The sequence below is a fragment of the Pseudoalteromonas sp. Angola-4 genome, from assembly GCF_028599265.1.
Classification (GTDB): Bacteria; Pseudomonadota; Gammaproteobacteria; order Enterobacterales; family Alteromonadaceae; genus Pseudoalteromonas; species Pseudoalteromonas atlantica.
Window position 1 is genome coordinate 345,124 of the sequence record NZ_JAQREK010000003.1, and the last position, 57,671, is coordinate 402,794.

At 40.5% G+C, this 57,671-nt stretch carries 48 protein-coding genes (2 of these 48 only partly in view); 12 read left to right on the forward strand and 36 right to left on the reverse strand.

Translation table 11 applies throughout. The features are described 5' to 3' along the window. From PSH48_RS06285 to PSH48_RS06325, 9 genes are all read right to left on the reverse strand, one after another. On the reverse strand, positions 1 to 1,777 hold the 5' portion of the coding sequence (locus PSH48_RS06285; RefSeq protein WP_004586493.1) for a sugar phosphorylase. 2 nt of this gene lie to the left of the window's left edge; the window shows 1,777 of its 1,779 coding nt (coding positions 1-1,777); its start codon is at positions 1,775 to 1,777; only part of the stop codon is in view: it crosses the left edge, with 1 base visible at position 1. 24 nt (positions 1,778 to 1,801) lie between these two features. Then, entirely contained in the window at positions 1,802 to 3,025 is a 1,224-nt protein-coding gene (locus PSH48_RS06290) for a glycosyl transferase (protein WP_248450319.1), read from the reverse strand. After that, positions 3,018 to 4,763, reverse strand: a complete 1,746-nt coding sequence (locus PSH48_RS06295) for an HAD-IIB family hydrolase (protein WP_273611136.1) — start codon at positions 4,761 to 4,763, stop codon at positions 3,018 to 3,020. Before PSH48_RS06295 ends, PSH48_RS06290 begins: the two co-directional genes overlap by 8 nt. Positions 4,764 to 4,899: 136 nt before the next feature. Next, on the reverse strand, positions 4,900 to 6,138 hold the full coding sequence (locus tag PSH48_RS06300) for a uracil-xanthine permease family protein (protein WP_054981874.1): 1,239 nt from the start codon (positions 6,136 to 6,138) through the stop codon (positions 4,900 to 4,902). Positions 6,139 to 6,147: 9 nt separating this feature from the next. Beyond that, on the reverse strand, positions 6,148 to 6,780 hold the full coding sequence (gene upp / locus PSH48_RS06305; protein ID WP_004586497.1) for a uracil phosphoribosyltransferase: 633 nt from the start codon (positions 6,778 to 6,780) through the stop codon (positions 6,148 to 6,150). Between the two features lie 144 nt (positions 6,781 to 6,924). Next, positions 6,925 to 7,884, reverse strand: coding sequence for a phosphotransferase (locus PSH48_RS06310; protein ID WP_273611137.1), 960 nt, complete (start codon positions 7,882 to 7,884; stop codon positions 6,925 to 6,927). Between the two features lie 274 nt (positions 7,885 to 8,158). Beyond that, positions 8,159 to 9,133, reverse strand: a complete 975-nt coding sequence (locus PSH48_RS06315) for a transposase (protein ID WP_273611138.1) — start codon at positions 9,131 to 9,133, stop codon at positions 8,159 to 8,161. Positions 9,134 to 9,648: 515 nt separating this feature from the next. Next, a complete protein-coding gene (locus PSH48_RS06320) occupies positions 9,649 to 10,059 on the reverse strand; it encodes a hypothetical protein (RefSeq protein ID WP_007991288.1) in 411 nt (136 codons plus the stop codon). Between the two features lie 191 nt (positions 10,060 to 10,250). Continuing rightward, complete coding sequence (locus tag PSH48_RS06325; RefSeq protein ID WP_273611139.1) at positions 10,251 to 10,496, reverse strand: hypothetical protein; 246 nt, start codon at positions 10,494 to 10,496, stop codon at positions 10,251 to 10,253. Between the two features lie 238 nt (positions 10,497 to 10,734). On the opposite strand from PSH48_RS06325, the gene PSH48_RS06330 reads away from it, so the two are divergent. After that, entirely contained in the window at positions 10,735 to 10,980 is a 246-nt protein-coding gene (locus tag PSH48_RS06330) for a phage integrase N-terminal SAM-like domain-containing protein (protein ID WP_024032201.1), read from the forward strand. 186 nt (positions 10,981 to 11,166) lie between these two features. Here the strand turns inward: PSH48_RS06330 and PSH48_RS06335 are convergent, their stop codons facing one another. The 5 genes from PSH48_RS06335 to PSH48_RS06355 all read right to left on the reverse strand — a co-directional run bounded on the left by PSH48_RS06335 (position 11,167) and on the right by PSH48_RS06355 (position 20,461). After that, positions 11,167 to 13,422 carry an acyl-CoA dehydrogenase gene (locus tag PSH48_RS06335; protein ID WP_273611140.1) on the reverse strand — a complete coding sequence of 752 codons (2,256 nt, stop codon included), beginning with the start codon at positions 13,420 to 13,422 and terminating at the stop codon, positions 11,167 to 11,169. Between the two features lie 265 nt (positions 13,423 to 13,687). Beyond that, positions 13,688 to 14,716, reverse strand: a complete 1,029-nt coding sequence (locus PSH48_RS06340) for a zinc-binding dehydrogenase (RefSeq protein ID WP_264389844.1) — start codon at positions 14,714 to 14,716, stop codon at positions 13,688 to 13,690. A gap of 14 nt (positions 14,717 to 14,730) precedes the next feature. Next, positions 14,731 to 16,140, reverse strand: a complete 1,410-nt coding sequence (locus PSH48_RS06345) for a TolC family protein (RefSeq protein ID WP_273611141.1) — start codon at positions 16,138 to 16,140, stop codon at positions 14,731 to 14,733. Next, a complete protein-coding gene (locus PSH48_RS06350) occupies positions 16,133 to 19,285 on the reverse strand; it encodes an efflux RND transporter permease subunit (RefSeq protein WP_055253997.1) in 3,153 nt (1,050 codons plus the stop codon). The genes PSH48_RS06345 and PSH48_RS06350 overlap by 8 nt, the downstream gene beginning before the upstream one ends. 9 nt (positions 19,286 to 19,294) lie before the next feature. Beyond that, positions 19,295 to 20,461, reverse strand: coding sequence for an efflux RND transporter periplasmic adaptor subunit (locus PSH48_RS06355; RefSeq protein WP_126008997.1), 1,167 nt, complete (start codon positions 20,459 to 20,461; stop codon positions 19,295 to 19,297). Between the two features lie 120 nt (positions 20,462 to 20,581). On the opposite strand from PSH48_RS06355, the gene PSH48_RS06360 reads away from it, so the two are divergent. Continuing rightward, positions 20,582 to 21,520 (forward strand): LysR family transcriptional regulator, encoded by a 939-nt coding sequence (locus PSH48_RS06360; protein WP_004588705.1) that lies wholly within the window; start codon positions 20,582 to 20,584, stop codon positions 21,518 to 21,520. 8 nt (positions 21,521 to 21,528) lie between these two features. Here PSH48_RS06360 and PSH48_RS06365 read toward each other — a convergent pair whose 3' ends face one another. From PSH48_RS06365 to PSH48_RS06395, 7 genes are all read right to left on the reverse strand, one after another. Next, positions 21,529 to 22,566, reverse strand: a complete 1,038-nt coding sequence (locus PSH48_RS06365) for a GGDEF domain-containing protein (protein WP_273611142.1) — start codon at positions 22,564 to 22,566, stop codon at positions 21,529 to 21,531. A gap of 143 nt (positions 22,567 to 22,709) precedes the next feature. Further along, positions 22,710 to 23,681: a GTP 3',8-cyclase MoaA gene (gene moaA, locus PSH48_RS06370; protein ID WP_248461954.1), complete on the reverse strand. Its 972-nt coding sequence runs from the start codon at positions 23,679 to 23,681 to the stop codon at positions 22,710 to 22,712. 83 nt (positions 23,682 to 23,764) lie between these two features. Further along, on the reverse strand, positions 23,765 to 26,056 hold the full coding sequence (locus PSH48_RS06375; protein WP_273611143.1) for a xanthine dehydrogenase family protein molybdopterin-binding subunit: 2,292 nt from the start codon (positions 26,054 to 26,056) through the stop codon (positions 23,765 to 23,767). 12 nt (positions 26,057 to 26,068) lie between these two features. Next, positions 26,069 to 26,557, reverse strand: a complete 489-nt coding sequence (locus PSH48_RS06380) for a (2Fe-2S)-binding protein (RefSeq protein ID WP_248443886.1) — start codon at positions 26,555 to 26,557, stop codon at positions 26,069 to 26,071. A 194-nt stretch (positions 26,558 to 26,751) separates the two neighbouring features. Next, entirely contained in the window at positions 26,752 to 27,360 is a 609-nt protein-coding gene (locus PSH48_RS06385) for a nucleotidyltransferase family protein (protein WP_273611144.1), read from the reverse strand. A gap of 1 nt (position 27,361) precedes the next feature. Then, positions 27,362 to 28,381, reverse strand: coding sequence for an XdhC family protein (locus PSH48_RS06390; RefSeq protein WP_273611145.1), 1,020 nt, complete (start codon positions 28,379 to 28,381; stop codon positions 27,362 to 27,364). Positions 28,382 to 28,798: 417 nt separating this feature from the next. Further along, positions 28,799 to 29,659: a DUF6279 family lipoprotein gene (locus PSH48_RS06395; RefSeq protein ID WP_273611146.1), complete on the reverse strand. Its 861-nt coding sequence runs from the start codon at positions 29,657 to 29,659 to the stop codon at positions 28,799 to 28,801. Positions 29,660 to 30,256: 597 nt separating this feature from the next. On the opposite strand from PSH48_RS06395, the gene PSH48_RS06400 reads away from it, so the two are divergent. Next, complete coding sequence (locus tag PSH48_RS06400) at positions 30,257 to 30,982, forward strand: tetratricopeptide repeat protein (RefSeq protein ID WP_024032214.1); 726 nt, start codon at positions 30,257 to 30,259, stop codon at positions 30,980 to 30,982. Between the two features lie 71 nt (positions 30,983 to 31,053). Here PSH48_RS06400 and PSH48_RS06405 read toward each other — a convergent pair whose 3' ends face one another. The 9 genes from PSH48_RS06405 to dnaK form a co-directional block, all read right to left on the reverse strand. Then, entirely contained in the window at positions 31,054 to 32,472 is a 1,419-nt protein-coding gene (locus PSH48_RS06405) for a coniferyl aldehyde dehydrogenase (protein WP_273611147.1), read from the reverse strand. Between the two features lie 155 nt (positions 32,473 to 32,627). Then, on the reverse strand, positions 32,628 to 34,352 hold the full coding sequence (locus PSH48_RS06410; protein WP_273611148.1) for an ATP-binding protein: 1,725 nt from the start codon (positions 34,350 to 34,352) through the stop codon (positions 32,628 to 32,630). Between the two features lie 171 nt (positions 34,353 to 34,523). Beyond that, complete coding sequence (locus PSH48_RS06415) at positions 34,524 to 34,790, reverse strand: CBU_0592 family membrane protein (RefSeq protein ID WP_004588716.1); 267 nt, start codon at positions 34,788 to 34,790, stop codon at positions 34,524 to 34,526. 186 nt (positions 34,791 to 34,976) lie between these two features. Beyond that, positions 34,977 to 35,228 carry a hypothetical protein gene (locus tag PSH48_RS06420; RefSeq protein WP_273611149.1) on the reverse strand — a complete coding sequence of 84 codons (252 nt, stop codon included), beginning with the start codon at positions 35,226 to 35,228 and terminating at the stop codon, positions 34,977 to 34,979. A gap of 157 nt (positions 35,229 to 35,385) precedes the next feature. Next, a complete protein-coding gene (locus PSH48_RS06425; protein ID WP_024031358.1) occupies positions 35,386 to 35,754 on the reverse strand; it encodes a response regulator in 369 nt (122 codons plus the stop codon). A gap of 52 nt (positions 35,755 to 35,806) precedes the next feature. Next, positions 35,807 to 36,211, reverse strand: coding sequence for a DUF1761 domain-containing protein (locus tag PSH48_RS06430; RefSeq protein ID WP_004588719.1), 405 nt, complete (start codon positions 36,209 to 36,211; stop codon positions 35,807 to 35,809). A 120-nt stretch (positions 36,212 to 36,331) separates the two neighbouring features. Then, entirely contained in the window at positions 36,332 to 36,793 is a 462-nt protein-coding gene (gene ybaK / locus PSH48_RS06435; protein ID WP_054982109.1) for a Cys-tRNA(Pro) deacylase, read from the reverse strand. A 301-nt stretch (positions 36,794 to 37,094) separates the two neighbouring features. Next, positions 37,095 to 38,237, reverse strand: a complete 1,143-nt coding sequence (gene dnaJ / locus PSH48_RS06440; RefSeq protein ID WP_024031901.1) for a molecular chaperone DnaJ — start codon at positions 38,235 to 38,237, stop codon at positions 37,095 to 37,097. 201 nt (positions 38,238 to 38,438) lie between these two features. After that, positions 38,439 to 40,358 (reverse strand): molecular chaperone DnaK, encoded by a 1,920-nt coding sequence (gene dnaK, locus PSH48_RS06445; protein WP_273611150.1) that lies wholly within the window; start codon positions 40,356 to 40,358, stop codon positions 38,439 to 38,441. A gap of 241 nt (positions 40,359 to 40,599) precedes the next feature. Here dnaK and PSH48_RS06450 point away from each other — a divergent pair, with 241 nt between their 5' ends. Further along, positions 40,600 to 41,421, forward strand: coding sequence for a thioesterase family protein (locus PSH48_RS06450; RefSeq protein WP_273611151.1), 822 nt, complete (start codon positions 40,600 to 40,602; stop codon positions 41,419 to 41,421). Between the two features lie 24 nt (positions 41,422 to 41,445). On the opposite strand, the gene PSH48_RS06455 is transcribed toward PSH48_RS06450, so the two are convergent. Beyond that, positions 41,446 to 42,171, reverse strand: a complete 726-nt coding sequence (locus PSH48_RS06455; protein WP_096042910.1) for a substrate-binding periplasmic protein — start codon at positions 42,169 to 42,171, stop codon at positions 41,446 to 41,448. A 167-nt stretch (positions 42,172 to 42,338) separates the two neighbouring features. Here PSH48_RS06455 and PSH48_RS06460 point away from each other — a divergent pair, with 167 nt between their 5' ends. From PSH48_RS06460 to PSH48_RS06470, 3 genes are read left to right on the forward strand one after another with little or no spacing between them, the layout of a single operon-like run. Next, positions 42,339 to 43,505 (forward strand): paraquat-inducible protein A, encoded by a 1,167-nt coding sequence (locus PSH48_RS06460; RefSeq protein ID WP_248443958.1) that lies wholly within the window; start codon positions 42,339 to 42,341, stop codon positions 43,503 to 43,505. After that, on the forward strand, positions 43,502 to 45,157 hold the full coding sequence (gene pqiB / locus PSH48_RS06465) for an intermembrane transport protein PqiB (RefSeq protein ID WP_273611152.1): 1,656 nt from the start codon (positions 43,502 to 43,504) through the stop codon (positions 45,155 to 45,157). The genes PSH48_RS06460 and pqiB overlap by 4 nt, the downstream gene beginning before the upstream one ends. Beyond that, positions 45,157 to 45,765 (forward strand): PqiC family protein, encoded by a 609-nt coding sequence (locus PSH48_RS06470; RefSeq protein ID WP_024031907.1) that lies wholly within the window; start codon positions 45,157 to 45,159, stop codon positions 45,763 to 45,765. Before pqiB ends, PSH48_RS06470 begins: the two co-directional genes overlap by 1 nt. On the opposite strand, the gene PSH48_RS06475 is transcribed toward PSH48_RS06470, so the two are convergent. Further along, positions 45,762 to 46,262 carry a GNAT family N-acetyltransferase gene (locus tag PSH48_RS06475; RefSeq protein ID WP_054981849.1) on the reverse strand — a complete coding sequence of 167 codons (501 nt, stop codon included), beginning with the start codon at positions 46,260 to 46,262 and terminating at the stop codon, positions 45,762 to 45,764. The genes PSH48_RS06470 and PSH48_RS06475 overlap by 4 nt on opposite strands. 286 nt (positions 46,263 to 46,548) lie before the next feature. On the opposite strand from PSH48_RS06475, the gene PSH48_RS06480 reads away from it, so the two are divergent. Then, the gene (locus PSH48_RS06480) at positions 46,549 to 47,931 is read left to right on the forward strand and encodes a Na+/H+ antiporter NhaC family protein (protein ID WP_273611153.1); all 1,383 of its coding nucleotides are present in this window, start codon (positions 46,549 to 46,551) and stop codon (positions 47,929 to 47,931) included. Between the two features lie 115 nt (positions 47,932 to 48,046). Here the strand turns inward: PSH48_RS06480 and PSH48_RS06485 are convergent, their stop codons facing one another. Then, on the reverse strand, positions 48,047 to 50,938 hold the full coding sequence (locus PSH48_RS06485; protein ID WP_273611154.1) for an insulinase family protein: 2,892 nt from the start codon (positions 50,936 to 50,938) through the stop codon (positions 48,047 to 48,049). 168 nt (positions 50,939 to 51,106) lie between these two features. Between PSH48_RS06485 and PSH48_RS06490 the strand changes: the two genes are divergently transcribed. Next, positions 51,107 to 51,526: an MAPEG family protein gene (locus tag PSH48_RS06490; RefSeq protein ID WP_054981846.1), complete on the forward strand. Its 420-nt coding sequence runs from the start codon at positions 51,107 to 51,109 to the stop codon at positions 51,524 to 51,526. 48 nt (positions 51,527 to 51,574) lie between these two features. Here PSH48_RS06490 and PSH48_RS06495 read toward each other — a convergent pair whose 3' ends face one another. Beyond that, on the reverse strand, positions 51,575 to 52,333 hold the full coding sequence (locus PSH48_RS06495; RefSeq protein WP_248443895.1) for a peptidylprolyl isomerase: 759 nt from the start codon (positions 52,331 to 52,333) through the stop codon (positions 51,575 to 51,577). Between the two features lie 296 nt (positions 52,334 to 52,629). On the opposite strand from PSH48_RS06495, the gene ushA reads away from it, so the two are divergent. Then, on the forward strand, positions 52,630 to 54,252 hold the full coding sequence (gene ushA / locus PSH48_RS06500) for a bifunctional UDP-sugar hydrolase/5'-nucleotidase UshA (protein ID WP_273611155.1): 1,623 nt from the start codon (positions 52,630 to 52,632) through the stop codon (positions 54,250 to 54,252). Positions 54,253 to 54,293: 41 nt separating this feature from the next. On the opposite strand, the gene PSH48_RS06505 is transcribed toward ushA, so the two are convergent. Beyond that, a complete protein-coding gene (locus PSH48_RS06505; protein ID WP_273611156.1) occupies positions 54,294 to 55,238 on the reverse strand; it encodes a hypothetical protein in 945 nt (314 codons plus the stop codon). Continuing rightward, positions 55,231 to 56,112, reverse strand: coding sequence for a hypothetical protein (locus PSH48_RS06510; RefSeq protein ID WP_273611157.1), 882 nt, complete (start codon positions 56,110 to 56,112; stop codon positions 55,231 to 55,233). The genes PSH48_RS06505 and PSH48_RS06510 overlap by 8 nt, the downstream gene beginning before the upstream one ends. Positions 56,113 to 56,345: 233 nt before the next feature. Here PSH48_RS06510 and PSH48_RS06515 point away from each other — a divergent pair, with 233 nt between their 5' ends. Both PSH48_RS06515 and PSH48_RS06520 read left to right on the forward strand, forming a co-directional pair. Next, a complete protein-coding gene (locus PSH48_RS06515; protein ID WP_273603091.1) occupies positions 56,346 to 57,191 on the forward strand; it encodes a S1/P1 nuclease in 846 nt (281 codons plus the stop codon). A 330-nt stretch (positions 57,192 to 57,521) separates the two neighbouring features. After that, a protein-coding gene (locus PSH48_RS06520; protein ID WP_273611158.1) for a TonB-dependent receptor crosses the window boundary here: on the forward strand, positions 57,522 to 57,671 show its beginning. It continues 2,994 nt past the right edge of the window; the window shows 150 of its 3,144 coding nt (coding positions 1-150); it begins with the start codon at positions 57,522 to 57,524; the stop codon falls past the right edge of the window.

Here is a 57,671-nt window from a genome sequence, read left to right on the forward strand (position 1 = left end):
ATTTAATATTACTTAACCATACACTTTGATATGGCTCTAGTTCTATAGTGAGTTGATCCTCGGTAATTGTTTCATTAGCCACTAAATCAAACCACTGCTGGGTGTTAATTAAGTTTAAATCTGCAAGGGTAAGTACTTGTGGTTTATCACTTATGTTATAAACGCAAAATATACTTTGGCGCCTGTCTATACTTTGCCGCCAAAAACCAAATAACCCCCCCGCTAAGTGCAGCGTAAATTGCGTGGCATTAGGATGAAATGCGCTTTGTTTTTTTCGAATACCTAATAAATGCTTAATACCATTAAACACTTTGTGATGATGGCTATATTTATCACCTAAAGCCGATAATAGTTTTGACTCTTGCCAACGATGACGGTTAATTGCACGGTTATGCTGTGAGTTTTCAAAGCGTTCGTAATCGTTCGTTGTGCCAAGCAAGCTATGAATATAAAGCCCAGGGATCCCTTCAAGCGCAAACATAATGGCGTGTGCACACATAAATCGCTCAAGGCCAAACTTATCTTGTCCATTGTGCGTGCCTTGTAATGCATCAAAAAGTGCAATATTTAGTTCATACGGTGTGTGCGTACCATCGTTACTGGTGCGCATTGATACACGCCCACCAAACTGCATAGACGTACTCACCAATGACGCTACTTCGCTTGGTTGTAACAAGCCTTCTATTGGCCTAAGTCCAATGCCATCGTGCGAGGCAATAAAGTTAAAGTATGTGGTGCCGTTTTGCGCAGGCGGCATACTCATCATCCAATGCTTAATGGCTGTGCTATCTCCACTGAGTAATGTATGCAGTAATAAGGGCGGTAAGGCAAAGTTATAAATACTGTGGGCTTCGTTAGCGTTACCAAAGTAAGAGAGGTTTTCTTGGTTTGGTATGTTTGTTTCGGTTATTATGACAACGCTTGGCTCAGTATGCTCTATTAGGGTGCGAATAAGCCTAACTGCTTCATGCGTTTGCGGTAAATTAATGCAATTTGTATTGAGTTGTTTCCATAAAAATGCAACCGCATCTAGCCTAAACAAACGCACACCATTATCTAAATAATGGCGAATAATGCTTATAAATTCTTTTAAAACTTCCGGGTTACCAAAATCAAAATCAACTTGGTCGTGGCTAAATGTACACCATACATGTTTTTCGCCGCTTGGTGTGGTCACCGTATTTAATAGCGGTGACGTACGCGGGCGTACTACATTAGATAAATCATCGGTTAAACTTGCCGTTTTAAAGTAATCTTTGCCGGGGTCCAAATCGTTTAAAAAGTTTTCAAACCATACACTTCGGCTAGAGCAGTGATTAATCACTAAATCTGCCATTAGCTTTACATCTTTGGCAATATTTTTTATATCTTGCCAATCACCTAGCGATTCATTTACTTGCACGTAGTTCATTACCGCAAAGCCTTCATCAGAGCTATACGGGTAAAATGGCAATATATGCAAAGCATTAAGCTGCATATCGCACTGCTCTTTTATAAACCGGTGCAAGGTTTTAAGCGGTGCTTCTACCGGTTTTGCAACAGCTTGGTCTCCCTCATCGTGCTTAATAATAGAGTCGCCATAGGCTATTAGTATAATATCTTGCTCGTCCCAACGGTTTGTATGGGGTGTAGGGTCGCGCAGCGGGCTGTCGCCTAAAATTATAGTTATAAGCTGCTCAGCCAGCTCTGTAATACTTAAGGGCAGTTCAACATCTTTATAAATAATATGTAGATGTTGCTCTACCCGCTGTAAAAATAATTCACTTACTGTATTCACACGCGCCCCTTATTATTGTTTTATTTATTCACTAAATTCTTTATTATCAAGATCAACCGCTTCTCTTAAGCGCTCAAAAACATCTGGCATGGCTGATACAACACGGTTCCAACTTGGCACAAATGGCGCTTCCATTGGGTTTTCTAAAAAGTGCTGACCTGCTTCCATAACATTTTTGGCGAACATTTCTACGGCCTTTTCCTCTTGGTGCACATCTAAGGTTAAACCATTCATCAGTGCATCGTTATGGTACGTTTCTATAAAGTCTAAACCAATACGGTAGTAAGTTGCTTTTAAAGAACGAATTGTTTCGCTGGTAAAAGTAACCCCTTGTGTGGCTAATTTTCTAAATAGTGCCTTGGTTATATCTATCGACATTTTAGATAAACCGGCGTTTTGGTCATCAAGAGAAAGTTCCTGATGCTTATGATCGTAGTTATCAGCAATATCCACTTGGCATAAGCGATTGTGCGAATAATTACGGTACATTTCACTTAGTACGCCAATTTCAAGGCCCCAATCACTCGGAATACGAATATCGTTTAGCACATCACGTCTAAACGAAAACTCCCCTGCTAACGGGTATCTAAAGGTATCCATGTACTCAAGGTAGTCGGTATTGCCTAAAATAGTTTTGAACGAGCGTAATAACGGCGTTACTAATAAGCGCGATACTCGGCCATTAATTTTGCCGTTTGCAGTACGTGGGTAAAAGCCTTTACAGAATTCATAATTAAAACGAGGGTGTGCTACAGGGTAAATTAAGCGCGCTAACAAACCTCTGTCGTAAGTTAATATATCGCAGTCGTGCAGGGCTATCGACTCTACCTCTGAAGTGGCCAATTTATAACCCATGCAATACCACACGTTTCTGCCTTTACCAAGTTCACGCGGTGCAACGCCTAGCTCTTGTAATTCTTTATCAAGCGCTTGCAAGCGTGGGCCATCGTTCCAAAGCACTTTGTGGTTTTGGTTAAGCTCTTTAAAAAAGCCTAAAGCATGGCGGTATTGTGACTCGTCAGCCCTGTCTAAACCTATGGTAATTTGCGATAAATAAGGAACCTCTCTAAGTTCTTTTACAATGTTTTGCAGCGCTGGGCCTTCAAGCTCACTAAACAACGAAGGGAGTATTAACCCCATTGGCCGTTGCTTACTAAAACTAATTAGCTCTTCTTCAAGCGCTTCTACCGGTCTATCGGCGATATTGTGTAAGGTTGTGATGATGCCATTTTGATAAAAATCAGCCATGTGATTTTCGCTCCTCAATAGTATTTAAAATGCTGCTAATACAAGGCAATGTGGTTATTTCTTCAATCCAACCCAGTGGAGCGGGCGATTGGGAATAACGCGCCTTGTTATGTGTTAACTTAACCGGCTTTTTACTGCTTGGGTTATGTATGATAATGGCGATATCAGCTTGCTCTAGCATCTGCTTATCGTTGTCACTATCACCTAGTGCAATTACCGTGAGAGGCTTTCTAAAATGTTGTGAAATTTGTTTAACTAACCACTGCTGTGCAGCGCTTTTATCGGTGTTTTTAGCAATATGTATAAACCGCCCGCCTATTTTTATTTCGTAGCCGAGAGCTTTAACATCGTTTACAAACGCATTAAGTAATTCATCGCTTCCGTGCCAATAAAGTGGGTCTGAAAAATCGCGAGTTTGAGCGCGCCTTGCATGCGCTTCATCAAGCCCGGTGAGGGATGATATTTGCTCGCTCGACAAATCACTAAATAACTTGTAATGCGATTTATATTCGCTGCTTAAGGAGTCTAAATCACTAAGTAAGTTAGATAAGGGTGATGCAAATGCATAACACCAATACGCCCCTACTTGTGTGCAGCCAATGGGTTTAAGCTCAAAATAATCTACGGGTAAATAAGCCGCCGCGCCATTTTCAACAATAAAAGGCTGTTGAAGATTCAGCTCGTTTTTAAGTTCAACCACTTCGCAAAATGTTTTACTCGTATTAAACACCACAGGAATGTGGGCTGCTTGTAAGTCTTGCAGCAAGCTACTGATATTTTTAGTGTTGTAATCGGCGTGATCGAGTAACGTGCCATCTAAGTCGGTAAATATAATAGGTTGCAGCGTATCGTCGCTGGTTAAGTGCATAGCACTAATATCGCGATTACTATCAAGCTCTATAAGGGCGTTAGCTTTAGCGCTTAGGGTGTTTAAGTTTTCGCGAGTAATACGCTCAAAATGAGAAATAAAGTGCACCAGTTGCTCATCACTCATGGTGCCATCGCCCTCGCCTTTAGTGGCAATAAGCTTTTGCTCTTGCTCTTGTCGCCACTTAAATACATCTTCAAAGCTCGGCGCTTTGAGCATCACCGTGTAATCTATTTTACTAAACACACTCTTGTATTCATTTGCTAGGCAACTGTTTACACAACGACGCCACACGCCTTCTTTATCGTGCTGTGTTTCTAACTCGTTTATAGGCTCACTTAAAGAAAATAACGGTTGTGGTTCACTACCTACGCACCAGCCTTCTAAAATAATAATATCAATGGGTTTATTGTTACATTGCCATGTTTGCTCGGGGCTGCAATCGTCGTGATGCTTGTCAAATTTAGGCAAAGGCACACCAACCTCTTTTGCAAGTAACCGGCTTATGGTGGTATTCATTAACCCTACATCGTGGGTGCCAGGCACACCACGGGTGGCAAATAATGGGTGTACGTCTTTGGCAAGTCCTTGGCGGTGTGCTTTAGATAAGTAAAAATCGTCAATAGAAAGCGCGACACTGGTAAACGGCGTGTTGTTACTAAACCAAGTAACTAAAAAATCTGCGAGGGTGGTTTTTCCTGAACCTTGGCAACCATTTATGGCGACAAAAATAGGGGTGTTATTTTTTTTTGATTCTAGAATATCGTGTGCAAGCGGGATAAAAAATTGCTCACTAAGGTACTGATACTTTAAAGGCAATTGGTGCTTTGCTAAAAATGGGGTTATATCCACAATACTGGCCTCTGACATAGTAACTCCTTATATTATGAAGTAACAAATGCAGGTACTAGACCACTATTATTTTTATTTAATTATTAGTAACTTACAAAAATAGCGCAATTAGTATGCGCTATTTTGGTGCGTAAATTTTACATACAGTGCAAAATTAATCAGTTTCTGGTTCGGCTTTTGGCAATACCAAGTTAAGCACAATACCTAAAATGGCGCACAAGCTAACGCCTTCTAAGCTAAATTGGCTACCCCCAATGTGCATACCGCCAATACCGCATACTAATATAAGTGCCACAATACTTAAATTACGGGGTGCAGTTAAGTCATCACCAGATTTAACCAACGTATTTAAGCCCACTACCGCAATTGAGCCAAATAACAAAATCATTATGCCGCCCATCACAGGTACAGGAATTGTTTGTAAACCAGCGCCCATTTTTGCCACAAAGGCCAGTACCACAGCAATTATAGCAGTCCACATCATTACTTTAGGGTTAAAGTTTTTGGTCAGCATCACTGCGCCAGTTACTTCAGAGTAAGTTGTGTTTGGCGGGCCACCAAATAAAGAGGCAGCGGCAGTGGCTAAGCCATCACCAAATAAGGTGCGATGTAAGCCTGGTTTTTTTAAAAAGTCTTTATTGGTTACTTGGCTAATAGCCATCATATCGCCAATATGCTCAATAGCAGGTGCAATGGCAACAGGCACCATAAAGAGAATGGCTTGCCACTTAAATTCGGGCCATGTGAAGTTTGGTACAGCCAACCAGCTCGCTTCATTTACGCTACCAAATTCAACCACCCCCATTACCAGTGATAAAACATACCCCGATATAACACCCGCTAATATAGGGATCAGCTTATATACACCTTTGCCCCACACAGCAAAAATAAGTGTTACAACAAGAGAAAACAGCGAAATAATAATGGCTTTATCGTAAGCAATAAGTTCAATACTGCCGTCGCCACTTTTACCCATTGCCATATTTACCGCAACCGGTGCAAGGGCTAAACCAATCACCATAATAACGGGGCCGACGACCACAGGCGGCAAAATTTTATGAAGTGTTGCCACCCCTTTAAATTTAACCAATAGCGCTAACAGCATATAAGCACAGCCCGCTGCCATTAAACCACCCATGGTGGCTGGTACGCCCCACATTTGTACTGAGGCAATAATAGGCGCAATAAACGCAAATGATGACGCTAAAAATATAGGCACCTTGCCTTTCGTCACTACCTGAAATAATAAAGTACCTATACCCGCTGTAAACAAAGCGACACTTGGATCAAGCCCCGTTAATAAAGGCACTAACACTAACGCACCAAATGCTACAAACAACATTTGGGCGCCGGTTAAAATGGTTTTTATAGAAAATGTAGAATTATTTTGCACTGTTAAACCTTAGTAAACCGTACCGAAAATTTTGTCACCTGCATCGCCAAGCCCTGGGATAATGTAACCCTTTTCATTTAAATGGCTATCAACTGAGGCAGTAAAAATCTCAATATCAGGGTGAGCGGCTAATGTTTTTTCAACGCCCTCAGGTGCAGCAACCAGTACAATTACTTTAATGTCTTTACAGCCGGCTTTTTTAAGCATATCGATAGTAGCAATCATAGAGCCGCCAGTTGCAAGCATTGGGTCTATAACTAAGCTTAAACGCTCATCAATATTGCCTACTAACTTTTCAAAGTAAGGTACTGGCTCAAGCGTTTCTTCGTTACGCTCAAGGCCCACTACACTTACCTTAGCCGCTGGGAGTAATGACATTACGCCATCCATCATGCCAAGGCCCGCGCGTAAAATTGGCACAACAGTAATTTTTTTGCCTTTAATATGCTCTACTTTTAATTTGTTGCCGTCCCAGCCAGTAATTTCGTTATCTTCTAACTGTAGGTTTTTAGTTGCTTCGTAGGTTAATAAAGTACCGACCTCAGAGCATAATTCACGAAAGCTTTTAGTACTTATACCGTGAGCGCGCATTAAGCCTAATTTGTGTTGAACTAGAGGGTGTGAAATTACGTGAATTGACATGATAAAAACCTACTGATACAAGAATTGGCGGTATTTTATATTAAAAAAGGTCATTTGACCTGCAATTTTAAATAAGTTTTCATAGATCGTGCCAAAATGCATTGATTTTCTTGATATTTATGCAAGCGACACACTACTCTATGTTTATAAATTGTTATCTGATAACGTTAAATTTACTTGCGCCATCATGTAGCTATTTATTTTAAAATGAGTTGGGCTCCATCCCGCTAAAAAACGATAAAAATCGGCCCAAGCTAATGGCCATAATGCATGCCACTTTGCAATTACGTCATCGGCATTTATTTGCGGTTGATACACTAAAAGCGCATTTTTTAATTGGCAAAAATAGTAATGTAAATACTCATCGGCGCAGGTATGTAATTGCTCGTCGCTTAAGCAGCTGGTCATAAAATACATTACATCGCAAATCCCTACCCCAGCCCCTACATACTGAAAGTCATAAGCGAGTATTTCACTTTGCTCATTTGCAGCAAAATTGGCAAGCTTAGCATCGCCATGTATCAAGGTTTTGTAGTGTGATGCTTGCAGTGTTTTATCAATTTTATGAGCCGCATTTTTAATATCGGACTTTTTGTCAGCGCTTTGTTTTAACTTATTAAACTCATCTGGCCGCGTGCTCAAATGCCAATAGTTCCCTTGTTGCCATAAGCCCTTTGCGGGCTTATTTAAATTAAAGGCATGAAAATGGGCTTGCCACGTAAGTATTGGTTTTATGTCAAGCGCACTTGCTTGAGCAAAACCATGTTGCGTAAAGTTTTTAAACACTAACGCATAATCATCACCATCATTAATTGCATTAATACAGGTAATACTTTTAGCGCTTGTCGGTAAGTACGCGCTGTATAACCTATAAAAATTATATTCAACTTTATAAGACTGCTGCTTTCTCTTTAATGCAAATTCGCTTTGCTTAATTTTTGGATGATTTATGTGGCTTGGTATTTTAATCGCTTTGATAACACATGGCTCGGCATCAAGCCTGCACTCGACAATACTGCCACACCCGCTCCAAAGCGAGGTTAGCGTATAGCCCATTTCAATGTGTTTAAAATGAGGCTGTAAAAGAGGAAGGTAAAATGCCATAGCTATATTAAGTCATTAAGTTTTTTATAGTTTAACATTAGAAGGTATTTTTAATAAAACGATAGCATCCATAAGCCCCTTTCTTAACGTGACACCCATCTTAATTTCTACAAAGTGAATTACAAAAGGTTAAAGTTAACTAGTGAATTTATGTTTTTTAACTGTCCAAAAATAATTTGAGTTTTAAAATAGAGATATTACTAAATAAAGCTCAAATGGCAGCCACAAAAATTCCTACATTATGTAGTTGGAGTGCTCAAAAAGTGATTAGGCTCTAAGCGAATAACTTTGCGCAGTTACTTATATTCGCTCGCCGCTTTCGGTTTAAGTTTTCGCAATACCCTTCTTGTGAGGCAGGCCTGCCCAGTGCACCATGAAATACGCGCGTAAATTGTGTGGTGAGTTTTAACCAGTTTTCTGATGATATATTAAGCCTTTCTAGTAAAGGAAGGGTCATATTATCTATATGCCCGTGCTTATCCTCTCGCATTACTCGCCCTGTTAGCTCAACAAGTTCAAGGTACGATTTAAGCTCAAACGGCAGCCCTTTAGGCATTACTTGACGTGACATGCCTGCAAAGCGAAGTAGTTGTTTTGGCTGCTTGCCTTCTTTTGCACATATTAAGCGTACTTGAGCGCTGGCATGGTCTGACTCTTCTGGCGTGTTAGCCATCTTGGCTCTAATGGGGTTTAAATCGACATAGGCCATACTCGCTGCAAGTGCTGCTTCATCAAGGAGTGCTTGCGATTTGAATCTCCCCTCCCAAAACCTTCCTGTGCAGTTATCTTCTATATTTGCTCTACGCGCTATATTTTCATTTAATAGGCGCATAAACCAGCTGATACTTGCTAAACGTTCTCGGTATTGTTTTACCGTTTGATTGAAAAAGATGAGTTTAACTTTACTTAGCTTCTCGCCTTGTATGTATTTTTGCGTTAACAATGTGCCTTGACAGAGTTTATGCCAGCGAATAACAATCGCTTTATCATTCAGCCTATTTGCTTTTTTATCATCTACATACAGTACTAAATGGGTATGATTGCTCATTACGGCATAAGCGCACACATCAATACAAAATACCTTAGCTAATTCACCCAGCTTATCTTCAACCCATCCTCGTCGATGCTCGTAAGATTGACCAGTGAAACGGTCTTCGCCACATAAAAATGCACGACGAACACACCGTGAAATACAGTGATAGTATTTTGTATCAACCAAACTTACTTGTCGCTTTCTTGCAATTGCCATAAGACACTCTGCTTGTTTTTTACACTAAATAAAAGCTAGCCTCTAATTGCGTTAAGTACAAAATTTAAGATGGGTGTCTTGTTTATTATTGGTACTTGTTATGTAACGCTACCACGATACGTGACCTAAGGCTTCTTTGTACGACGCCAACGCTTTATAAATTGCCAATTTAACTCGAAGTTTTTTGATAAATACCTGATAACAAAAGACAGGCAACAACCAGAAAGCTACTAGAGCGAGTTGAATAAATAAAAGGACAAATACAAATTCGTTGAAAATGCCGTCAGCTATAAAGAAAACCAATACAAAAAAATTAACGATAACAAAAAGCCAAATAGCCCACCGAGCATCTTTAACCAATTGGCGTAATTCTGAAGTTTGACTCTCAGAGTGCATCACTTTCCCTAGTTACATAACGCCACCTTAAGCGGCAAAAAATTGTTTGCTAAAATGTTGAACGAAGTGAAAACAGCAAACTGTTTTTTGTCCGTTTGAAGGTCTTGTTATATGCCGTATTATGCTAAGATATCAACCTTCCCATTTAACTGTTTACCGTCAAGATCTTTAAATTTACTTAAAACACCTGATAAAAAGTCAGTATTCTCACCAATGCTTTTTTTAAAATCTATAGATTTTTCAACTTGCCCAATTAAGTCTACTTTGATTTTACCTATTTTTTCGGGATCATTATTATATTGTTCAAGTACATTTAATGGTATAAATGGCACTACATCAAGTAAAGCACTTTCCCCTGATTTAATTAATGTATTAATTTCATCAATTGATATGTTTCTCATATCAATCTTTGTAGGTTGTGAATTATTTTGGTTTATGTTTTTTTCTACAGCAATAGATTCAGTCGGCATTTTATTGCCGCTAGCTGCTGTCGTAATGGAATAGTTTTGCCCTACATTTAAAATATTCATATTAATTCCTCATGTATTAATAGATATTTGATATTAATGCAAAAGGTGCACCATGTTAGATATTATACTAATGACTATTTTAGGCATATAACGCCCATTTAAGGGGCTGATAATTGTTTGCTAAAATGTGTAGCGTAGCGAAACCGAGCAAACTGTTAGCAGTCCCGCTTTAAATTCTTGTTATGTGTATTTTATTTAGGACCGTGAGTAAATAACAAATATTTGGGAGCATAGCCTTTAAAGGTAACACTTCCAGAAATGTGCAACATAATGCCAATAACCGTAAAACCAATTAAAAAGCCAAACTCAAACTTCTCGGTAAATAATGCGAAAGTTAAACCTAAAGCTCCGAATAGCGAACAGGTAAAAATAATTGACGCTAATATTCGAATAAATAAACCTAATTTTTGAACATCAGTCTTTGTAGGATACTTCATAATCTAGATACACATAACAATTTTGTCTACGACATTTGTCGTTTTATAAACCGACAAATGTCCATATATTACAATGCATTTATCTTAACCATCAAATAAACACCTGTAAACAATTAGTTAACTGAAAATTATTTTTATTCAGTGCGAAAATACACCGAAATGGTGGAGATCAGTAATATTGGACAAAACAATATGCACTGTCTATATATACAGTTAAATTTTGCTAGAGATTCATATCATGAAATCACCTTTTTTAACTATGATAGCCGAACAAATGTATCTAAAGCATTATGCTAAAAGTACCATTAAAGCGTATTTATACTGGATAGCTTCGTTTATTCGTTTTAACTCTATGAGGCACCCAACAACGATGGGAGATAATGAGGTCGAACTTTTTTTAAATCATTTAGCCAACCAACAAAATGTTGCTCCTAATACTCAAACACAAGCCTTAAATGCGTTGAGCTTTTTATTTAAAGTATAGAAAATAAACTAAACAGCTACTCTAATTGAACAAGCAAAACGACCATCAAATGAGCTACCATTAGCCCTGCCTCTAAATTACACACATAAAAAAGCCCCGCTTGGTTTTAAACAAACGAGGCTCCACACTAATTTTTTATTCAAGAATAAAAGCGCCGATACAGCGGGCGCTTTGCATCATTGAATTTTATTGATTAACTACACTTTTAAGTGGGTTAACTGGTTGTGCGTTGTCATCTAATAAGTTCATGTCAAAGTCGAACTCATCAACGCGAATCGCTTTTTCACGCTTTTTGTTGTAATCAATTAGTTGCGCATGTTCATCCGCAGTAATTACATTTGCCGCTAATGCGTTATCTAGCGTAATGGCAAAACGTGTACCTGGTTTAATCGTTTTAGCGCGCAGCGCTTTTTTAACTTTGGCCAGTTCAACAAGTGATGCCATTTTAGCTTTATAAGCTTGCTCGTTAATGTGATGACCGTCGCCTTCTACAGGCTTAACTAAATGCGTAATTTGCGCTTTAAATGCGGTATCAAGCTGTGCTTGTTTTGCTAATTCACGAATTAAGTCGTCGCTAATTTTTGGCATTTTAGTTGAGTAGTTCATTGTTACAAAACGAATAAACTTACGAGTACCACTTGCAGGGAAGTTATCTAAAAACTTATGCAGTGCTTCTTCAGCGCTTTGTAGTGCAAAACGTGTCGCATAGTGGAAGTACGGCGCTGCTTGCTCGCGCTCGCTGCTTGCTACTTTTTGCTCGTAATACTTAATTGATGCCATTGCCGCGTATAAAAAGCTCATTACATCGCCTAAACGTGCTGATAGCATTTCAGCCTGCTTTAACTTACCGCCAAGTACGAGTAACGAGAAGTCAGCATACACTGCTAATTTTGCAGATAGTTTATGCACGGCTTTTTCGTATTCACGTACTTCTGGTAATGCAGAGTTTGCACTTGCAGTAAATGGTAAAACACCTAAACGGAACGCACGTAAGCTATTTGCTGTGCTGTAACCAATTGTTTTACGCAAAATGCCGTTAAACTCTTTATCTGCACCTTTATCTTCACTATGGATTGATTCAACCATAGATTGTAAATAAGGGTGACAACGCATAACACCTTGACCAAAAATCATCAGGTTACGTGTAAGAATGTTCGCGCCTTCTACTGTAATTGCAATAGGCTGTGCTACGTAACCGCTTGCAAGGGTATTTTGTGGGCCATTTTGAATCGCTTTACCCGCTTGAATATCCATTGCAGAGTCTAATACGTCGCGGCCAAGCTCGGTCATGTGGTATTTAGCTATTGCTGTAACAACCGATGGTTTTAAGCCCATGCCTAGGCCTTCAGTTGTCAGTACGCGCATTGCTTCTTGAAGGTATGTTTTACCTGCAATGTCTGCTAGTTTTTCTTGAATACCTTCAAATTGACCAATTGCTAAACCAAACTGCTCACGCACTGCTGCGTATTCAGATGCTGATTTAAACGCCACTTGTGATGTACTTACACCTAGTGCAGGTAATGAAATACCACGCCCTGCGCCTAAACAGCTAACCAGCATTTGCCAACCACGACCGATGTTTTTCTGGCCACCAATAATAAAGTCCATTGGTACAAATACTTTGTTACCACGTGTAGTACCGTTATAAAAACGAATACCCATTGGGTCATGGCGGTTGCCAAGCTCTACACCTGGGTGATCTTTAGGAATAAGCGCACAGGTAATACCTAAGTTTTCTTTGCCGCCTAGTAAACCTTCTGGATCCACTACTTTAAATGCTAAACCAAGTACCGTAGCGATTGGTGCCAGTGTGATATAACGCTTATCCCATGTGATCTCAAGGCCAAGTACTTCTTCGCCGTTGTACATGCCTTTGGTGACAGTACCAATATCTGGAATGCCACCAGCATCAGAGCCCGCCTCTGGGCTTGTTAGCGCAAAACATGGAATATCTCTGCCGTTTGCTAAACGTGGTAAGTAATGCGCTTGCTGCTCTTGTGTACCAAAGTGCAGTAATAATTCACCTGGGCCTAAAGAGTTAGGAACCATAACAGTTACCGCTACTGCAGAACTTTTTGTCGCAATGGTTGCCACAATAGTCGAGTTTGCATAAGGGCTAAACTCTAAACCGCCAAACGATTTAGGAATGATAAGCGAGAAAAAACGCTCTTTTTTCAAAAATTCTAATATGTCATCTGGTAAGTGAATACCGTTTTGAATAACTGAATCGTCAATCATGCCTAGTAGCTCTTGTACTGGGCCATCTAAGAATGCTTGCTCGTCTGCACTTAGGCTAGCAGCTGGCACATCGCGTAGTGCGCTAAAATCTGGCTTACCTTGATAGATAGACCCTTCTAGCCACACATCACCCGCGTCTAGCGCTTCTTGTTCAGTGATTGAAATACTTGGTAATACTTTTTTTAATTTTGTACGTAAACTCATGATTGAACTCATCCGACCAGATAAATAATACCTACATTACGTCATAAAAATCAGTTTAGATCAATTACTCTATTCAATTAATTAACAGTTTTTTCAATTTATTTTCTTTACGGTGACGTAAACTGTTGAAAGTAAAAGGCTTACACTTGTGCGCTGAAATACCTCTATTTGGCAACAATTAATCCCTATACTCATAAAAAGCTATTTTTTAGGCATAAAAAAACGCAGCCACTTGGGCTGCGTTTTTAAAATAAGGTGGGCAACGTTAACTACTTATTTGCACAACGTGTTTGCCTGTAAAGCCACCCGCTATTTGGTTATTTAAGGCAGCACTGACTGAGTCAGCAGTAAAGTCAACCGCAGTGATTGCCGGTGTTTTAATATCGCCCGATAGCGCGCCTTCAAGCAATAAATTACCCATAAAACTTAAGCGTTGCTGTGCACATAAACTATTGGCAAGCCACGCACCACCAATAGATACCACGCTAATATTAGGCGCTCGGTGGTACATTAAATCTTGATCAAAATGAGGCAGCGAGTTTAAACACGAGATACGCCCGCAAAAACGCATTAATTCAATATTTCTAAGCGTTGATTCACCGCCCATGGTATCAATTACCGCATCAAACCCTTGTGGGCCAAGCTCGCGGCGAATTTTGTCGCGCAACTTTTTGTCGTTATAATCAAATACCACATCGGCACCTAGCTGCTTTACCAGCTTGTGATTACGCTTTGAAGCGGTGGTAAATACATCGGCACCGCGTTGTTTAGCATATTGAATGGCAAACTGCCCTACCGCACCAGAGCCACCTTCGATTAGGATTTGGTCGCCCTCCGTAATGGCAATTTTATCTAAGCTAATAAGGGCGGCCATACCAGCGCACGGTAACGTAGCAGCCTTTGCAGGGCACAACCCATCGGGCACAACCGATACAGCAAAATTAGGTACCGTGGTGTATTCACTCAGTACCCCTTGCTTACCTATATTGGCATGCCACATTACTCGTTCGCCAACCCCAGGAAACACACCTTTGTTAGCTTTAACTACCACACCAACGGCGTCTAGGCCTAAAATATGAGGGTATTGCCACTTACAAAATCCCGTTTTAGCAAAATAGGCATCAGCAGGATTAAGGCCTACATACTCAAGCTTTACCAACAATTCGTTGTCGGCGCACTCGGGTATATCAACCTCAACATCTTGCAAGCGTATTTGCTCATCTGGTTGTGATAAAACAATAGCGCGCATTGTTTGTAAGGGGCTGCCTTGATGTGATAATTCAGTATTGCTCATTCAATTAACTCTACCTATTTTGTACTGCTCAGTGCATAGCTCCATTGGCCGTTAAATGCCTGATAAGCATTCACTTTAGCAAGCAATGTAGCAATAGTTGTGTCAACAGCGTTTTCTTGTGCCATTAAAACATCCTGGCGTGCATCTAACAACTCTAAGTACGGTATTTGGCCTTCTTCGTACATCGCCTGTGCTTGTAAAAATGCTTTATTTGCAAAGCCATAGCGCTGTTTAGCATAACGCTCTTGCTGTTGTTGATTGACCAACATTTGCAATGAAAGTTCACTTTGAGTCACCGCATTTAATACTATTTGCTGATAGTCGCTGTAGGCAGCTTCACTTAAAAACTGCTGTGCGTCGCGCTGAGCAAGGAGTGCGGGGTAACTTAATATTGACCATTGCAACTGGGGGGCTACTTGCCATTGCTGATCAGTATTTTTTAAGCCCGTGCTGTCTATGCTCACTACGCCTGCAAAGGCTGATAAGCTAATATCAGGTAGTAAGGCTTTACTTGCCGCCACACTTAAGCTGTTGGCTTGGCTAAAATCATACAATGCACGGCTTATATCAGGGCGAAGGGCAATGGCGCTATTGGCATTTTTAAGCGCAACGCTAAAGCTTTGCTCAAGCAGGTTTTGCTCATTGTCTATCGCAATGTCTTGCGCAAGCTTACCTGTAAGCACCGCTAAAGTAGATAAGTCGCTGTATTTAGCATACTCAATAACGGGCATTAGGGCTTCTTGCTGCCTAAGCTGTGCCATCGTACGGTTTAGGTCAAGCTCGTTGGCAACGCCTTCATCTACACGTGCTTGAAGTACCTCAATGCTTTGCTCTAATGCGTTAATTTGCATGGCTATAATGTGTTGTTTTTCAACATTACCTTGATAGCTTACAAACCCTTTAACAACAGACGATACCACTTCAATTTGCAGTGAACGTACTTGCTCGGCTTGGCTCATGGCTGATGCATTTGCAGCATCAACCAAAGCCGTAATACGGCCAAATAAATCTAACTGCCAATCAAGCGCTATGTTAGCACTCGATTGACGGTCAAACACACTCGGTGCATCGCTTCGTGCTGCGCCAATATTTACCCCGCCTTGGGGTAAATATTGCGCTTTTTGCTCACCAAGTCGGGCAAGGGTACTTTTAAGCGTTAATTGGCTTGTTTGCAAATTGTAGTTATTGGCAAGTGCGCTATTAACCAAAGCATTTAGCTGCTTTGATTCTAATTTGTGCCACCAATTTGTTTCATCTGCTGTGGCAACATTGCTGGCAATATTTGCTTGAGCTACAAAATCGTTAATAGCGTTTTGCTCGCTTTGTGTATCTATTTTGCTAGCGCAACCAGATAAAAAAGCAGCCACTAACACAGCACTTAGCGTTAAGCGCGTTTTGATAGGTTTAGCGATAAAATTAGTCATGCGATAACCCCTTTGCTTTTTGCTGCTTTTTCACAACTAACATATAAAACACAGGTGTAAATAATAAGCCAAACACCGTTACCCCTATCATGCCTGCAAACACCGCGTTACCCATTGCGTGGCGCATTTCGGCGCCTGCACCGGTTGCAAGTACCAAAGGTACAACCCCTGCTGTAAAGGCAATTGAGGTCATTAATATTGGGCGTAAACGCATACGACACGCCGCTAATATTGCCTCAAAGTGCGTTAACCCACCGCCGTGTTGGTCGCGGGCAAATTCTACCATTAATATGGCGTTTTTAGAGGCAAGTGCCACCAGTACAATTAATGCAATTTGAGTAAATATATTATTGTCTGAGCCTACAAACCACACACCTAATAGTGCTGAGAAAATAGTCATCGGTACAATTAATATTATGGCCAGTGGCAAACGTAAACTTTCGTACTGCGCAGCAAGCACCATAAATACAAGCAACACAACTAATGGGAATACATAAACCATAGTGTTACCTGCAAGTACTTGTTGGTACGTTACTTCTGTCCACTCGTACTCAATACCTGTTGGCAGATTGTCGGCTAATATTGTTTCAATAGCAGTTTGTGCCTGATCAGAGCTATAACCGGGGGCTGGACTGCCGTTTAGTTCTGCACTTGGGTAACCGTTGTAATGCATTACACGGTCAGGCCCTATTGTTGGTGTAACTGTAAGTACCGAGCCAAGCGGCACCATATTTCCTGCACTGTTACGTACTTTTAGGTTAAGGATTTGCTCAGGATCAAGACGAAAATCAGCATCAGCTTGCGCATTAACCTGATAAGTACGACCAAACATATTAAAGTCATTCACATACACAGAGCCTAGGTATATTTGCAATGCGTCAAATACTTCATCAAGAGGAATACCTTGAATAAGCGCTTGCTCGCGGTCTATGTCAATATCCATTTGCGGTACTTGAATACGGAAACTTGAATATAAGCCCATTAACGCGGGGTCTTGCTGCGCCTTACCAATAATGGTTTGCAAACTATTAAATAGTGCATCAAAGCCTTTATTTGCTCTATCTTCAATTTGCAGCTTAAAGCCACCTGTTGTGCCTAAGCCTTGAATTGGTGGCGGCGGAAATACAGCCACAAACGCTTCATCAATAGCTGCAAAACGCTGGTTTAGCTGCGCAGCAATTGCCATCGCTGATTGACTAGGGTCGGTACGTTTATCAAAGCTCTCAAGTGGCGTAAATACAATGCCGCTATTTGGGCTATTAGTAAAACCGTTTACCGATAAGCCTGGAAACGCCACGGTGTGTGCAACGCCTGGTACTTCTAATGCTATTTTTTGCATTTGCGAGAGCACATCTTCGGTACGGTCTAAACTGGCTGCATCTGGCAGTTGCGCAATCGCAACTAAATATTGCTTATCTTGCTGTGGAATAAAGCCACCGGGTACGGTATCAAACAATTTAATTGTACCGCCCACCAGCGCAACATAGGCCACCATAACAATAACGCTCATACGTATAAGCTTTTGTACCAGCTTTTCGTAGCCTTTAGCACCACGGTCAAACACGCGGTTAAACGGTTTAAATAACCACGCACCAAACAGTTTATTAAGTAAACGTGTGAATGCATCTGGTTTTGCATCGTGCGATTTTAATAATAATGCCGATAGCGCAGGCGATAGGGTTAAGGAGTTAAACGCCGAAATAACAGTCGAAATAGTAATTGTTAGTGCAAATTGCTTATAAAACTGACCCGATAAACCGGTAATAAATGCAGTAGGAATAAATACCGCACACAGCACTAACGCTATCGCAATAATTGGCCCGGTTACTTCGCTCATAGCAACACGTGTTGCCTCTAAAGGCGAAAGCCCTTGTTCTATATTTCGCTCTACGTTTTCAACAACAACTATCGCATCATCAACTACAATACCGATTGCCAGTACCAAGCCAAACAGCGAAAGTGTATTAATAGACACGCCTAGCCATTGCATTACAGCAAACGTACCAATTAACGAAATTGGCACCGCAATCAATGGAATGATAGACGCGCGCCACGTTTGTAAAAATACAATAACCACAATTACAACTAATACAATGGCTTCAAGTAGCGTTGCTATAACCGCATCTATTGAACCACGTACAAACACAGTGGGGTCGTAAACAATGTCGTACTCAACCCCTGCCGGAAAATCTTGTGATAAACGCGCCATGGTTTCGCGTACTTGATCAGAGAGCTCAATTGCATTTGAACCCGGACGCTGAAACACTGGCATTGCAAGTGCTGGCTGGTTATCAAGCTCTGCACGAAGTGCATAGGTATCTTGGCCTAAATCAACGCGGGCTACATCAGACAAACGCGTTAATTGCCCCTGTTCGCCCACTTTAATAATGACCTTTTCAAACTCTTCAACACTGTTTAAACGCCCTTTTACGTTTAACAAAATTTGAAATTGGCTGTCGTTAGAAATTGGCTGTGCACCTAAGCTACCCGCTGCAACTTGCTGATTTTGCGATCGCAAAGCAGCCACAACATCGGTGGCTGTAAGCTCACGCGCTGCTAATGCATCTGGGTTTAACCACACACGCATAGAGTACTTACCACCGCCAAATAAACGAATATCGCCTACACCCGGTAAACGGGCAATTTCATCTTTAATATGAATGTCGGCATAGTTAGATAAATACGCTGTGTCGTGGCTGTTTTCAGGCGAGTATAAATGCACCACCATGGTTAAATCGGGTGATGATTTTTCGGCTACTACACCTAAGCGCTGCACCTCTTCGGGCAAACGTGGTAATGCACTGTTTACACGGTTTTGTACTTGTACTTGTGCACGGTCTAGGTCGGTGCCTAATGCAAACGTTACCGTAAGTGTCATGCGGCCATCACTGGTACCTTGAGAAAACATATACAGCATGTTTTCGGTGCCGTTAATTTCTTGCTCAAGCGGCGTTGCCACAGTTTGCGCAATAACGGTTGGGTTAGCACCTGGGTAATTTGCTGTTACCACAACAGTAGGTGGCACAACTTCTGGGTATTCACTTACAGGAAGTTGAAACAGTGAAATACCACCAGCAATTAAAATAACCAACGACAGCATGGCTGCAAAAATTGGTCGCTGAATAAAAAAGTGTGAAAATTTCATCAATAAACCTTATTGCTTAGCCATTAGCTGCGCGTTGTCGTTTGACAATGTAAAAGCCACGCCGCTTGTATCAATTGTTACTGTATTTGGCGAAATTGGCATACCTGGGCCTACACGTGCAGGGCCATTTACCGCAATAACATCGCCTTCGTTTAGGCCAGCAGTAACAGCGCGTAACGCACCATAGCGCTCTCCTACTTCTATTAATTTGTATTCAAGCACGTTGTTTTCGCCAACGGTTAACACAAAGCGATTTTTTAAATCGGTGCCAATAGCACGCTCAGGAATAATTACTTTTTCGCTCACTTCGTTTGCTGCCAATTTAACGCGAGCAAAAGAACCTGCACGTAATTGATTGTTGTCTTGTTCAAATACCGCACGTACACGTAAAGTACCCGTTGCTGAATTAATTTGGTTATCAATAAAATTAATATAGCCTTGGTAAGCAAACTCTTTTTGCCCTACTTTTTGCATAACAACTGTTTGGCGGCTTTGTGCGGTTACATCGTTAAAGGCGCTATTCCAAGTACGCTCATCAACATCAAAGTAGGCATACATCGCTTTATTAGAAACAATTGACGTTAATACACTTTGACCCGCTAATACGTTATTACCTTTGGTAATATTTGCGCGTGAGATAACACCATCAATCGGCGAAACTACTGATGTAAATTCTAAATCGAGCTTTGCAGAGGTAAGCTGTGCTTGCAGCGCTGCCAGTTGTGCTTCGCGCTGGCGAAGCGTTGAGGTACGCGCCTGTGCTTGTTCTGTTGAAATAGCTTTACGCTCTAATAAGCGCACTGCTCGTTTGTCTTCACTTTTAGCTTGTTCAAGTGCAGCTTCTGCGCTGTGTATTTGCGCTTCTAGGCTTGCTACAACTGCTGCAAAAGGGCGCTCGTCAAGTTGAAACAACACATCGCCTTGCTTAACAACATCACCTTCTTTAAATTCAATGCTATCAATCACCCCAGATACACGCGGCATCAGCGCAACTTCTTGCGGCGATTCTAAACGCGTGGTGTAAGTGTGCCAGCTTTGTACTGGTTTAATTAAAACTTGTGCTACATCTATAGGTTGTAATTGTTGTTGCTGCGCATTTGGTGCGCTCTCATCGGCACAGCCCGCTAAGGATAGAGTTGCCGCAGCTAATGCAGCAGCAATTAAATGTTTATTCATGAAGACGCTCCTTTATTTATTTACCTGGCATGTTACGGACTATACTTGCGGACAAAAACCATAGATTTATAAATTCATTAATGCCAAAATGGCATCAATAGCATTTATTGGGTGATCATAATGGATACAACAAGCCGGCTTTTAATGCTGCTTGAAGTGGTAGAACAAGGCTCTTTTGCCAAAGCTGCAGAAATAAGAAACATAGACCGCTCTGTTATATCTAAACAAATCAGTCGATTAGAGGACGAGCTAGGCGTTAGGTTATTAAACCGCACCACCCGTTCGTTTTCGTTAACGGCGGCGGGCGCAGAAATGATTAAAAAAGCGTCAGAGCTAAGAGAGCTACTTGGTGAAACCGTACGTATGGCCGAAAACTACCACTTAGAGCCACGCGGTGTGTTAAAGGTTACCTCGTCAACATTAATTGGTCGGCGTTATTTACAACCTGTGCTTAACGACTTTCAAAAACGTTTTCCACAAGTAGAAGTAGAGCTGCGCCTCGACGATAGGCTAGTTGATATTGTATCTGAAGGTTTTGATTTAGCATTTAGAATTGGTGAGCCTAAAGACTCCTCATTAATTGCCCGTAAAATTGCCCGTAACAGGCTGCTTATTGTAGCCGCCCCTGAATTTATAAAAACCTATGGTATGCCACAAACCATAGAAGAGCTGGTGCAGTTACCCGCTGCAAGTTATGCAAGTAACGCTATGCGCGTAGAAACCATAGATTACTACGATAGTAAAGGTGAGCCGTGCGAGCTAAAAATAAAAAGCGTGTACAGAGCAAACGACGCTGAAGTACTGCTAATGAAAGCTATTTCAGGGACTACCTACTTTGTTGCGCCAGCATTTATTATCGATAAAGAAATTACACAAGGTCAATTGGTGCCCATTTTAACGGATGTTAAGTTAAAAGAGTTTAGCCATATGTATGCGGTGTACCCACACAGAGACTTACCGGTAAGAACACGTTTATTTTTTGATGCAGTGAGAGAATACCTAGGTAAAGACAAACCAATTTGGGAAAACAACATCCCAAATTTTGAGCAAATGTACTAGCCTCATAATTAGGCTATTTGGGGCTTTTCAATCAGGTTGGCATTTGCTTGAAAGTACACTTTATTGCGGCCATATTCTTTTGCTTTATACAGTTGTTTATCTGCTTTAATTACAAACTTTTCAAGCGTGTCGCCTTGGCGATACTTAACAACGCCTATACTGGCAGTTACATTTATTTTTAGCCCATCAATCTCAAATGCCGTATTGTTGAGTTTTTCTCTTATGGTTTCGGCCATTGCCAATGCATCACTTTGTGACGCAAAAGAATGTAGTAAAGCAAACTCTTCCCCGCCTACTCTAAATACATACCCTTTTGCCAATACAACCCTTAATAAAGTGGCGACTTCAATCAGCACTTTATCCCCTACTGCGTGGCCATGGGTGTCGTTAACCTGTTTAAAAAAGTCTAGATCGAGTAAAAACAAATAAAGTTGCGACTTATCTTTAAGCTCTACTGCAAAATAATGGTTCATTGATAAACGGTTTGCAGCCCCGGTAAGTGGGTCTAACAAAGCAAGATTTTTTAACCGCTTAGATGATAAAGCACGGCTACCTTCAAAAACATGAGAAATAGCCCAAATACTGATATAAACAAAGGCAAGATTTAAACTGAAATTAAGCGTAGTTAGAGGAAGTTGCGATGATTTTGTTACTAATATGGCACCTTGAAGTACAAAGAGCAAAGCCGATAATACAATGCCATAACGCTTACCTAGCAACAGGTAATACAACACAGGTAACGCAAACGACCACACATACAAACCATTTATTGGCTTTGCTAAATAATTACCTAATACAATAACAAAGGTGACAAATATGCACATAACAACAGATTGCCATACTTCGAGTGCGTGTGTGTTTAATCGGTGGTAGGTGTAGGCACAAAATACAGTGAGCGCTATTTCTAAATAGCCTAATAACGCAAAGTTATTTAAAAAAATATTAAACGCAGCAAAAAACAATGAGACAAAACCAAAACACAAGCACATCCATTTCAGAACGTTTCTTCTTAATGATTTAGTACTACTAAGTGCTGCTATATCCATTCAAAAAACTTAAAATAATAAAAAATTCAGTGTAACCTTAAAATTAAATATAACAAGTAGCTAAATAGGTAAAAACAGTCATTTTATTAAACTGTGTAGCGAAAACAGTAAACTCAGTAGCGAATTACACTACATTTATGCCTTTACCCACCTAACATAGATAAGTTTGTAGTGACCCCGGTGTTACCTTGGTGCAATAAGTGCGTTGGTTTTTTTGTTTTTATGTAACGCGCTAACTGATCAATTAATGCCTGATTAGTGTTATCACTCATGTATTCTCTAAGTGATATACCCTGCTCAGAAAACAAACATAAATGCAGTTTCCCCAGTGATGAAATTCTTAGCCTGTTGCAGGTAGCACAAAAGTCATTACTGTAAGGCATAATTAACCCTATTTTGCCTAAATAATCAGGGTGGTAAAACTCTTGCGCAGGCCCCGCCGTTACATCGCGTATAATGGGCTGCCAACCAGCGCGAAGCAACTGCTCTTTTATGGATTGCCCCGATATATGGTTAGCATCAAAAAATGCTTTATTGTCGTTTGTTTGCATTAACTCAATAAAGCGCATCGTTACGGGCCTGTGCTTTAAATAGGCTAAAAAAGGTTCAAGGGCACGACCATTGTACTGTTTCATTAGTACGCTATTTATTTTTACTGAATCTAAGCCGCTCTCTAGGGCCGTGTCTATGCCTTGCATAACCGTGGCAAACTTATCGTTGCCGGTAATGGTATTAAACATACGTGGGTCTAGGCTGTCGATGCTAACATTTATTGCATTGAGCCCTGCGTGTGCCCAATCTTTAACATGTTTATGCATTGAGTAACCATTTGTAGTGGCGGCTATTTTGGTAATACCTTGGGTGTCTTTTGCCGCACGAATTACATCTATAAAATCTTTTCTGAGGGTTGGCTCACCGCCAGTAATGCGTAACTTTGATATGCCATGATGAGCAAAGGCGTTTACGGTATTGCTAATTTCGTTAAGTGAAAGAAAGTCTCGGTCGTGATCGCATTGATAACCATCCGGTAAGCAATACACACACTTAAAATTACATACATCAGTAATAGATAAACGTAGATAACTAAATTTTCGCCCTGCTGGGTCGACTAGCATAAAAAAGCCTTTAACATTTAATAATTCATCGCTAAGTTCAAAGCACGTAAAGCCTGTGCCTTACGCGCTTTGTTAGCACTTAACTAGGCCGTAAGACCTGCTTTAAGCTCATTGGGTTTCATGGGTAAATTACGTAACCGCACACCAACTGCATTAAATACCGCATTTCCAATAGCTGGCGCAACCCCAATTACTCCAGGCTCACCTAAGCCCATTGGAAACTCATCACTTTGTACAAACTCTATGTCCATATCGGGCACATCTTGCATTCTAAGTGGTAAGTAAGTGTTAAAGTTAGTGGCTGCTACTTGTCCGTTTTGGTAATTATTTGATTCATGTAACGCAAGGCTTGTGCCCCACAATAACGAACCTTCAAGCTGGGCTAGTGCACCATCAGGGTGAACAATTAAACCTGCATCTACCACGGCGTAAAGCTTCTTAAGCGTAATTTTGCCATCGCTTTTATTTACGTTCACATGGGCTGCTGTGGCAATCCACGCTGGCATATTACGCTCTTGGCCTGAACTTACTGAAAAACCAATGCCTTCATTTTCACCCAGCTTAACATTTGCGACCTTCGCTGACACTTTTTTAAGTACCGCATTTAAGCGCAGCGCTCCGCCCACGCTTTCAGGGGCTTTACCTGCTTGTTTACCTTTGCCATCGAGCATTGATAAACGAAACTCAACCGGATCAATCCCTTGTTTGTGCGCTATTTCGTCGATAAAAGACTCTAGGCTCCATGCTATCCAGCCAGGTCCTACCGAGCGAAGCCAACCAGGGGTAAATGTGCTTTGCGCTAATTCGTTATTAATTGCGCGGGCACGGTGGTTATCCATGCTGTACCAGTGATCGGCTCCAGAAGCTGAAAATGCATCAAACTTACCTTTGCCATCAACCCCTGGTGATAAAAAGCCTGGTGCCATTGCTTTTGTTGGCCAACCTGCTGCAAAAGCATGCTCCATTGCACTGAGCTCGCCATTTTCATTAAACGAAGCTGTTAATTTAGCTGTAGAGGCAGAGCGTGATTGATCAAATAAGCTATCATCTGCGCGCGTAAATACCAGTTTTACGGGTTTGCCAATCGCTTTCGCTGTTAATGCTGCAGGCACAGTCCAATCACCAAACAAGCGACGCCCAAATCCACCGCCTAAATAATAAGGACGAATGATAACGTTATTTTGTTCAACCTCTAACGCCTTGGCCAATGCAGGTAATGTTAAAGACTGCCACTGATTACCGGTATGGATAATCCACTTGTCTTGTTTAAACTCTGCCACCGCGTTAAGCGGCTCTAATTGATAATGGCTTGCTGTTGCTGTGGTGTACAGTGACTCAAGAGACTGCGTTGCCTCAGCCTGCATTTTAGCGGTATCACCTTCATTAACAAATAAGGTGCCAGCGTTGCTATCGTTACATAATTTTTCGCCGAGGGATTGAATATCGGCCTCTGTAACATTAGCTGTTTGCCCTTTTTTATAGGTTACTTTTAGCGCATCTACCGCTTTAATAGCACTGGGGTAATTGTCAGCTAAAACCACCACCCAGCCTTGTACGGTATTACTCGGGTCGTTTAAAATCTCAAACCCTTTATAGCCTTTTATTGCTTTTGCAGCGCTATCGTCCACCTGTGTCACTTCACTACCATAACGTGTTGGTGGGATCACAGGGCGCGCATACACCATGCCTTCAAGCTCTACATCTATACCGTATACGGCAGTACCATTTGTTTTTGCCGGAATATCAAGCGCTTTAAAGTCTTGTTTTAAACCCGTTAAGTGGCGTTTATTGGCAGGCTTTAACGGCAGTTTTGCAACTTCTTCACTGCTAAAGGTACGGTTAAACTCACCATTTTTAACAATATCGGCATAACTGAGCGATTTATCGCCTGCAATTATGCGCCCTTTACTTGCGTGGCACTGCTCAGGCTTAACCCCCAGCATACTAGCTCCAGCGTCTATAAGGGCTATACGCCCCGCAGCGCCAGCTTGTGAAAGCGGCTTAAAGCTTTGAAATACAGACCACGAGCCACCTGTAACCATGTAGCCCCACTTTTCGTGCGTATCTACATACGTGATTGATACTTTATCCCAGTCGCACTCAAGCTCATCTGCCACAATACGCGCTAAGGCGGTGCCTACGTGCTGGCCCATTTCAGCTTTGGCAATACTAACGACTACTTCACCTTGCTGGTTCATAGTCCACCAAATTGTGGGTGAAAACGATTGTTGTGCAATCGACTCTTTGGCGCTAAGTTCACCTGAAAATAAAGCCGGAGCAAATGCCATAACCAGGCCAGCAGTTGCTGTACTAATCATAAAAGAGCGACGGTTTAAATCTACGGTTTCGGTATTTTTTTGAAATAGTTTTTTCATTGTCGGCTCCAGTTACACGTCTAGCTCTTTGGGGTTAAACATTTGTACTGCACTTTGCGATTCATCAGCTGCACGTTGTATAGCCGATTTAATACGCTTGTACGCCATACAGCGGCAGTAGTTGCCATTCATATGATTTACTATTTCTTGATCTGTTGGATTTGGGTTGTCTGCTAATAACGTAGCAGCTTGCATAATTTGCCCAGATTGACAGTAACCACACTGAGGTACTTGCTCATCGACCCACGCTTTTTGCAGCGGATGCTCATTATTGAGCCCTTCAATGGTCGTAATGTTTTTTCCTGCCACTGCGCCCACGGGTAATACACACGAGCGCGTTGCTTGCCCATCTAGATGCACTGTACATGCACCGCACATAGCAATACCACAACCAAACTTAGTTCCTTTTAACCCTATTTCATCGCGAATAACCCACAGCAAAGGTGTATCTGCACTTGCTTGCGATTTAACCTCTTTGCCATTAACTGTAAACGTCACCATAGCTTGCCCCTTGATTAAGCCTAAATAAAATTAAAGTAACGCATGACCCATACACGTTACTTTTTATACCACCGTACGTTGAAACTATTACGCTTTGCATTGCAGCGCACATTTAAAATGCGCGCTGGCATAACTGTTAAAAATTTAATCTCGTTTTAAACGTTTAACCTAAAGTTTAGGCTATATTTTTTAGTTTATTCGCTTACAGTTAGGTTGTTGTTATTATTAATAAACTGCTTTAATTGCTGTTGAGTGTCGATATCTGTGCTTGCCTGCTTAAGTAAAATGGTATTAACGTCAACCTGTGTATCGCGCAGCAAATGTTGAGCGCCTTTATCACAATTTAGCGCTGCGAGTGTTTTAAAATCACAGGCAGGAAATACAGCAGGTACGCCAAGGCGTTCGCCATAATCAGCGCACCAGCGCGAGGGGTTGTTGTTAAAATGAGTAATTAAAGTATTTATGTGTGTAGCACTAAGCTCAACCTGATCCGCCAGCATAAATAAAATCCCCTCTAATGAGTGCGCCTTACTTATAGTGTGTGTTGCCAGCGCAATGGATTTTCCTAAGCCTATTTGCCAGTATGGGTTATGCAGTATTTCAACATTGTTATAGCCACGTAACGCATCTTCAATTTGCGCATGCCAAGCACCGCTAATAACGTATATGGGTAATGTGTCATTACCTTGTAAGGTATCTACGGCGCGGCAAATCATTGGTTTATTACCTACATCGGCTATAAGCTTACAGCCGTTAAAGCGCGACGATTGCCCAGCGGCTAAAATAACCTTTGCTACGCGCACCTTAGTTGCCCCAATTACTTAACGATGTAGCATCTTTATTAGCAAATACCGCATGAATTTCGCTAATGAGCGACAAAGCTATGCTCTCTGGCGAGTCGCCTCCCAAATTAAGCCCAACAGGACCAAATACAGGCGCTACTACCTTATTTACCGTTGTATTTGCATGTTCAAACACTTGCGCTCGGCGATGTGTAGGCCCCAGTAATCCCATGTACTTTAGTTGGCTTTGCTCAAGTGCGGCTAACGCCTGTGAGTCAAGCTCTACACTGTGGGCCATTAAAACAGCGGCATCCACTTTGTGCTGTTCGCAAAATTGTTTAAGCTGCGTAGCTGGGCAACGCAAAATATTATCGGCCTGCTTAAAGTAGTCTCTTTTAGCATTTGCAGCTCGGCTATCCCATACACTTACCATCCACCCGAGTTGTTTAGCAAACGCGTATACCGGTATCGCATCAGCGCCACCGCCAACAATTAATAAATGTGCGCTGGGGTAAATAGCCACTTCTAAACGTTGGACTTTATCTTGCTCTAAAAGCGCTGCTTTGCGGTTTAAAGATAAGTTGTGCTGCTGCGCCACGGTTTTAAAAACGCCAGACCCCTTTGCCACTAAAGGTTTAATTTGCTGTGTATAGTGCCCCGATTGCTTATTTTTAAGCGCATTAAACATGCTATCTAGTTGTAAGTATTCGTTTTTACTATTAACGCTTTGCAAAATAATATGCACCACACCACCACAGCCAATTCCTAGCTGAAATGTTAAGTCGTCTTCATCGGTTGCATCGTAGGTAATAGTTTTAGAATGTAATGAGGTCATAACCTGTTTAGCGTGGCGCTGAATATCAGCCTCTAAACAGCCACCCGAAAGCATGCCTAAGCGCTGGCCAAGGCTCGAAATAAGCATCATCGCGCCCAATTTTCGATAGCTAGACCCTTCAATTTGGTACAAGGTTGCGAGCACCCATTGTTGTTCATCACGAAGCGGATACCACGTATTGAGCATTCCTTTTAAATCAGTAACCATAAACTGCAGCCATTACAAACCTTAATATGCGCGCGTTTTAATTATCACCATGGTGTCGCTTTGCTTCATTTGTTAGATATAACGAGGATAATCAAGTAACAAATAAGTGAGAAGCGTACGTGATATATTTTAAAATCGATCAGATAGGACGTTATTAAATATGAAATATTATCTTAGCATTTATCGAGGGCGAGGTGACCTGTGTGGATTGAAATTTTTCACTCTAGGTGCAATTAAATCGCCTTCAAAGGCTTTGCCCTGACTAAAAACCAAACGCCCTGTTGTAAATTCATCCACCGCAGTACGCCTCGCGCTAACTTCCTTAATAAGCGTAAAATTTATAAAAAGTTACACATGCTTAATTAGCAAACAATACGTTAGCTTTTTGGCTAATGTGAGCCTTAGCTTAAATAAGCATTAATCTTCAATTAAATCGGTGAGCGTATTAATTAGCTCATCAAACTCATTATTTACACTCTCGCGTTGCTGCTCACTCAATGTGGTATTTAGCTCAATAAGTAGGTTTACATAGAGCGCTAAGTTTGCATCATTACTGGCTAATAACTCTTCGCTCATATACGCTTCTCGCTGTGTAATTACATAGCTTAATTGTTTTACAAATTCAGCCTCACTGAGCGCTTTATTTAAAAGTACTTGCTGCGCTGCATTTAAACGCGTTTGCTTGTACTGATGCCAAAGTAATGAAGAGTCATAATGAGCATTGTTAGCTTGGGTAATAAGCTGCGTTTGCACAGGGGTTAACTTTCCTAGCCATTGTTTGTAGTAATCGAGCTGCCTTTCTAGGCGTTCGCTTTTGCGCTCCTGCGCTGTTAATTCAGTAAACTCTTCGTATTCTTCGTTAATTTGCGTTTGGATATTAGCAATAAGCTCTTCGCGCTGCGCATAAGAAAGCGTAAGCCCTAACTGCGCGAGCGGTATATGCGCATGTTCAAGAATGTTTTGAAAATGAGCTCTGGCCAATACCACTTGCGACTTTAATTGCTGATAGTCTAACTGCTGATTAAATAACACTTTTAAATTTAGGATATCTTGCTTGTAGGCGGGTAATTGCGTGGTGCGGTGCCACTGCTGGGTTGTGTTAATAATACTTTTGAGTTGCTTGTTTTGCTGCTTATTTAGGTCAATGTAGTCATCTACCCAAAACGACGAAAGCCACGTTAAGTTATTATAAGTAAACGAAGCCGAACAACTACACAAAATGAGCAGACTGAGCGCAATGGCTACGCGCGAAACTTTTATATTTTTTATTTTAAACATGAAATCCTCAACTAACGCTTTCTCTCAAACTCTCACATAAATACGCAAAGATGTTAATTTATTTTAATTGATAATAATTATTATTTACTGTTGACACGCTGTCAAATCTAAATAATAATTAATCGCATAAACAAAGTGTAACGACCTCAGTGCCCAAGGAAGAAATACAGCATGGATGCTGACATTTTGTTTTAAGCGCGTGACTGCTTAATGGCTATTATTTACTCGACCCAAGTAATAGCATAAAAGTTCATCTCTACTTGCTACATTGCTCATATTAGTGACGGTTAATATGACATTAAAAGCGCAGGCCTTGGCTTGCGCTTTTTTACTGCTTTAAATTTTCTGTAATATCTGTATCTTACGCTTATAAACAGCGCATTATTAGCAATATAATTGCTTATTTAAGCTATAATTACCACAACAGCTTGGCTAAGTGTTAAACGAGCATATAATCACCAAAGCGTTAGTATTTCACTTAACCGCAAGCACTTGCACCATTTTATACGTGGCTATTAAATAGTAAGTACAAAGTGTTGCAATAAAACAGGTTTTTATACATACACATTGCAACTATTACCTATTGGAGACATGGCTATGTCACAGTTTAATTTAAAAGCATTAATACTCACTGGCGTTTTGCTTTCAAGCCCATTTGCACATGCAACTCTTGAAGACGGTATAAGAGCTGCCAACGAAGGCGAGTTTGCGACGGCACTAAAAGAATTTGAATATTTAGCTGATAAAGGCTTTGCCCCTGGTATTTACGAACTAGGTAAACTTTACGAGGGCGGCTATGGTGTTACACGCGACTACTTTAAAGCGGCAGAGCTTTATAAAGAAGGCGTTAAAAAAAATCACGCTGACTCAATGTTTGCGCTAGCGGTTTTATACGATGAAGGCAAAGGCGTAAAGCTTGATAAGCAAATGGCGGTTACGTTATTTGAAAAAGCAGCGAAAAAAAACCTCCCCGCCGCACAATTTAATTTAGGTGTTATGTATGCAAATGGCGAGGGCGTAACGCGCGATTATAAACAAGCCAGAACGTGGTACGAAAAAGCTGCTGCTAATAACTACTCACTGGCGCAATTTAATCTGGCGCTCATGTATTTTGAAGGCCTAGGCATGCCAAAAGACTTAGAGAAGTCGTATGTGTGGAACACCATTGCAGAATACAACGGCAACATGCAAGCAAGCCATAGCCGTAAGCTAGATGAGCGTAAAATGCTACCTAAAGAAATAGAAGAAGCAAAAGAAAAAGCCGACAAAATCTACGAAAAAATACTCGCAGGCACGTACGCCGGTGAAGGTCGCTTATTTTAATTTTCGCCTAGCTAAACCAAAGCGTTACACAAGGGCAAATGCATCTCGCATTTGCCCTTTTTTATACCCATTTACTTAATATATAAAAATTTAAGCAACTTAATAATAAGGTTGCTCTGTTTGAGTAAAAGCGCGGTACGCGGGTTAAACGTGCTAGACACCAAGGTGTTTTTTGCATGACTAAAGGTTAAAAACCCTTCTTTACCATGATAATGCCCCATTCCTGAATGCCCAACGCCACCAAATGGCACATCGTCTGCTGTCACCTGCACTAAGGCATCGTTTACAGCAACTGTGCCGCTTAATGTTTGCTCCATGATGTAATCTTGAGCGTGCTTATCTTGGCCTAAAATATATAGCGCTAAAGGGTGATTATGCGCTTTTATGTAGCTAATTGCCTCATCGAGCTTTTCGTAGGTTTTAATAGGCAAAATGGGGCCAAATAACTCATCTTGCATTAACGTCATATCATCGCTAGGTGCGGTAACAATATGCAAACCCATTCTATGCTTTTGTTTATCTTGCTGGTTTTGCTCTAGCGGCTTAATAACTTGCGCACCTAACTGCTGTGCTTGTGTTAAATACCCTTCTAAGCGAGTGTAATGCGCATCGCTAATAATTGACGTTAAGTTTTTGCCTTCAACCCCGTCTTTAAAGTGCTTTTTATAAAGCTCGCACAATTGCTGCACCAACTGATGCTCAAGGGCCTTAGGCACAAATACATAATCTGGGGCTACACAAATTTGCCCCGCATTAGCCATTTTACCAAACAATAATGTTTGCGCTGCTTTTTTAATATTAGCTTGCTCAGTAATGATCACCGGCGACTTACCACCAAGCTCTAAGGTAACAGGAGTTAAATTTTCGCTGGCCGCTTTCATAACCAGCTTGCCCACTGACGTTGAGCCAGTAAACAGCAGATGTGCAAATGGCATTGCAGAAAACTCACTCGCTACATCGCTTGCCCCTAACACCACTTTACAGTGTGCTTGTAGCTCGTCTGCAAATATTTTTTCGATGACTGCATTAGTATGCGGGGTAAACTCGCTGAGCTTAAGCATAACTCTATTACCCGCAGCAATGGCGGTAATAACAGGCACTAATGCCAATTGTATGGGGTAATTCCAGGGTGCAATCACGCCAACTACACCAAGTGGCTGGTAAGTCACACTCACTTTTGATGGCCACAAACTTAAGCTAGTTGAGCGCTTACTGGGTTTCGCCCATTTTGGCAATTTTTTAATAATGTGCGCTAAGCCCTGAACCGTTGGCAGAATATCGCCAAGTAACGTATCGAACGCGGTTCTGTAGCCAAAGTCTTTTGATGCTGCATCGATAAGCGCTTGTTCATTACTAACAATGCGTTTGTGCAACGTTTTTAATAATACGATACGCTTATCTATCGGGAGGTACGACTGGGCTAAAAAGCTATTTTGCAGCTCATTAAACGTATCGCTGAGTGACGGTGTGTGTGTGCTATCAGTATCCAAAAGGTGCTACTCGTGTATCATTTTGCTACGACTATAACGCCGTTCTGATTTTCGAGCAATAACACTAACTATCTAAAAATTACCGTTTTTGTAGGAACAAATAGCCACAATTAATCACTACTCCCTCAATAATTTAGCCCTTAAATTACTTTTATTTAGCTCGTTAGCGGCTCACAAGGAAGCGTAATAATAAATTTAGCGCCGCCTTGCTCGCGGTTCTGTGCGCTTAGCGTGCCATTAAGCGCGCTAATAATTTGCTTAGAAATACACAACCCAAGCCCTAGCCCATCAACCGATTTAGTACTGTAAAAAGGCTCAAAAATAGTCTCTATATCGTGCACTTCTATACCCGGACCGGTATCTTCAATACACAGTTGCACACTATTATTTAGATAATTGGCACTGATACTCAGCTCGCGAGTAATACACCCTTGCATTGCTTGGCTGGCATTCGATATTAAGTTAACTAACACTTCTTCAAGGGCCGCTTTATCTGCTAACACGTTTAATTGGCTGTCAATTTTAGGCGGTAAAACACTTATATTGTCCTGCTTTAGCTGGTTTTTATTAATCTCAAGTGCCTTGGCTACTGATTCACTTAATGGCACTTCGCTAATAATCGCTTTTGCAGAATCAGAAAAATAATTTAGCTGTGCAACTATTTTATGCACTCTTGCTACTAAGGATTCAATAAACTGTAAATTTTCGTTTAGGGCTTCAAACTTTCCTTTAGCTAGCAAGCGTTTAGCACTGGCTAAGTAAGTATTAATGGTATTAAGCGGGTGGTTAATTTCGTGGTTAAAGCCCATGCTAAGTTGGCCAATTGTTGCAAGCTTAGTTGATTGTACAAGCGCATCTTGCTGTGCTTTAAAAGCATTAGTACGTGCACTAATTTCCTGACTGACACTGTGATGGGAATAAACCAGCTTTTTAACGCCAACAAAGCGCCTTAAAACAACATACCCTAGGGCAATAATAAGCGCATAAATTACCACAAAGCCAAATAACGCCGGTAATTGGGCAATATTAGCATTAGATACATTTACTAATACGGTAACCGATGCGTTCAAAAAGCGTAATTTTTGCTCTACCGATAAATAATTATGCTCATCAATTGTGCTAAACTGTAACCTTTGTGATGTGTAATTTGAATGGGCAATCAGCTTAGGTTGATAATCTAAATACGCTCGACGCTGAGCGATGTCTCGCCGATGAGTAATATCGAGTGTAGAAAACGTATTCAGGCGCCAATTTTCCATATCTGAAATAGCAATCACGCTATCTTCTAGCTGCACATAAAAGTGGCTGCCTTTGGCGGTATTTAAAAGCTCACGGTCACTTTCAAATTTGTTCACATTGACTTTTAAAACAACGACCCCTACCGCTTGATTATTGTTATAAATGGCTTGTGAAAAATAGATGCCTCGCTCTTTTGTACGCATGCCTAGGGCAAAATACGCTACTTTTTCACCTGCAAATGCGCGCTTAAAATACGGTCTAAACGACAGATCGCTGCCTAAAAAGTTATGATCGGCCTGCCAGTTACTGCTTGCAATCACAGCGCCTTGTTCATCAAGAATATAAATATCTGAGGCACCACTGGCTTGTTGTATATCAGCTAAGTAGTTATTAATCTTTTTTTCGTTATTTTGCGCCGCACCTAAAAAATCAATAACCTCATTGTTATAGGTAAGAAGCTGAGGAATTTTTGAAAAACGCGCAAGCTCAGCATCAATATAATGCTTTAACTGAGTTGCTTGCTGGGCTGCTTTTTGCTCGGCCTGATTATAATAATGAGTTCGGCCATAGCAAAACACGACCGACAATAGCACTATCAGTACAACAAAAGATAAAAGAAGTTTTTTAGAAAAGGAGAACATGCCCTAGCTCACAACAAAATAGCTATAAAATTTAAGGGCGCTAGTTTAACGGGTTCTGGGCGCTAACAACAGAAACTTTGTGTTAACAAATACAATAAATCTTAATTTATTTATAAACTGCTGCAAGTCTGTACTGACTCGCAACAGTAAACATCATTAGCGGTACTAAAATTAAGAGTTAGTGGCTAATTGAGGCTTATTTTTAGCGTACTTGTATAAGCCGATCAGTGAAGCTGCAATCCAGAAAATCTCAATTACAAAGCTTGCAAGGTTAAAGTTGTAACACAAACTTATTAACAGCAAAATTGCCCCTGTTAAATTCATTATGTTGTACAATAACCCCGTTGGGGATGCTTTATTAAGTTGTAATAAAAAGAATGCACCAACAACTAAGAAAGTACCCGCCATACCTACAATATCAAATAACAGTGCTATCACACGTTTATCCTTTGCTTAAAAAACCCAACTAACTGGCCCTATCCTTGGGGAGGGTGTTTTTCAATCATTGAAACAGCAAAACCGAGCGAGTATATCAGGCTTGTTTATTGGTACAAGGTCAATTGTCCGCCTTACTAATCATCAAATCTAAGCTTTTGTAGTTATTACATTTTTAAACGTATTGGGTTATTTAAAGGTAACCTTACCGCCAATTATTTTATAAGCTGGCGTACCGCGTATGATTGCTGGGCGCGCAAATGGGCGCTCGCATTGGGGGCAAATACACGGTGTAGTTGTGTAATCTTGGGTTATTCGCTCTATAAAACACTTTACTAAAGCGCCTTTGCCACCTTTCCTATATTTAAACAGCACCGCTTTGCAAGCAGAGCAAAAAATATCGACTGTTTTAGTCGGCCCTTTTTTATTTGGCTTAGCCATACACTCCTTAACATACCTACGTTGATACAAAGCAGACATTTTAGCAGTTAATAAATAAAAACGTTACAGAAGCTAGGTAAACTGCCTAATAAGCGGTGGAGAAAAACGCAGGGGATTAAATAATAGGTACGATATAAAACGCCATAAAAGCGTTTCGCTAATCTCTAAAAAACAAACGGTTTAATTGCGCTGATAACACATTCATATTAAATGGTTTAATAATAAACCCCGACACTTTTGCTTTAATAACTTGTTTTACTGTATCGGCGTTATCTTCGCACGTGACCATAATAACAGGTAAATCGACTAAGGCTTGGTCGTGGCGTATGTTATCGAGCAAGTTTACACCGTCTACTTTAGGCATATGTAGGTCGGTTATTACTAAATCAAATTTTTGCTGACGCAGTATTTTTAAAGCCTGTTGGCCGTCAGTTGCCTCTACAACATTTTTGTAATCAAGCTGCCTTAACATATTAATTAATACGTGGCGCATAAGTGGCATATCATCAACGACTAATATTTTCATAATTATCTTTATTGTATTTTAGCGCTTAAAGGTGGCGCCTTATTTAGCGTTCTTAGGGCCATACACCTATAATAAAACCCATTAATGTAAATTGTAATGTGTAATACCCTGCATTAATTATAAATAACTTGATTGGCCGCTGCTCATAAATGTAACTGAGCCCCAGCGAGCTACCTACCCAAAACAAACCGATGGCAAAACCTGTAAAGGCGCCCTCTCCCATTCCGGCCTCTTTACCTAAAAATAATGAAAGCACCACCGCCGACAAAAGTGCAAGTACCATACTGCCGCCAAAAATTAACGCAGGTTTTGCTGTTTGTAAATCAAGCTCCGTAAGGCCCGTACACTCTAACCAGGCATTTTTAAAAAAAGCGTTTGAATACCAAATACCGCCAAGCATAAAAGAGGAAAGCGCCGCCACAAGCACGGCAAAAAAATTAACATCAGTAAAATTCATACATACTGCCATAATGCATAGTGTACAAGGGTATTTTGACTGTAGTTAAAAATACCCTAAGCAGCAAATTATCGCCTTTAAAATTTGCGGTTTAGGGCGTGTTGGTTTTTGTGGAGGTTTTTAAAAATCGCCATAGGTGGCACGCGTTTGTGCCTTTAAATCGGTTGGCGAAAGCGCTACCTCAAGCCCTCGCTTACCTGCACTTACATACACTGTTTTAAAGGCCATAGCACTTGAATGAATAAAAGTGGTTAGTCGCTTTTTTTGCCCAAGTGGGCTAACCCCTCCTAAAATGTACCCCGTGGCGGCTTGTACCTTTGGCGCGCTTGCCATTGCGACCTTTTTAGCGTGACTCAGTTTGGCTAATTGCTTTAAATTTACTTGCTGGGAAACCGGTGTAACGGCAACAATTAACTGCCCTTCACTGGTTTCAAGCACGAGGGTTTTAAATACCTGCTCACTGTTAAGGTTTAACTTTTCAACGGCTTCTTGACCATAACGTGTTGTATTAGCATCGTGTTGATAACTAAGTACATCGTGAGGCACATTTTGTTTTTTCAGTAATTCTATTGCAGGGGTCATACAATTTAGCCACATTATTTTAAGCGCTTTATTAATCTACAATAAGGGTTAATCATTTTGAAGAGTAACTTAATAGCAAATACGTAAAAAGCCTTTTATTGACGAGGGTATAGGTACAAAGGGTAAAGCAGTGTGGGGGCAATTGCCTAAGGCAACAAAATAGCTCAGTGAATTAATCGATTAAGTATACGCACTTTATAATATTGCTAAGTCGTGCCCAATAAAATGGTTAAATCACATGAATTTGAGCCAAAAAAAACGGTGCATCAAGCACCGTTTTTTTAGTTTTTACGATAACTAATTACTTAGTTAAATCGTCAAAAAACTTTTTAACGCCGTCAAAAAAGCCTTGCTCTTTAGGACGGTTTTTTGAGCTATCTTTGCCCATGCTCTCGTCTAACTCTTTAAGTAACTCGCGTTGACGCTCGTTTAAGTTAACTGGCGTTTCAATCACTACTTTACAAATTAAGTCACCTTGAGCACCACTACGAACCGATTTAACACCTTTGCCACGCATACGGAACATTTTGCCCGTTTGTGTTTCAGACGGTATTTTAAGTTTTGCACGGCCATCAAGCGTAGGCACTTCAATTTCGCCACCTAAACCTGCGGTAGTAAAGCTAATTGGCACTTCGCAGTACAAGTTATTCGCATCGCGTACAAAAATTGGGTGTTCGCGTACAGATACTTGCACGTATAAGTCGCCAGCTGGCGCTCCGTGCATACCCGCTTCGCCTTCACCGGTTAAACGAATACGATCGCCTGTGTCTACGCCTGCTGGAATTTTAACTGACAACGTTTTCGTTTTCTCAACACGCCCTTGTCCGTGACACTTATCACATGGGTCTGAAATAATCTGACCTTGTCCCTGACACGTAGGACACGTTTGCTGAACAGCAAAGAAACCTTGGCGCATTTGTACTTGGCCAGCACCATGACACGTAGTACATGTTTTAGGCTTAGAGCCCGCTTTTGCACCACTGCCATCACATGGCTTACAGCTAACCCATGTAGGTACTTTTATTTCTACTTCTTTACCACGGACCGCTTCTTCTAAGCTTAGGTCCATGTTATAACGTAAATCCGATCCACGTTGTTGACGCGATTGACGACGGCCACCACCGCCACCAAAAATGTCACCGAACACATCACCAAAAATATCACCAAAATCGCCTTGACCACCACCGCCAAAGCCACCGTGACCGCCGCCACCGCCTTGTTCAAAGGCAGCATGGCCGTATTGGTCATACATTTGACGTTTTTGATCGTCGGTTAAAATCTCGTAAGCTTCTTTTACTTCTTTAAATTTAGTTTCGAGATCTTTATCACCGGCGGTACGATCTGGGTGATATTTCATCGCTAAGCGTTTATACGCTTTTTTTATGTCTCTCTCGCTTGCATCTTTGCTTACGCCGAGAACTTCGTAATAATCGCGTTTTGACATATCTATCACACTACTCTTTTCTAGTTGCAGCTAGGCTGCGGGATAAACCGATAAATCACATCGATTTATCATGAAAATTTTAAACCTTAAATACATACAAAAGGCGCGACAAGCTGTAGCCTGCGCGCCTCAAAAGTTCATCCTACCCTAAAAACTTGAGCAAATCATGTTGTTTAGGCTAGTTAGAAGCTTAGCTGACAATTACTTGTCGTCTTTTACTTCTTCAAACTCAGCATCAACTACATCGTCGTCTTGCTTGGCAGAGTGTTGTGGTTGCTCGCCTGCATCTGCGCCACCTTGTTGCGCTTTAGCTTGAGCGATTTCCATTAGCTTTTGAGACTTTTCAGCAAGTGCTTGCGTTTTAGCTTCAATTTCTGCTTTGTCATCGCTCTTAATAGCTGCTTCAAGGTCAACAACAGCTGCTTCAATTGCATCTTTGTCTTCACTTGGTAGTGCATCGCCAGCTTCTTCAATTTGCTTACGAGTACCGTGTACCATTGCATCAGCTTGGTTACGAGTTGCTACTAGCTCTTCAAACTTTTTATCTTCTTCAGCGTTAGCTTCTGCATCACGAACCATTTTTTCTACTTCTTCATCGCTTAAGCCTGAAGACGCTTGAATCGTGATTTTTTGCTCTTTACCTGTATCTTTATCTTTCGCTGATACATGTAAGATACCATCCGCATCTACATCGAAAGTTACTTCGATTTGTGGAGTACCACGTTGTGCTGGACGAATACCTTCTAGGTTAAATTGACCTAGAGATTTGTTGTCGCTAGCACGCTTACGCTCACCTTGTAGTACGTGAATCGTAACGGCAGATTGGTTATCTTCTGCTGTAGAGAACGTTTGCGATTTCTTAGTAGGAATCGTTGTATTTTTCTCAATTAGCGCGGTCATTACTGAGCCCATTGTCTCAATACCTAGCGATAATGGAGACACGTCTAGTAATAGTACGTCTTTAACGTCACCTGCTAATACACCACCTTGAATTGCCGCGCCTACTGCTACAGCTTCATCAGGGTTAACATCTTTACGTGGCTCTTTACCAAAGAACTCAGCAACTGTTTTTTGTACTAGTGGCATACGTGTTTGACCACCTACTAAAATGATATCGTTAATATCATTTACAGATAAATCAGCATCCGCTAGAGCACGTTTAAGTGGCTCAATTGACTTAGTTACTAAGTCTTCAACTAATGACTCAAGTTTAGCACGCGTTAGTTTAACGTTCATGTGCTTAGGACCTGATGCATCTGCAGTCACGTACGGAAGGTTAACTTCTGTAGATTGTGCAGATGATAGTTCGATTTTCGCTTTTTCAGCCGCTTCTTTAACACGTTGCATAGCAAGCGGATCGTTTTGTAAATCGATACCTTGGTCTTTCTTAAACTCAGCTACTAAGTAGTTAATTACGCGGTTATCGAAATCTTCACCACCTAAGTGAGTGTCACCGTTTGTAGCAAGTACTTCAAATGTGTGCTCGCCTTCAACTTCATCAATTTCAATGATTGATAAATCGAAAGTACCACCACCTAAGTCATATACTGCAACAACGTTTTCACCTTTGTTTTTGTCCATGCCGTAAGCAAGGGCAGCAGCTGTTGGCTCATTGATGATACGTTTAACTTCAAGACCCGCAATACGACCAGCATCTTTTGTTGCTTGACGTTGTGAATCGTTAAAGTATGCAGGTACTGTGATTACAGCTTCAGTTACTTCTTCACCTAAGAAATCTTCTGCCGTTTTCTTCATTTTTTTAAGTACTTCTGCAGAAATTTGTGGTGCAGCGCGTTTTTCACCGCCCGCTTCAACCCATGCATCGCCGTTATCAGCTTTGATGATTTTGAACGGCATAATACCGATATCGCGTTGTACTTCTTCGTCTTCAAAACGACGACCAATTAAACGCTTAATTGCAAATAACGTGTTAGTTGGGTTAGTAACCGCTTGACGCTTAGCAGGTTGACCTACTAGAGTCTCACCGTCTTGCGTGTAAGCAATAATAGACGGGGTTGTGCGATCGCCTTCCGCATTTTCAATAACACGTGCTTTATCACCATCAAGTACTGCAACACAAGAGTTTGTAGTACCTAAATCGATTCCAATAATTTTACCCATGAATCTTCTCCAACTTCAAATTCGTTAATACGTTCGATGACTAGTAAATAGGGATGCCACAAAGTTAATTCAACTGTAAAAATGAAAAAAAATTCATTTTTTGTAATTTATTTAACAAAAAACCTTAATAAAAGTAGGGTTTGATGTTTTTTACGCCAAATACACCTATTTAACACAACTAGTCTGACCAGTTGTTATGTGCTATATATGTCTGATAATGATAATTTCAAGGATATTAACGATGTATTTTGATGATTTATTAAAACAAGCCTCTGCTATTTCAAGCTCTTCTTCGGGTTCGCTTGCCAATAACAGCAATACAATGGAGTTTCCTGCTAATTGGTGCCAAGGTAGAACCGCTTTTGGTGGCCTTTCTGCTGCACTACTTTATCAAGCAATCAGAAAACACATTGACCCAAGTAGACGATTACTGTCTTTAAGCACTAATTTTGTTGGGCCGCTGCTTGCCGACACGCCTTTTTCATTGTCAGTTGAAATTTTACGCCAAGGTAAAAGCAGTACTCAGGTATTAGCTAAAGTGATTCAGAGTGAACAAGTGTGCGTTATTGTCCAAGCGTGTTTTGCTATTGATAGGCAATCGGGTGTTAATGTACCGGTTAGTAAAGAAATGGGATTAAAGCCTGTGGATGCACGTCATACATTGCCGTTTATTGAAGGGCAAATGCCTGAGTTTTTTCAGCATGTTGATTTATGTCCGCAACAAGGCGCTATGCCTTTTAGCGCTGCAGAGACCTCGCATTTAGGCGGCTGGATGCGCTTTAAACATACCCCAGAGGCAATTACCGAAGCACATATAATAGCCCTTACCGATGCATGGCCTCCTACATTATTACAAATGTTTAAACAGCCGGCTCCAGCAAGTAGCATGTCGTGGTATTTAGAATTTGTGCAAGAGCCAACGCTTACACCCGGTGAATGGTTAGGCTTTGAAGCAATTACACATCATGCTAAAGGGGGTTATGGCTTAGAAGATGGCTGTATTTGGTCGCAATCGGGGGAGCTAATTGCTTTGACACGTCAAACCGTTGCTTTGTTTGATTAAGTACCGCTTAGCTTACTAATGAGCTTAGTGGTAACCACTCATTATTTGTTGATATTTTCCCTTTGCTTTTATAGTTAGCAGGCCTTTATCAAATGTTTTTTGCAGCACTGCGTTGTTAAAATAAGCAGGGCGTGGGGCTTTTGGAAAAATTGGGTGAATATTAACGGGTAATGAGTGCGTATAGTCATTGTTATAGTAATGAAATATGCGCTCATCGAGGATAATTACATCCACCCAGTCTTTCATTAGCCTATCGACTTGCGCACGCTGATTGACTACTTCTTCATAACTTGCAAACTGAGCAACCCCTTTTGCAAATGGGGGCGGTAAATAAGCTGTCGCATGTTGAAATCCTAATACACTTTTATTGTTTAGCTCTTTTATAGTCTCAATAGTAAAGTTGCGCTTTTTAAGTGATACCGCCACATTTTTGTAACTCAATACTGGCTGACTAGGGTAAATACCTGCGCCGCGCTTTCCTGCGTAATTAAGCAGTATATCCACATTACCGCTATGTAGTTGCTGCTCGGCGCGCTTGTTAGACATGTAAATAACCACAATATTATCTAAGCCTTGCTCAATAAGTGCCGCTTTAATTATATTAAGTTGTATACCCGTATCTGTTTTTTCTATTACATAGGGAGGAATAGTCGCACTGGCAGCAATCACAATTGGCTGTTTTTGCCAAGCGGCAGACACTGGCGGGCTTATAAAAAAACAGCTAATAAAGCAAAGTAATAACAGCCTCACATCTATCCTTAACATATTGTTATTGCGCTTAATGATGAATCGCGTTGTATTAATAACTTAAATATAGCAAAATTGCGTAAACATTCTTCTTTGATGGTTATAACTTGCAAACAATTTGCCCGTGCTGCGACCTAATAATTGATATACCCGCAATAGCCGATAAGCAAATGGCCGTGTGCCCGCATTGTCACCATAAGTTGTGCGAAGGCGATGTAAACAACGACAGTAAAGTGGTTGCGCTAAGTATTGGCTCATTACTAATGCTATTAAGCAGCATGTTTTACCCGTTTATTTCTTTTAGTAGCAGCGGCATAACGCAAACCATCACCCTGCCCGATGCTGCCCGAATTTTATTTAATTACGACAGTGAGTTACTTGGCTTATTTATTGATTTAAGCATTATTGCGCTGCCAATGAGCTTACTTATCATCCTTATTCCTATGCATCTTGGGCTTTTGCAATCCTTGCCTGAGGCCATCGCTAGGCGATTGCTCAAGTTTACCTTGGCCCTTGAGCCGTGGATCATGTCTGAAATATTTTTAATTGGCGTGTTAGTAAGCATGGTTAAAATTATGTCGCTTGCCGACATTAGTTTTGGCACCAGCTTTTGGGCATATATTGGCTTTGTTATTATGTATATTGCGGCGCTTGCCCATTTAAATAAGCCGCGCTTATGGGCACATATTAAACCAGCAACAACACTTGAAGACGCAGCACATGCCAAGCGCGCTATTGATCAAAACATTAAAGCTTGCCACGTATGCCATCAACTGTGTAAAAGTAGTGTTTGCCCGCGTTGTCACACTCAAACCCATGTAAGAAACCCCAACAGTGTTCAAAAAGCAACGGCTTGGTTAGTGACCTCTGTGCTGTGTTACATACCTGCAAATCTATTACCAATAATGCACACCACCAGCCTGGGTGATGTGTCACCGTCAACCTTAATTGGCGGCGTACTGACACTTTGGAAAAGTGGCTCCTACCCCATTGCTGCCATTATATTTTTGGCCAGCGTAGTGGTGCCACTGGCCAAAGCCTTTGTGCTTAGCTTTTTATGCATTATGGTGGCAAAACCTGCTAACAAGCACACAAAAGGCTATACTAAAATTTATCAACTTACTGAATTTATTGGCAAATGGTCAATGATCGATGTATTTGTTGTTGCTATACTCGTTGCCTTAGTGCAACTAGGCAACTTAATGTCAATTACCCCAGGGCTAGGCATTGTATTTTTTACTGTTATGGTAATATGCCAAATGATGGCTGCACATGCGTTTGATCCGCGCTTGTTGTGGGATACACCAAAAAACAAACATTCAGAGAATAAAGCATGACCGAAACGGCTAATGTAACAACAAAACCAAAAATTTCTGCTATTTGGATTATTCCACTGATAGCCTTATTAGTTGGTATATGGATGTTGTATCAATACCAAGCAAATGTAGGCCCTACTATTTATATAAAAATGCCCCACGCAGAAGGCATTATTGCAGGTAAAACAGAAATAAAAGTGCGCAGTGTTAAAATTGGTCAAATTGATGCTATACGCCTTTCTGACTCGCAAGATAGCGTTATTGCCCGCGCACAAATAGACAAAAACTATAATGAGCTCCTCACCGACGATGCCAAAATTTGGGTTGTTAAACCTCGTATAGACGAAACGGGCATTAGTGGTATGAGTACGCTTTTGTCGGGTGTTTATTTAGAGTTTTCACCGGGGGAGAGTAAAAAACTAAAAGAGCGTTTTGTATTACAAGATGAGCCAGCCCTTATTGGTAAAGATGTAAAAGGTGGGCGTTTTCAGTTACTCAGCTACAACGCTGAAGTACTGGAGGTAAGCACTGGGATATTTTTTAAAAACTATAAAATAGGCCAAATAGAAACCGCTACTTTTGACTGGAAAAACCAAGCAATGAAGTACGGTATTTTTATTAACGAGCCGTATCAAAACCTCATAACATTAAACTCTATATTTTGGGTTAATGCCGGCATTGAAATAGATTTGTCGGCCGATGGCATTAATATAAGTACCGGCTCATTAAGTAAACTCCTCAAAGGCGGTATTTCGGTTGGCTTACCAGAGCAACAAGCCCCAGGCGACTTAGCCCAAGACGGTCACAACTTTTCGCTAAGCCAAAGCTACAAAGAAGCACTAGAAGAGCGCTTTTACGACTTTGATTACTACATTATTGATTTTGAACAATCTATACGTGGCCTAAGACCCGGCGCGCCTGTGGAATATCGCGGCACCCGAATTGGTACCGTGGTAGAAGCCCCCGCTAACGTTATTGTTAATGGTAAACCTGCACATTTTAAAAACCATAATACGGCGGTGCCGGTACTGATTAAAATAGAGTATGGCCGTTTATATCACGATAGCGCAGCGGCCAAAGAGTTTTGGCAAAGTAGCCTAACCGGCTGGATAAAAAATGGTATGCGCGCTTCTTTAAAACCTGGCAACCTTTTAACTGGCGCAGTGTATGTAGATTTTGATATATACCCCGACGCCCCAAAAGCGCATTTAGCAAAGCTTGCCCAGTATGATATATTTCCGAGTATTTCTAGCGGTATTACGGTGCTTGCCGATCAGGTCTCGGATGTGCTTAACAAGGTAAACGATTTAAAAATTGAAGACAGCCTAGCGCAAATGCAGGCTACATTTAGCGACTACCAAGCGCTTGCTAACGAAATGCGTGCGTTATTAAGCCAAAAAGATACCCAAAACTTACCCGGCGATTTTAACCGTAACTTTGATAAAATGACCAAAAGTATGGAGCAGTTTGAAGTGACCATGCGTCAATTTGATAAAACCATGGCAAGTTATCAGGCCGGCTCTGAGTTTCATCATCAATTACAGCAAACCTTGCTTGAATTTAAACGCTTAAGTGAAGAAATTCAGCCGCTTACACGGGGTTTAAACGAACAACCTAATATGTTTATTTTTGATAAAGCACTCCCTGCTGATCCACAACCAAGGAAGCAATAATGAAACACTTATTTTTAGCCATAACCGTGTTAATTACCCTTGCAGGGTGCAGTGCGTCAATTCAAACCGCAACGCAGTATTATCAGTTTGAACAACCCATTGCTTCATCATCACGCCATGTAAAAGAAACTGATGCCCAATTAAGAGTGCAAACCGTGGCCCTTAGAGGCGCATTAAATAATTTGGGCATAGCAATGAAAATTGATAGCAACCAAATTCATGCGGCAAATTACAACCTATGGGGTGAATCGCCCGATGTGATGCTCACCGCTACAGCGCAACAAACCCTTTTTAATGCAATGCCTAATTGGATGGTTATTAAGGGCTTACCGGTAATTACCGAGCTTGATCAGCAAACGTTTTACGAGCTTGAATATGAAGTGCACCACTTTAATGGTGATATGCAAGGCAACGCTGATATTTCTGGCCTGTGGCGCTTATATTACACCCACCCAGAAACCGGCCGCCGCCTAATTAGTGTGCATAATTTTTCGCATGTAGTTCCAATAGAAGATGACGGTTACGATGGCTTAGTGGCTACTCTTGAGCAAACTTGGCAAAACATAAACCTAAGCGTAGCAAAAGCCATAGAGCAAGCGCGACTTTAGTAACCATATATAATTACGGCGGTTTTATCATTATTAATAACCGCCTTGCCTACCCTATTAAAACCTAACTTTAATAATACACACTGAGATGCGGTGTTATTGGCTGCGCAGATAGCACTGACCTGCTTTATCCCAAGTGTGTGCCTATTTTGTAATAGCGCTTTGGCCGCTTCAAAGATATAACCGTTTTTCTCATAACGGGTTAACAAGGCAAAACCTAAATCTGGCAGTTGCAGTACGTCGCGTTTATAAAAACCCACAACTCCTACTACTTCACCATTGTGTAAAGTAATAATATAAGGGCCAAACCCTTGGTGTTTATGGGCTGCCCTAAACGATTGCTCAATGTAGCGCTTGGCATCGCTGTGCGTATAAATGGCTTTATCGCCAATATATTTTATAAAATTTGGCTGATTCACCAAAGTAAGTAACATGGCTGCATCGTGCTCATTTGCATAGCGCAATAATAAACGTTGGGTTTTAAATACGGCCTCCACATTATCTCCTATAAAAAGTTATTTTGTACGTAAATTTTTATTGACTGAAATACAAAACCGGATTATTTTTGCGCCGATGTTTTTACAGGCACAACAATAGCGGCATGCTTCTCTTGCACCGTCTGGCGCCAAAGCCAACGCGTTTCCCTTTCGCTATTAATTTAACATAACAGCAAAGCACCCTACGCGGCAAAAGCAGTGACTTGGCACGTAATAACTATTACCTGCTTTGTTTTTGTTAAGCAATTTATTATTTAAATATGCTTTTAATTTTGTGAATCTTTAAATGCTTGAACCTTCTGCATTAAGTTTACTGCCACCAGCGGTGGTTGTGGTATTGGCTGTTGTTTTACGCCGCCCTATTTTATCTTTACTTATTGGCGCTTTAGTTGGCTTAGTAATAGCCGACCCAGCTCAGGTGCATGCTAACTTTGCCAGCACATCACTTAAAGTAATGACCGACGAAACCATAGGTTGGTTAATACTCGTGTGCGGAGGCTTTGGCGCTTTAATCGCTTTATTAGTGCGCACTGGCGGTGCGTCGGCGTTTGGCAAATTAGCGCTAAAATACACTAAAGGTAAACGCTCTTCTTTATTTATGACCTTTTGTTTAGGTGTGGTTATTTTTATTGATGACTATTTAAATGCGCTTACCGTTGGTGAAACGATGAAACGCATTACCGATAAATTTAAAGTTAGCCGAGAAATGCTTGCCTACGTTGTAGATTCAACAGCGGCACCTATTTGCGTACTTGTCCCTTTATCGACTTGGGCTGTATTTTTTGGCGGCTTGTTAGTCGATAACGGCATTGCCGAGGAAGGCAAAGGCATTGCGGTTTATATTCAAGCCATTCCTTATATGTTTTACGCCTGGTTTGCAGTATTGGTGGTTTTGTTAGTGGTACTGGGTGTAATACCTGCTATTGGGCCTATGAAAAAAGCCGAAAGGTTAGCGCACGTTGAGCAAGCCACTGTAGACCCTGCGCAATTTAGTGATATTCAAACAGCCGACGAATACGCTGTAAAAGCAGTAGAAGAAAGCTTTGAAGATGCAGACCCTAAAGGAAAATTACACAACTTTTTACTGCCTATAATTTTACTAGCAGCCTTTACAGTTTACTTTGAAATAGATGTATATAAAGGCTTATTGGCAACTATGGCGGTAACGCTTCCTTTTTATGCACTACAAAAATTAATGAGCTTTAGCGAAATGATAGAGCGCATGCTTGATGGCTTTAAAAGCATGATACCGGCTATTGGCACTGTAATAGCCGCATTTATATTTAAAGATGTGTGCGACTTAATTGGCTTAGCGCAGTTTGTGATCGGTAGTTTGAGCCCGTACATGACTGCCCAATACTTACCGGCGGTGGTATTTATTGCTATGGCGGTGTTAGCGTTTGCTACAGGCTCTAGTTGGGGTATTTTTGCTGTGTCGATCCCAATAGTTATGCCACTGGCAACTGCCGTTGATGCAAATATTCCACTGGTTATTGGCGCGTTGTTATCGGCCTCATCATTTGGAAGCCAAGCCTGTTTTTACTCAGACTCTACCGTACTTGCAGCACAAGGCTCTGGCTGTAATTTAATGAGCCATGCAGTAACGCAACTGCCTTATACATTAGTTGCCGCGGCACTTGCCGTTGTCGGCTTTATTGTTATGGCATAAATTGAGTTAATATAAATAAAAACCCCAATGTAGTACTACATTGGGGTGTTTTACCAATCCACAATAATACTTAATTAAGCGGATTGGTATTCTTTTAGCTGTATAAATATATAGCTTATTTTTGTAATTTAATACCATTGTAATAGGTTTCAAGCGATTGAATTTTGGTTTGATTTGGTAAATCAGCAAAGTCGCTTTCTACAAACTTAGTACCACGTAACTGCACATTTAAACGTGCGGCTTGTGGGTTTAACATAGTTTGTTTGTAGTACTGCTTAATATCCTCAAGCGTTACTTTTTCAACTTCATCAATTAGCTTTTGCTTAGAGTCAAAGTTAAAGTTTTCACGATACCAATCGGTAATAAGTGGCCCCATTTCATCGCTTAGGTTTTTAGGCTGCTCTTTTAGTGATACAAGCGTGGCATTTTTAAGTTGAGCAAAAGTATCTAAGCTCATATTATCAAGCTCTACCGCGTACTCTTTTTTGAATTGATCAAAACGTGCCTGTATTTCTTTTGGTCCTTTAACAGGTGTTTGAATAAACAAGCCAATTGCCGAGTAATCCTCTATTGGGCGAGCCAGCGCGCCTACGGCGTATGCAAGTTGCTCTTCGGTACGCATTTTATCAAATGCAATGGTTCTAAAGTGGCTTTGTAACACCGCAGCTTGCGCTTTTTGTTTATACCCTGGCACTGGGTGAACGGTCATATCAACTACTGCCACATCGGCCACATCAATATCTTTTTGCAATACTCGCGTTTCGCCTGGCTGTGGTAACCATGCTTTACTACGCGCAAACTCACTCGATGTATGATTGCTTGGTAAAGTGGCACTTAACTCATTGGCTATCGATTCTATATCTTGTTGATTGTAATTACCGTAGCTAAATACACGTAGATCGTTGGTGGCAAATGTGGCTGTTTTTAGCTTGTTTAAATCGGCAACGCTTAACGATTCTGCCGCTTTTATCAGTGCCTCTGTATCAAAACTGCCTGTGCGGATAAGTTTTGAGTAGGCGCCAAATGCTTGTGCATACGGAAATTGCTTTTGCTGATTTAACAAGCCACGTTTGTAGCGATCAATGGCTTGGGTAAATGCTTGTGCCGTTACGTTGGCTTTTAACCCGCTTAGTGCTTGTTTTAAAAGTACATCTTGCTTATCGGTAAAGCCACTCATTGATAAAACTAAACCATTACTTGGCGCTAGGTTAACGCTCATGCCGGCAATGGCGGCTTCGGTGCTTAGTTGGCTTTGTTGAATGTTATATAAGTCGGCCCATACTGAGTAAAGTACTTCAGCATTAATATCATTTAAGCCTGGCTGGGTATTAATATATACCTCAACCAACCCCTTTGGCTGGGCAGCAAATTTTTGGCTTGCTTGGCGCCATACTTTTACGCCGTTTTTATCGTAAGCCAGTTCAGGGTGTTTTTGCTCTTTAAACTCAGCTGTTTTAATAGCAAAGCTTTCAGGTAGTAAGTTATTTACACTTGGTAAAGCAAGCTTAAACTCGCTTGATGTTTTCCAACTGGCAATTTCGGCATCGCTAATATCTTCTATGCGGTATTTACCATCATAAAAATGCAGTTGCGAGTCGGTTTCTTCTTGTTGCGAAATATACCAAACGCGCAGCGTATCGGCATTTAATTGTTTAAGTACCTCGTTTATCGCCTCTGCGTCAAATTTGGCATAATAGTAAGGCGCATCAATGGCATGATTTAATGGGTAATCTTGCATGCTACCAGTAAGCGAGCTGACATAGCTAAACTCATCGCCTTTTTCTAAAAACTTAAATTGATTGCTAAGTGATGTACGAATTTCATTAAAGTACTTAGCATCTACACCTTCTTTTTTAATCAGTTCAATGTATTGCATAATAGTTGCGACAATTGTTTCGCGGTTTTTCATGCCTTCATCGGTTAATTCAAGCGAAATAGTAAGCGCACCGTAATTGCCGTACTGACTAGGAGAAGGAGACGCAGTTAATTGCGATACCCAGCCTTTGTCGCGTAGTAATTGTGCCGGGCTACCTGGCATCTCATTACTTAATAAATAACTGACATAACGGTTAGGTTTAACCGCAAAGTCGCTGCTGTTGTTATTAATAGTAAACTCAAGTTGCAGCTGTTTTACGTCTTCATTAGGTGAGTAATATACTTTTTTGCCACCGGCTTTATCAAAATCAAGCTCTGCGGTAACGGTTGGCTTTTCAATGTGTTTATTTTCGATATCGGCAAAATAAGTTTTTGCTTTTTGCTCCATTTGCTCAATTGGCAAATTTGAAATAAGCGCCACTTTCATGATGTTAGATGAATAGTATTTATTGTAAAAGTCGACCGTTTCTTTGTGTAATTGACTGCCTTCTTTGTCTCCTAGCGTTTCTAGGTTACCAATTAAAAAGCGATTTGCCGGGTGATCACCCATCATTTTACGGGCAAGTTTAAACTGGCCAAAAAAGTCCATTTCGCGGCGCATTGACCACTCGGCATTTACAGCGTTTTTTTCTTTATCTGCATATTCAGGGTACAGCTTGGGGGCTTTAAAAAAATCAGCAAAACGGTCTAGCGCTTCATCAAAGGCATCGTTATTAATTTTAAACATGTAGTTTGTAATATCGAGCCAGGTATACGCATTATTTACCCCGCCATTTTTGGTCATAAAGTCAGAGTAGCCTTTTGTATCGGGGTAGCGCTCTGTGCCTAAAAAAAGCATATGCTCTAAGTAATGTGCCATACCCTGCTGCATCATAGGGTCGTGTAGTAAGCCTACGCCTACACTTAGCGATGCTGCTGATTTTTCAGCGCTTGGATCAGAGACTAAAATGACTTCTATTTCGTTTTCGAGGGTAAGGGTTTTATATTCGCGCGTATCATTTGGGCTTACAACTAATGTGTCTGAGAGTAAGGAGCTTTGCGAAGAACTAGCAACCGATGAGGTAGATGATGTATTAGTACAGCCACTTAAAACTGCTAAAGCGATGACGCTAAAACCAAGAATTTTTTTCATTTTGTTTTTCCATTAAAATTGCGCTTAGGATGCGCTCAAAACAACGTAATAGAGCTAAATTAACACTAACAATTAAGGGTTTACCACAAAATAATACTAATTTATGTAACACATTGTGAAAAACACCTGCATACTTAAAGTCAGTAAAATAATAACGAAGGAAATAGAATGGAAAAAATAATAATACTCGCCATGTTTGCACAAGTAACGTTATCGCTCGTTGTAATGTTAATTATGGGCAAGCGACGCTTTGCTGCTGCAAAAAACAAACAATTACAGTTGAGCGATTTTAAAACCATGCGCCTTGATAACGCAGGCGATACCGTACGCGTAGCAGATAGAAACTTTACCAATCAGTTTGAAATACCAGTGCTTTTTTATATCGGTTGTATTGTTGCATTGCAACTTAACAGCGCTAGCTACTTAATTACTGCGCTTGCGTGCTTATTTGTTATTTCGCGTATTGTGCATACGGTTATTCATATTGGCAGTAATAATGTAAGACTGCGATTTAATGTTTTTTTACTAGGCTGCGCCAGTGTGTTTGCTTTATGGCTCGCGATTGTTTGGCGAATTTTAGCATTTTAGTAAAAGCGGCTTAATTAGCCGCTTTTTTATTTACTGTTTAACACATAATTAGTATTTAGCGCGTTTTAAGCGTTTACCCACACCAAGCAGTGCAATTAAGCAAAAACCAACACCCATACTCCCACCCGAACTGCTTGATGAGCCAGCCTCTGCTGATGAATCGTCTTGGCTTATTAATGTATTGGCTGTTGGGTTTAAGTTGGCAGATGAAAGCGGGTCGTCATCTAATACCACCACACTATTAATAGTTACAAAGTTAGCGCTGCTAAGAGCGACATCGCTACTTGAGCATTGTTCACTGGTTATATCAACCAATGGGATATCGCCGCAGTGTACCAATCCAGCAATATTATCGAGCGTAGCTTGGCTTTGCGCTGTAATTTGTCCAAATACTGTAAAACCGCCATTTTGGGTATCAAGCGCTTCGCTATTATCAACCATATTAAAAAACCACTGGCTCGTTGCGCTGTTTTCATCGTTGGCTAATTTAGCCATCGCGATTGTGCCCTTCACATTAGATAAAACAGGCTCATTAACAACAGCAGGCTTGGTGGTTATTGGCACTAATTCGTCGGTAAATGTAAAGCCACCGCCTTGTATTACAAAGTCGCTGACTGAGCGGTGTATTACGGTTTGGTTATATGCGTCATCTTCAATATAACTTAAAAAGTTAGCAACCGTATTGGGGGCTTGTTGATCAAACAAGTTAAGCTCTATCACCCCGTGCGAAGTTTGCATTTCAACAATAGTGGCTTGGCTAGTAAAGCACGAAAACGCAAGTAGTGAGCCAATCAGGCACTTTTTCATTATGAGTCCTTTTTGTTATTGTTATTTAAATTAAGTGTTAATACTAATCCACACTATACGCCAAGGAAAAGCATTTAGAAGGCACAACTACAATTAACACCCTTTTAGTTACACTTCATTACATATTCTTTTAAATAACACTCGCTGTATTCGCTTTGTGTAAAAGCATTTAATAATTTAATATTACTTTTAAAACTCGAATATAAAAAAGTATAAAATAAGTACGTTATTTATCGCTAAATTAGTTTAAACTAACCGCCTAATAAATTAAGCACACCATAATAAATGGGTATTTCATGCGTATAATTATTTTATTTTCAATTATTTTATCTGTTATAGGTTGTACAAACTCACCTTTAAACACCTCCACTGCCCCACAGTATATTACTGTATTACATACTAACGATAATCACGGGCGCTTTTGGCATAACGAAAAAGGTGAATATGGTATGGCAGCGCGTAAAACGTTAATTGACGCTTTACGTAACAAAGCTCAACAGCAAGGCCATGCAGTATTGCTGCTTTCTGGCGGTGATATTAACACCGGTATACCTGAGTCAGACTTACAACACGCAGAGCCTGATTTTAAGGGGATGTCGTTACTCGGTTACGATGCTATGGCCATTGGTAACCATGAATTTGATAATCCACTGAGCGTTTTAACTAAGCAACAACAATGGGCTACCTTTCCCTTACTGTCTGCAAATATTTTTGACAAAGCAACTGGGGAAAGCGCATTTCAAGGCTATAAAATTTTTGAAAAGGGGGGCTTAAAAATTGCGGTTATAGGACTTACCACTACAGACACCGCTAAAATAGCTAACCCACAATATATTGGCCATTTAGAATTTAAAGACCCTGTTGATGTGACGGCAGCTCTCGCTAAAAAAATTAATGAGCAATACAACCCCGATATCACTATTGCACTTACTCACATGGGTCATTATGTAGATGCAAACTTTGGGATTAATGCCCCGGGTGATGTCACACTTGCCCGCTCTTTACCCGCTAATACCTTAGATATGATTATTGGTGGTCACTCGCAAGAGCCGGTTTGTATGGCAGCTAAAAATAAAAATGACGATAACTTTAAACCCGGTCTTGCGTGTAAGCCCGATCAGCAAAACGGTACATGGATTATGCAAGCACATGAGTGGGGTAAGTATGTGGGTAAGGCAGAGTTTAAGCTAGAAAACGAAAAGCTCACCCTACTCGATTATAAATTGCTGCCAGTTAATTTATATGTTGATGAAATTCAAGCCGACGGGTCTAGTAAACAAGTATTAGCCAACGAATACATTAAACCCGATCCGACCCTAGAAGCTTTTTTAGCAAGTTACCAAGCAAAAGGCGCAAAACAAATTGCAGGTAAAATTGGCAGTGTTGATGCGCGTTTAGAGGGCGATAGAAACAAGGTACGTTACCAACAAACTAATTTAGCGCGTGTGATTATACAGGCACAAATGAATGTGGTTGGCGCCGACTTTGGCCTTATTAGTGGTGGCGGAATAAGAAGCTCTATTGAAGCTGGCGATATTAGCTATAAAGATATTTTAAAAGTACACCCGTTTAAAAATCGCATTACTTACATGGACTGGCAAGGGCGTGATTTATGGAACTACTTAGAAACAGTGACCAGCTTCCCTGTTGATGCAGGTGCCTATTTGCAATATCACAAATTAGCGTTTACCCGTAAAAATGGCAAATTAGTCAGTGTACTCATTGATGGTAAGCCACTTGATGAAAATAAAACTTACCGTATGAGTTTAAATAGCTATAACGCATCAGGTGGTGATGGTTACCCTGCTATTAATAAACTCAAAGGGTTTGTTAGCACAGATGAAACCGATGCCCAGGCACTTAAAACCTTTGTATCGCAAAATAGTCCACTTAAAGCTGCGCAGTTTGCACCTAAATAACAAAACGTTATTAAAAGATAATGTTTAAGGAAAGTAGCTGACTACTTTCCTTTTATTTCTATGTTTCCCTTTGCAATATTTATTAAACCGTAACTGTGTAAACGTGAGCGAGAGCCCTCGCCATATGCTTTAGGCGGATAATAAATATCTTTCATATCAGGGTGTTCGTTTAAGACTTCGTCTAGGGCTGCACGAATCTCACTGAGTGTTTTTTCTAAGCTGCTATTAAAATTTGGCCGCTTACGTATAGTATGCCCAAGCTCAATCAACCTATAAAAGTACTTATTAGCAAGCTCTATAAGCTCATCTGGCACGTATTTATTTTGATTTAGCACAACATCTTTATTATCACGACAAAACTCTATTAATGCTAAATAAAAGCATAGCGGTTTGTTAGCTAAACACACTGTAGCCTCAGGCATATAACTATTACTGAGTGTTTTAGTGTTTAAATCAATGATCAATGCCAGCTCTTTTGGTTTTCCTAAGTCGGTACCAGCGTTCAGTGATGGGCCTTTAGCATCTACAGGCATACCTATAATAGACTTCAGCCATTTGCTAAATAAAATACTCAAAACCAAAAATAACAAGCAAATTAAAAACCTGTTTTCTGACCAAAACTGTGCGTTTTTCTCAAACACTAAAGAGGCATGGGTAGTGCTCGACTTGAGTGTTCTTACAAACTGGTTTGGCTTTAAAGTTAAAGGTTTAGCAGATTTTGGCACAATTTTAACTAAGCGAAGATTATTGTCTAAATAGCCGTTGAGCTTTAATAAGTAGTCTTGCACTGCATGTTGGTTACCCGAGTGCTTTAAAAGCTCATTAGAGAGCGCAATTAACGGTAAATCCAGTGCAACTTGTTTTTCGGTTTCAATAACCTGGCGTTTAATAGCGTCACTCTGCTCATTAATTAAAGACACATAAAACACTAAACAGTTAATAATAAAAACAGCGCAGCCAAAAAAAACATATTTATACTTATCCATTTTTAACGCTCTCATCTTTAGCTGTTACCTGCTCTGAACTGCAATCCCAGTATGATTGCGCCTCTTTGTAGTAACTCAGTTTTTGCTCCTTTGACATATCAAGAATATGACGCTGTACAGCACATAAAAGGTCTGTATTGTTTTGCTGCATTTTTAGATACCAGCGCGAACCTGAAATTTTATTACTTAAAGGGGTTATATAATTTTTTGAAAAACGAGCAGCATCACTTTCTTTCCAAAAAGACGCAATAATATCGACCTGCCCATTAGCTAATAAGTCACGAAGCTCGCTGTGCGAACTGGCGTAAGTAATATCTAGATTGGCTAAGTTGATATTTAAATCTTTAAACATTTTCTTTGGAAGTATATGGCCAGAGCGGCTTGTAGGGTAATCTAATAAGCCTATACGCTTATCTAAAAAGTATTGTTTTGTTAAGCGTGGCTTTTCTTTTGAGGAGATAAAAAATGCGGTGTAATCAGAAAAGCCCACCACAGATTGATAGTTATAAGTTAGCTCTGCATTAAAGGCATCCATTATATTATTTTTTGCAAGTACGAGGTCTGCAATCCCTTTGCCGACAAAATCGAAGCTTTCCGTTGTACTGTCACCCCAGTAACCTTTAACTGAACCGTATTGTTTCGTTACCACGGTATCAAGGCATAGAGACTCTGTAAGCTTCTCTGCCACGCTTTGCGATGGCGTAAATACAATAAGCTGATTTTTGTTTTCACTGGCTGTTGTATAACATTGTGTTGACGTTTTTATTAGTTCTGGGAAATTTATTTCATCACTTTTAACGCTCACCTTTCCAACAGACCATGCAGCAACCATAACCAGAAACAAAAGTGTAACAAACGACAGTTTATGTAACATGACCTTTCCAAACCCCATCAATAAGATGTACCTAACAACGCTAAGGCTTTATTTGAACAATATTATTTACTTATTACAACAGGTAATTTTACCCATCAAAGGTAAGTCATTGATTTAATGCAATTATGAATAAGAAATAATGAATACTCTTGACTCCTTTCTATATTTAGCAAAAACAATCACAATGTTTACACCAGCTAATAGGTGAATAAAAATAAATGCAGGAAACATTGATGCGCATTAAAATTGCTACTCTCGTAGCAACAACGTTAATAATTGGTGCTGTTTTTACAACTTCTAAAGCGTATGCGTGGGGTCAAAATGGTCATCGAATTGTTGGGCATATTGCTGAGCAACATTTGAGTGACGAAACAGTTCATAACCTGTTGCCACTATTAGAAGGACAATCCCTAGCTCAAATTTCTACTTGGGCAGATGAAATGCGATCTAGTCCTGAACTATTTTGGCGTAAAAAATCTTCGCGCTGGCACTACATAAACCTTCCTAAAAATAAAACACTTTCTCTAAATCACGCACATACACACAGCAAAGACGATGTAACAAATATTCTAGAAGGTATTTACTTCTCTATTAATACACTTCAGTCATCTACCTCTTCCCTTAATGAAAAACAGTTTGCTTTAAAGTTTTTAGTTCACTTGGTTGGCGACAGCCATCAACCATTTCATGCTGGGCGAAGTGAAGATAGAGGCGGCAATTTAATTAAAGTTGATTTTTTTGACAACGAAACCAATTTACATAGCCTTTGGGACACTGGATTAATAGAAAATGAAAACTTAGCTTACACTGAATACGCTAAGTTTATAGATACCGACGATGCAGCATTAATTAAAACATACTTAAACAGCAGCCCTACTACTTGGCTGATGGAATCTCACAAACTGGCCGAAGATATTTATACCTCAACCAGTGATGAAGTGAGCTATAGTTATGTTTTCAAATACAATCCGCTTGTTAAGCAGCGTTTGCAAAAAGCAGGCGTTAGGCTTGCGGGTGTATTGAACTATTTATTTGATTCGTCAGATGACATTAAAAAATTAAAAATAACGACAAAATAACAATCAACCTATAAATAAAAAACCTACACACGGGAATTAATTTATGTTTATACACTCTCTGGAGTATAGCTAAAATAATACAGCTAAAAATGTATTAATTACAAAATGTAAATAATTAATTGTAAAAGGAATTATAAAGTTTGCATTTCATAATACTGTCACATAACGGCGGTAACATAACAATAAGTAATTAATCCAAATTTAGTTAAGTATACAAGTATAAATTGTGCAAATTAATTTTGCATATTACAAGAGTATAAATTCAACAACACTGCTGACTTTATACTACTTAAAATAACAATTTAATTATAACTTTCACGGGAAATGAAAATGAAGACTAAACTTCAAAAAACAGCACTCTCACTTGCTATCGCTGCGTGTGTAAGTGTAAGTGGCGCTGCATTCGCCAACGAAACAACCTCTGCGATTAAGGGTCAAATTACCGGTCCAAACGGTAACCCAGCTCCAGGTACCAAAATA

Excerpts from the sequence above, each read along its gene's own strand:
- PSH48_RS06290 (WP_248450319.1), bottom strand. The coding sequence starts at position 3,025 with ATGGCTGATTTTTATCAAAATGGCATCATCACAACCTTACACAATATC.
- PSH48_RS06295 (WP_273611136.1), bottom strand. The coding sequence starts at position 4,763 with ATGTCAGAGGCCAGTATTGTGGATATAACCCCATTTTTAGCAAAGCAC.
- upp (WP_004586497.1), bottom strand. The coding sequence starts at position 6,780 with ATGTCAATTCACGTAATTTCACACCCTCTAGTTCAACACAAATTAGGC.
- PSH48_RS06310 (WP_273611137.1), bottom strand. The coding sequence starts at position 7,884 with ATGGCATTTTACCTTCCTCTTTTACAGCCTCATTTTAAACACATTGAA.
- PSH48_RS06315 (WP_273611138.1), bottom strand. The coding sequence starts at position 9,133 with ATGGCAATTGCAAGAAAGCGACAAGTAAGTTTGGTTGATACAAAATAC.
- PSH48_RS06320 (WP_007991288.1), bottom strand. The coding sequence starts at position 10,059 with ATGAATATTTTAAATGTAGGGCAAAACTATTCCATTACGACAGCAGCT.
- PSH48_RS06325 (WP_273611139.1), bottom strand. The coding sequence starts at position 10,496 with ATGAAGTATCCTACAAAGACTGATGTTCAAAAATTAGGTTTATTTATT.
- PSH48_RS06330 (WP_024032201.1), top strand. The coding sequence starts at position 10,735 with ATGAAATCACCTTTTTTAACTATGATAGCCGAACAAATGTATCTAAAG.
- PSH48_RS06335 (WP_273611140.1), bottom strand. The coding sequence starts at position 13,422 with ATGAGTTTACGTACAAAATTAAAAAAAGTATTACCAAGTATTTCAATC.
- PSH48_RS06340 (WP_264389844.1), bottom strand. The coding sequence starts at position 14,716 with ATGAGCAATACTGAATTATCACATCAAGGCAGCCCCTTACAAACAATG.
- PSH48_RS06345 (WP_273611141.1), bottom strand. The coding sequence starts at position 16,140 with ATGACTAATTTTATCGCTAAACCTATCAAAACGCGCTTAACGCTAAGT.
- PSH48_RS06350 (WP_055253997.1), bottom strand. The coding sequence starts at position 19,285 with ATGAAATTTTCACACTTTTTTATTCAGCGACCAATTTTTGCAGCCATG.
- PSH48_RS06355 (WP_126008997.1), bottom strand. The coding sequence starts at position 20,461 with ATGAATAAACATTTAATTGCTGCTGCATTAGCTGCGGCAACTCTATCC.
- PSH48_RS06360 (WP_004588705.1), top strand. The coding sequence starts at position 20,582 with ATGGATACAACAAGCCGGCTTTTAATGCTGCTTGAAGTGGTAGAACAA.
- PSH48_RS06365 (WP_273611142.1), bottom strand. The coding sequence starts at position 22,566 with ATGGATATAGCAGCACTTAGTAGTACTAAATCATTAAGAAGAAACGTT.
- moaA (WP_248461954.1), bottom strand. The coding sequence starts at position 23,681 with ATGCTAGTCGACCCAGCAGGGCGAAAATTTAGTTATCTACGTTTATCT.
- PSH48_RS06375 (WP_273611143.1), bottom strand. The coding sequence starts at position 26,056 with ATGAAAAAACTATTTCAAAAAAATACCGAAACCGTAGATTTAAACCGT.
- PSH48_RS06380 (WP_248443886.1), bottom strand. The coding sequence starts at position 26,557 with ATGGTGACGTTTACAGTTAATGGCAAAGAGGTTAAATCGCAAGCAAGT.
- PSH48_RS06390 (WP_273611145.1), bottom strand. The coding sequence starts at position 28,381 with ATGGTTACTGATTTAAAAGGAATGCTCAATACGTGGTATCCGCTTCGT.
- PSH48_RS06395 (WP_273611146.1), bottom strand. The coding sequence starts at position 29,659 with ATGTTTAAAATAAAAAATATAAAAGTTTCGCGCGTAGCCATTGCGCTC.
- PSH48_RS06400 (WP_024032214.1), top strand. The coding sequence starts at position 30,257 with ATGTCACAGTTTAATTTAAAAGCATTAATACTCACTGGCGTTTTGCTT.
- PSH48_RS06410 (WP_273611148.1), bottom strand. The coding sequence starts at position 34,352 with ATGTTCTCCTTTTCTAAAAAACTTCTTTTATCTTTTGTTGTACTGATA.
- PSH48_RS06420 (WP_273611149.1), bottom strand. The coding sequence starts at position 35,228 with ATGGCTAAGCCAAATAAAAAAGGGCCGACTAAAACAGTCGATATTTTT.
- PSH48_RS06425 (WP_024031358.1), bottom strand. The coding sequence starts at position 35,754 with ATGAAAATATTAGTCGTTGATGATATGCCACTTATGCGCCACGTATTA.
- PSH48_RS06430 (WP_004588719.1), bottom strand. The coding sequence starts at position 36,211 with ATGAATTTTACTGATGTTAATTTTTTTGCCGTGCTTGTGGCGGCGCTT.
- ybaK (WP_054982109.1), bottom strand. The coding sequence starts at position 36,793 with ATGACCCCTGCAATAGAATTACTGAAAAAACAAAATGTGCCTCACGAT.
- dnaJ (WP_024031901.1), bottom strand. The coding sequence starts at position 38,237 with ATGTCAAAACGCGATTATTACGAAGTTCTCGGCGTAAGCAAAGATGCA.
- dnaK (WP_273611150.1), bottom strand. The coding sequence starts at position 40,358 with ATGGGTAAAATTATTGGAATCGATTTAGGTACTACAAACTCTTGTGTT.
- PSH48_RS06450 (WP_273611151.1), top strand. The coding sequence starts at position 40,600 with ATGTATTTTGATGATTTATTAAAACAAGCCTCTGCTATTTCAAGCTCT.
- PSH48_RS06460 (WP_248443958.1), top strand. The coding sequence starts at position 42,339 with ATGGCCGTGTGCCCGCATTGTCACCATAAGTTGTGCGAAGGCGATGTA.
- pqiB (WP_273611152.1), top strand. The coding sequence starts at position 43,502 with ATGACCGAAACGGCTAATGTAACAACAAAACCAAAAATTTCTGCTATT.
- PSH48_RS06470 (WP_024031907.1), top strand. The coding sequence starts at position 45,157 with ATGAAACACTTATTTTTAGCCATAACCGTGTTAATTACCCTTGCAGGG.
- PSH48_RS06480 (WP_273611153.1), top strand. The coding sequence starts at position 46,549 with ATGCTTGAACCTTCTGCATTAAGTTTACTGCCACCAGCGGTGGTTGTG.
- PSH48_RS06485 (WP_273611154.1), bottom strand. The coding sequence starts at position 50,938 with ATGAAAAAAATTCTTGGTTTTAGCGTCATCGCTTTAGCAGTTTTAAGT.
- PSH48_RS06490 (WP_054981846.1), top strand. The coding sequence starts at position 51,107 with ATGGAAAAAATAATAATACTCGCCATGTTTGCACAAGTAACGTTATCG.
- PSH48_RS06495 (WP_248443895.1), bottom strand. The coding sequence starts at position 52,333 with ATGAAAAAGTGCCTGATTGGCTCACTACTTGCGTTTTCGTGCTTTACT.
- ushA (WP_273611155.1), top strand. The coding sequence starts at position 52,630 with ATGCGTATAATTATTTTATTTTCAATTATTTTATCTGTTATAGGTTGT.
- PSH48_RS06505 (WP_273611156.1), bottom strand. The coding sequence starts at position 55,238 with ATGGATAAGTATAAATATGTTTTTTTTGGCTGCGCTGTTTTTATTATT.
- PSH48_RS06510 (WP_273611157.1), bottom strand. The coding sequence starts at position 56,112 with ATGTTACATAAACTGTCGTTTGTTACACTTTTGTTTCTGGTTATGGTT.
- PSH48_RS06515 (WP_273603091.1), top strand. The coding sequence starts at position 56,346 with ATGCGCATTAAAATTGCTACTCTCGTAGCAACAACGTTAATAATTGGT.